Genomic DNA, 57,671 nt, shown 5'->3' with positions numbered 1-57,671 from the left:
AAATTATTCTCTAATCAAATTTGTTTAATAAATATAAATTTAAAAGAAATTTTTAATAAATGCGTCAATATAAATTAAAGTGTTTTCTTCTAATTGGAACTATCTAACAAAAAAGAATTAAATCAATTGGATTTTCTTCCTGATCAAATTAAAAGTAACCCCTCTGAAAAAAATGTTAATAATCAAATTAAAAAAATTGAAAAAATTTTAATTCTTGATACCGAGACAACGGGGTTAGATGAAAACAAAGATGAAGTGATAGAAATAGGTTGTATTTTGTTTGACGTATCTTTTAAATGTGTACTTTCACAGGTCTCATTTTTATTCCCGGTAAAAAACAATGATGCTGAACATGTAAATGGTATATCTGCAGAAGTAACTAATATTCCTCAACCATGGGTAGATGGATTGAATTTCTTTTTAAAACTTGTTGATTGTTCGGATTTCATTGTTGCGCATAATGTAGAGTTTGATAAGAAATGGTTTGGGAAGGGAAGATTGCCTAAACTTAATAAAAAATGGATTTGCAGTTTAGAGGATATTAATTGGTCTTTTAAAAAATCACTAAAAACTAGACCTTCTGTAACTCATTTAGCTTTATCTTTTTCAATACCAGTTTGGAATTTGCATAGAGCTTTGTCTGATTGCTTTTATCTATCTGAGGTCTTCAAAAAATGTGATAATTTAGAGGAACTTTTACTAAAAGCTATTGAACCTAGGTTTTTATACAAGGCATTGGTTAGTTATGATGATAGGCTATTAGCTAAAAATGCTGGTTTTAGATGGAATAGTCCTGTGCAAGGAGCCTGGTCAAAAAAATTAACTATTGATGAGGCAAAAAGTCTTGATTTTAGAGTAGAGATTTTAAATTAATATTTAATTAATTTTTGATTAAGTAAATATTTAGTGCATTTTACAGGGCATCCATTTTTTACCCATTTCATGAGCTCCAATACATCCGTATCTTGAAGCAGCCTTTTCAGCTTCTTCTTTGGTGTTAAAAAGATCTGACATTATATTTTTCTTGTTTGAATTTGAAATTTGTTTAGATTGATTATGATTGTGGTTTTGAGAATTAGGTGAATACTCCCATACCCCCATAGTTGTAATGCCACCAGAGATAATTCCCATCCCCACCACTGACAAATTGATAATTCCCATTGCTACGGCACCAAAAGAAAAAACACCCATGGGAACTACTCCAATACTTATTACTCCCATTGGTACTATTCCTATTGAAACAATACCAAGCGGTGCTATTCCAAAAGCAATTTTTTTTGGTTTAGTACCACAATGCTGACTCTCTTTATTTTTATTGATTTCCAATAGGTTTACTAAATGTTAAATTAAAATTGTCTCACAGAACAGCCAATAAAATTTAATTTCTGTAGTAAATTAAATTTTTTGAATTATTTTCTAGAACTTTGAATAACTTAAAAAATCTTAGAGGAACGGTAGACCTATTACCTGATCAATTAATAAAGTGGCAAAATGTTGAGAAAATTGTATTGGAGCAACTTAAAAGATCATCTATCAAAGAAATAAGAACACCAATATTGGAAATGACTGAATTATTTATAAGAGGAATTGGTGAAGGAACAGATGTTGTAAGTAAGGAAATGTACACATTTTTAGATAGAGGAGAGAGATCCTGCACTCTTAGGCCTGAAGGGACGGCCTCAGTCGCACGAGCATTAATACAAAATGGAATATCTTCTAATCCCCTTCAAAAACTTTGGTATATGGGACCTATGTTTAGATATGAGAGGCCACAAGCAGGAAGGCAAAGACAGTTTCATCAATTAGGTGTTGAATTTATAGGATATGAATCAGTGAGAAGTGATGTTGAAATTATTGCTTTGGCTTGGGACATCTTAAAAAAATTAGGAATAAAAGAACTTAATCTTGAAATAAATACGTTGGGTGATCTGAGTGATAGATTAAATTTTCAGGAAAATTTTTTAAAGTGGCTAAAAACAAACAAAAAGGCTCTAGACCTAGATTCTCAGAATAGGATTGATAAAAATCCCTTGAGGATTTTCGATAGTAAGAATATTCAAACAAAAAAAATCCTTGAAAATGCTCCAAGATTAATTGACTTTTTGTCTGAAAAAAGTCGTAAAAGATATTCATACTTAAAAAAACAATTAGAGATTTTAAAAATACCTTACTTGGAAAATCTTAATCTAGTGAGAGGCTTGGATTATTACACCCATACTGCCTTTGAAATTACTAGTGGTTCTCTAGGCTCTCAAGCTACAGTTTGCGGAGGAGGTAGATATGACGATTTAATAAAACAAATGGGAGGCCCAAGCACCCCTGCAATTGGTTTCGCTATTGGTTTAGAAAGATTAATCTTACTCGCGGGAAAAGAGCTAGAAGCTCCAAGAAATACTGATATTTATATTATTAATCAAGGCTTAATTTCTGAAACATTAGCCATGGATTTATCAAGAAAATTAAGAAATTATGATTTATTAGTTGAATTGGATTTGAGTGGAGCCTCTTTCTCTAAACAATTTAAAAAGGCAAATAAACTAAAAGCTAAAAGTATTATTGTTATTGGTGATGATGAAGCAGCTAATAAAGAATTCATTATAAGACTTTTTGATAAAGCAAGTACTGAAAATAAAGAATTGGCAATATCTTTTGAAGATGATATTACTTTGGAAAAGTGGCTAATTAATAACTTGCTTGTAAAGTAATGCTCCTCAAATTAATGATAATTCTTCTTTTTGTACTAATTTCCCTTTGTTTGAGGAATTGGCTTAAATTAAATAGAAAAAAAAGATTTTTAAAATCTAAAAAATTAATAGCCTTCAATAAGAAGAATCTAAATAATTGGATGCATTTAACTAAAAAAGAAAGATATAACTTGTCAAAACAAGAATCTATTTTCTATCTGGATAAAAGAAAACTTTTATTAGATGAAATTAGAAAAGAATATAAAGAAATATCTAGAGTTGATTCTCAAAAAAATATAAAGAAAAAATAATAATGGAAAATTTCTGGACTTCGAAAAAACCTATAAAAGGTTTAAGACATTTTGTCTTAGTAAATAAGACGAAAGAAAATGGACAAAAATATTTTTTAATGGTTTCGGTTGTTGATTGCGAAATTTATTTGAAAATTACAGAAAAAGAATTAACAAGCTGTTGTAATTGGGAAAAGGGATGGCTCAATCTCCTTAAAACTGAATCGATTACTCAAGAATATGTTCGATTCAAATCTTTAAAAAAGAAAGAGGAAATTAAAAAAATTTTTCTTAACGAGGATTCTTTGTTTAATATTTCTTAATTTGAGATAAAAAATATTTTTCAGCTTTTTACTATAGATACTAGGCTTTTTGCCAATTAACAATTATTTAAAAGTTTTACCCCTTTCAAAAAATTAAAATTAACGTTATTAAGGATTAATAATATTTACTTAATTCAATGTTAGGGGATATATGGAGCTCTTCCGAGCTAACTGCTGAAAATTTAGGAATAACTGAAATTAAACTTTCTTTTTTACGTGATAATGGAATACTTAAGCCTGGAATTCATTGGAAAAGCTCTCCTCTTGGTCAAAAAAAACCTTGGAGGCCTAAAGCCCTCTACAATATAAAAACTTGTAGAAATATTATTAATAAATTTTACGTTGAAGAAAATTTTAGTAATGCAGCTTAAAAAAATATTATTTGAAGATTAATTTAGAAAGATATATTTGATTGCTATTCAACTAGATTTTCATCCTTACAGTCAATTATTGTGTTATGCAAAGTTGGATATAAGTTGATCATTTTTATATATTGTTCTGATTCTCTGTAGGATTTTGCAGCTTTTTTGTAATCAACCTCAGATTTCATTTTTTGTGAAATTTTGCTAGGAGATTCTTGGAAGGTTTCCATTTTATTAGGTGTCTTATCACCTTTTTAATAATTGTTTGAGAATGGTCAATAATTAGTATGTTTTTATGAAACAAAATTTTATTTAATGTCAGCAAAAAGAAATTTATTAAAAATATCTGAGTTGAAAAAATCTTGATTTTTTTTATTTAATTTTTATCTCTGAGAATAACTTTTCTTATTAAATCTAACTTCTTTGCCATGCGATTTTACTTGAGATGATTTTTTTGATTAATTATGGCTAGGATTACTAACCTTTACAATTTTGTTGTGAATTCAACTCTTTGGTGAAATATAAAGTATTCTCAAAACGTTTAAGCTAATCATTTCCTAATATGCAAACATATGGAAATCCAGACACTACCTACGGATGGTGGGCTGGTAATTCAGGTGTAGCAAATCGCTCAGGAAAATTCATTGCTGCTCATGTAGCTCATGCAGGATTAATTGTTTTCTGGGCCGGTGCTTTCACCCTTTTTGAACTTTCACGATTTGACCCCAGCGTCCCTATGGGGCATCAACCTCTAATCGTTCTTCCTCATTTGGCAACTCTTGGAATAGGGTTTGATGCTAATGGCGTTGCGATGGGAGACACTAAACCTGTTCTTGCTATAGCAATAGTTCACTTAGTTTCTTCTATGGTTTTAGCTGCTGGAGGACTTTTACATTCTTTACTTCTACCTGGAAATTTAGAAGATTCTGATGTCGCAAAAGCTAGAAAATTCAATATTGAATGGGATAATCCAGACAAATTGACATTTATTCTTGGCCACCACTTAATCATTCTTGGTTTCGCAGTTATTGCTTTTGTTGAATGGGCAAGAGTTCACGGTATTTATGATCCAGCTCTTGGTTCTGTAAGACAGGTTGAGTACGAATTAAACTTGGCAAAAATTTGGAATCATCAAACAGACTTTTTGACTATCGACAGTCTAGAAGAAGTAATGGGTGGCCATGCTTTCCTAGCTTTTGTTGAGATTACTGGTGGTGCTTGGCATATAGCTACTAAGCAAGTTGGTGAATATACCAAGTTCAAAGGAAAAGGACTTCTTTCAGCGGAGGCGGTTCTATCTTGGTCTCTAGCTGGAATAGGCTGGATGGCTATTGTTGCAGCCTTCTGGAGTGCATCTAACACTACAGTTTATCCTACTGAATTCTTTGGTGAACCTCTTCAATTGAAATTTAGTATTTCACCATATTGGGTGGATACTGTTGATCTCCCTGACGGTGAGTACACATCAAGGGCATGGTTAGCTAATGTTCATTACTATTTTGGATTCTTCTTTATTCAAGGTCATTTATGGCACGCTTTAAGAGCACTAGGCTTTGATTTCAAGAGAGTTACAAATGCTATCAGTAATATTGATAGTGCAACAGTTACTCTTAAAGATTAATTCTCAAATTTCATCACTTATATTAAAAGGCTCCTATTACAGGAGCCTTTTTTTATTTGAAAAATTTTGTTTGTTAATTTAGATTTGTAGTTATATGTTATTGAAATCATTGAATATTTTTTCTCTACAGAACAAAGATATTTTTTCAAATTCTCTATTAATAAGTTTTCTTGGATTTTTGATTATATTTTTCTTCTTGATATTTGGAAGGAGATTTAAGCTGGCTGTTCAGCTGGAGAGGTTTGGACTTCCAATAGCAGTTATATCCGGAATTTTAGGTATATCTATAGGTCCCTTTGGAACGATACACCTCTTGCCAAAAGAAACTATTAATGTTTGGAGTAATTTCCCTACTCCACTTTTATCATTGGTCTTCGCAACTTTAATGATGGGCAGACCCATCCCAAATATAAATGGTTTAGTTAAACCAATATTTAATCAGTTTTTGCTTGCTCTTTCACTAGGTTTCGGGCAATTCTTCGTTGGTGGGCTAGTGGTTAAATATTTTTTACCTCCATCGATGGATACAAATCCTCTAATGGGATGTTTGATCGAGGTCGGTTTTGAGGGAGGCCATGGAGCTGCAACTATAATCGGTGCAAGTTTTAATAGACTAGGTTTTCCAAATGGTTTAGATCTTGGTCTGGCTATGGCAACAATGGGTCTTTTATCCTCTTCATTGTTGGGCAGCATATTTATTTTTCTTGGCAGAACTTTAGGTCTTTCAGATACTGAGACAATTTCTGAAAAAAAGGTTGATCTAAAGGAAAACACTAAAATAGGAATTTCTGCAGATTTAAGAATTTTGATAATAAATCTTGGATTCTCCGGTATGGCAATCTCTTTTGGTGTATTGTTACTTAAAATTTTAAGATATATCTCAAGTTTTTTTGGTGAATTTTCTAAAGAAATTATTTTTTCACTCCCAGTATTCCCTTTTATTCTTATAGGCTCGCTACTTATTAGATATATTTTAGAAAAAACAAAAAATACAGAATTTATTTCAAATATTTTGCAGAGAGAGATTGGAATTCTATCTACAGATTTATTGATTTTTACAGCTATGGCAAGCTTAGACATCGCTGTTGTTTTTGAAAATTGGATACTAATTTTAGTGTTTACTCTTTTCGGTTTATTTTGGAATTTAATTTGTATTGCTTATTTTGCATACTTTATATTTAAAGATTACTGGTTCGAAAAAAGTTTGATAGAGTTTGGTAACTCTACAGGTGTAGTAGCTTCTGGATTACTCCTTTTGAGGCTTGCAGATCCCCAAAATATTTCCAGGACTCTACCAATTTTTACATCTAAACAGTTATTCGCACAATTAATTCTATCAGGGGGATTATTTACAGTTTTGGCACCATTAATGATTTCAAAAATTGGAATAGATTATTGGACAGAAATTTGTGCTGTTATTACATTCGCAATCTTGCTTATTGCATTTATTTTTAATAAAGGAGAATTGAAAAAAAATCAATAATATCTCTAAAATTGTTTTAGATTTGTTTTTATTTTAATTTAATGTCTTTTCACCACTACGATATTCCACCTCAAGAAAACAAAGGGAAGTGGTTTAGAAGTCATTTACTTGGTAGGGAAATTGAACTTGGTGAATTGTATAGCCTAGGGTCAAACGATTTGGATTTGCTTATGGCGGAGACTGCAGAAATTAGAAGTGATCTTGATTTTAAGGAAAAGAATATTGGAAAATTTAGGACTGCAGGATATTTTTTGGAGTTGGCACGGATCATTGAGAAAAGGAAGTTGCTAGAAAGCTAATTACAAGGAAAATAGTTCTTTCTAGAATTTGCTGCCCATAATTCGTACTTGTACATTAAGGATTTAAATTTTTTATTATTTTCAAAGGAATCTAACCATTTTTTTATTGGGGTCTCCAAATAATTTGTTTTTTTTTGATTTTCACAGGCGATTTTAAATTGTCTTACGAAAGGCCAAATAGACCAATCAGCGATTGTGGGGTTATCTCCAAAAAAATATTTGTTTTCTGTAAGAATTTTGTTCCATTTCTCAATAAATTTAATCGCTTTTGTGAAATGAAATTCTTTATTAATATTCTGATATCTTGTGGCATATTTAAAGCGATCCAAATGATATTTGAATTCGTTGTCATTTTCATTAATTATTTTAAAAATATCTTCCTTCTTATTATCAGGGAAATAGATAACTTCAGTGTTTTCTTTTTTTTTCTCTGAGATTGCCCATAGGATTATTTCAAGGCTTTCTTCAATAACTTCGCTATTTTTTTTTATTAATATTGGAACCGTTTTTGTCTTTGATTTATTCAGAAAATCAAGAGGTTTATTTTTTAAATCAATTTCTCTTATTTCAACGCTTATTTCGCAAATCAATAAGGCCCATCTGACACGCATTGCGTATGGACATCTTCGAAATGAATATAAAATATCTGTTGTCATTTTGTAAAAACTTTTAATTTCCTTTGTTATTTGAGTATTATTTATATAGGAATCAAATTAATTTTACAACGCAAATGGCGGGATATGTTTACCTTATAAGAGTCGGAGATCTTTATAGAATTGGTAAAGCGGATAATCTCGATAAGAAAATTAAAAAATTAAAACCAGATGAATTATTAACATCAATTATGACAAAGGAGCCTGAAACTCTTGAAGCAAGGTTACTAAGAAAATATAAGTCGCAAAGAATTCCTGAAACTGGTTATTTAAAGCTTTCTAAAAGACAGATTAGAGAATGTAAAAAGCAGTTTGAATTAAAGGGAGGCTTACCTCATACTTTAGATGCTGAAGTTTCAATTAGTCTATTCGCATCTTTTTTATTGTTTGCATTAAGTTACTTAATTTTAAATTATTTAAATTTTGGATTTTTAAAATCTATATCTTATTCGTTTGGAGTGGCTTCTTTTCCAATGGTTGTGTTATTTATTACAGGTAGTTTTGGGGGGTATTTTTCTGAAGATTTATCTCTTTTTTCATTGTTAACTAATAGAATAAAAGGCCTTTTTATAGCAATTGCAATGCTATCAATGGCTTACTTGCTTTTCAATTTAGGCTAAATTTCATAATTACAATTTAATGCGATTTCAAATGGAACTGATTGTTTTGGGAGCTTCAAAATAGTTGAGCATATCTCAGCAATATCCTCAGGTTGTGTCATTTTTGATTTGTCTAGGGAGGAGATGTTTTGGGCCATTTCTGTATTAACCCAACTTGGGCAAATTGCTGAAATTCTTATATTTTCATCCCAACCTTTATTTCTCATTGTTTGGCATAATCCCATCAAGGCAAACTTTGAAGAAGAATAAGCGGCTAAATCTCCTTTAGATCTTTTACCACTCATTGAAACTAAAACAATTATTCTACCTCTGCCTGAATCGCATAAATGATCCCAAGAAAGCCTACATAAATTCCAAATTGCTAAAAAATTGATATTTAGTGTATTTATAATATCTTCTTCATCGCCATCTTGAAATAAGAAAGGAACTTTCGATAATACTCCTGAACAATTTATTACTGAATCAAATTCCCCAAATTTATCTATGGTATTTTTTATCCAATTTTCGGCTGTGATTTTTTTTAATGCATCATATTGGTTGATTATAATTTTCCCTTCTGGCCATTTTTTGGGATCAATAACGCTTCCTTTTAATGATTCTAAATCTCTTATGCCAACACTAATTCTATTGCCTTCTTTTAATTCTTTATGTGCAATGCTTAGTCCAATACCTCTATTGGCTCCACTTATTAGTATAGTTCTCATTTTTAAAACTATATATTTGGAAAAATTATCCTAAGTAACATTTTAAATTCTCTACCATGCATAATCATCAGACCTTTTTTTACACTCCATGGAGCCTTTATAAACATTATGCACATTGCATATACTATCTCTCTTAAAGATAAAGTATCAGTGAGAAAGCCATACCATTGATTTTTAGGTAGTTGGAAAAAACTGCCAAAAAATTCTCTCAATAGTTTTTCGTCAAACCTCATGAGTTTTTCTAATCCAAATTGGTAAAGTGATTTCTTTCTGATTAATTCTTTTGACCATAAAGTTTCCCAACCTTTTCTAGCAATATGATAAGTAGTAAGATTTTTGTTTTTAATTGCTTCTGATACTGCTTTTGCGACAAGTGGAGCTCTTCTTAAAACATTACCAATTAAATATCCAGATGCAGGATGTACCATTGAAGCAGCACCTCCATATCCAAGTATTTGTTGTTTAAAATCTGGTATTGGCATATTCATTGGCAGAAATAAACCAAGCTCTTCATGTTGCATGCTTGTGATAGATATATTTCGATAAGACAGTCTTTTCTCTAGTCTCTCTTTTAAATTTTCCATTGTTAGAGGATTTACTAAACCAAGAGACGTCTCTTCAAGAAAATATTTCCCATCCCCCATATCCATGGCATAAAGAAAAGTGGGCGGTTCTTTTTTTTGCTCATCATTAAGATGGTCATTTCTATAGTCCATTAAGACAAACTGCCCTTTTTTAAGCGGAGGTTTACTAAAGTTACCCACAATTCCGTAACAAGTTTGGACTGCTAAAGGACCACACGATTTTAATTTAAGAAAAATAGGGTCATATCCTGTTGCATCTACTACTAATCTTGCAGAGTAGGTCTCGCCATCTTTTGTAGTTACTGTACTTTTGTATTTTTCAAAATGTATTTTGTTTGCAAAGCCTTGATGCCATCTAATAAAAGACTTATTACATTCATTTAACCAAAAATTGTGGAGTTTCTTCTTATCAAATAGTCCATAATCTAGTGAATGTTCGGTGGCTTTATTCTCTTCGTCCTGTTCTTCTAAAGCGCCATGACCAAAAAAACTTACAGTATTCTTCCATCTATATTCAAGTAAATCCTGAAGCCCAAGTTGATCAACCTCTTTTCCCCAAATACCATAAGTGTTTGGCCAAGGTTCATCTGGTCCATTTGGAGAAAGCACTTCTACTTCTAACTTTTCCTTACCTAAAGCTGATGCAATTGCCATGCCGGCAGGCCCTGCACCCAAAACAAGAACATCTGGCATGCTTTCTTTTGACATTAAATATAAATCTTATGATTAAAGAAATTAATGTAATAAATTATTATTTCTGCGCTAAGTTTTTTATATTTCATCCAATACTTTATAATAAGAGTAGATTAATAATAATCAAATTACTTAATTACTAGTGACTATGTTTTCAGTGTTTTAACAATAATTTATAAGATTACAAAATAAAAAAAAACTTACATATTTTTTTATGATAAAAAAAATATAATTTTTTAAATGGTTAAAAATAAAAATATTTTAATTACTGGAGGTAATTCAGGAATAGGTTTTTTTGCCATGATTAATTTACTAAAGACTAAAAATAATATATACCTTGTAATAAAATCTGAATTAAGAAAGAATGAATTTTTAAGAAGAATAGAGAAACATTTTGATAAAAATTACCTCAGTAAATATTTAAATATTATTGAAAATTGTGATCTTTCCGATTTAGAGAATATTAAAAAAATTAAAGATTATATTTTTACTAAAAAGATTTTTTTAGATGTAATTATCTTAAATGCAGGATTACAATATACAGGTTCATTTTATCCTAAAGTATCAAAACAAGGCATAGAACTAACTTTTGCAGTTAATCATCTTGCACATTTTTACATAGTAAATCTCTTAAAAGATTTTATTAATAATAAAGAAGAATCCAGAATTATTATTACTTCATCGGATGTACACGACCCAAAAAGCTCAGGTGGAAATATAGGAAAGAAAGCAGGACTTAATAATTTAGTTGATTTCCGAGAAAAGGTTACTGGAAGATTTTTAAACTTTAATGCTGATGAATCTTATAAAAATAGCAAGTTATGTAATATTTTGTTTGCGAAAGAACTTTCAAAAAAATTAAAAAAATCCTGTAGTAAGATTTCTGTAATTACTTGGGCTCCTGGTTTAGTAATACCAGATGATGATTCGGGTTTTTTTAGATATAGTAAAAAATTCAATCTCTTTGGTTATATGATTTTTTCTAAAGTTGCAAATAATATTTTAGGAATTTCTGAAAATGTAGAAAATGCTGGCGAGATAGTTTCTAAGATTGTATTTGACCCAAAATTTAATAATATTGATTACGTACATTTAAGTAATAAACTTATATCTTTTAAAAAACATAAATTAGTTGAAAGTCAGGTTAGTAATGAAGCAAATAGCTCTGAGTTGGCATCTAAACTTTGGATTTTAAGTGAAGAGATTTGTGGATCATTTGGCTTTGTTACTTTCAATATTTAAGGTTTGTGTAGGGAATGCAAACTCTATCTTATTTGCAGCGAATTCCTCAATTATTTTTAAATTTATAGATTGTTGAGCCTCCATCGCAGCAAGATAATTATTGGTTGGAATGTAATAAACAAGTTCGAAATTAAGACTGAAGTCCCCAAAATCTGTGAAATGACATCTATCAAAATAGGCATCTTTTGTCTCTTCAACAATTTTTTGAATTATAGTTGGGATTAATTTCATTAGTTTTGGAGAAGTTTCATAAACAACTCCTAATTTATGCACTAACCTCCTTTTTTTCATTTGCGCATAATTTGAAATTATTCCATTTGTTAAGGAGCTGTTGCTCATTACTATTACTTCTCCATTAATACTTCTTATCCTTGAGGATCTTACTCCTACTCTTTCAACCATTCCCAAGACTCCTTCAGACTTTATAAACTCACCTTTTTGAAAAGGTTTATCAAGTAAAATAGTTATATATTCAAAAAACTCCTGAACTGGATCTTTCAAAGCCAAACCTGCTCCAATCCCTCCTGCACTTAGTAAGGCCCAAATAGCAGTCATTTGTACTCCTATATTTTGTAAGAAAAATATTGAACCAATTGTCCATGTTAATGCTTTTATTAGCGGAGTTAGTGAAGATATCATTGAACTGATAGAGGAATCATCAATTTTTGATGTCGATTCTGTCAAGGATCTTATTATCACTTTGTTGAGTGCTTTTATGATTATTATCAATATGAATAATTTCTGAATATTTAATAAGACAGATATAAAAGTTATTTCATCTGCGAAAAAATAGTCGATTGAAAAATAAAATGAGAGGAGGAAACCTATTGGTTTTATAATTCCAGCGATCACTTCAAAAATAAAATCGTCGAAATTTGTTTTTGTCCTTTTAGAGATCTTTTTTAGAAAATTTTTTGAAAGCCTGGAAATTATTATCGACAATAAAATCCCAATAAAAAAAATAGATATTGCTAAAAGGAAATTTTCAGTAAACAATCTCATATTCAATTAAAACCTAAAAATTTAGCTCTTAATTTAATTTTAAATTATCTCTAAACAACAAACCAGTCTTGATTTCTTTTTAACTAATTATTATATTTTTAATTTCTTTAAATTCTTCCCTATCAGCAGTTTTGCATAATTCAAAAATTATTGACTCAGTAGTTGTTAAGATCGCTCCCCTCTGAATCATTCTCTTTAAGGCTATGTCATGATCCACCCTGTTGCGACTGCTCATTGCATCAGAAATAATGATTACTTCAAATCCTTTTTGTAAACAATCGATGACTGTTTGCTGAATGCAAATATGTGTTTCGATGCCACAAACTAACAAATTGGTAATTTGTTTGTTTTCAAGTTCTGTCAAAAATTCTTTTCTATTAGCTAAGCTAAATTCCATCTTTTCAATTTTTTTAAATCTGGCTTTGGGTAATAATTCAGGTATTGTTGTCCCCAACTTGAGTGGGTTCTGTTCAGAAACAATAATGTTTTCTTCTAAAATTTGATATGCATTTATTAGCTTTTTGACGTTTTTGATTATTGAACCCTTATTAAATATTGGCTTTATAATTTTTTCCTGAATATCTATAATCACCAAGGCATTTACTTTCGGTAATATTTGATTAGTAGAGTTTTTCATAATCCTTATTCATTTCTACATGAAGATATATTCAAAATAATATTTAGAAGAACTTTCGTAAATATTTTAAATCAAAAAGTTGTTTTACTCTCATCTAGGGTTATTATTGAGAATAGCCCGGAGTTAATTGTTGACATTATCCTCTCAATACAAAGTCATTCCATCTCCTCTAGGCGATGATTTACATAAAGATGGGAAGAGGTTAACACCCCAGAGGCTAAAGGTTCTTAATTTATTTGAAAATATTGGTTCTGGAAACCATTTAAGCGCTGAAGAAGTTCATGAAAAGTTAGTTAAATCAAGTTCCAAAGTTTCACTTGCAACTATTTATAGAACTTTAAGACTTTTAGTACAAATGGGTTTTCTTCATGAATTAGAACTTAGTGAGGGTGGCCATAGATACGAATTACTTAGTAACGAAACTCCTGATCATCATCACTTGATTTGTATTAGGTGTGGAAGAACAGAAGAATTTGAAAATGAACAGGTTTTAGAAGCAGGTAAAGTTGCAGCAAAAGTTAATGGATTTAAACTAATTGAATCCTCTTTAAACGTAAGAGCTATATGTCCTAATTGTATTTAATAAGTTTTTTATTTTTCAAGTTAAAGTTCCTCCGCAGCTTGATCCTGCACCTGCAGAGCAAGCAAAACAATGTTTTTTTACAGCTACCCCATAGTCAAAAGTAAAAGATTCATCAATTAGATCAAAAACTGTTCTTGGCCCTTTATTTGATCGGAAATTTATTTGTTGATTAAAGTCACAATCATAAATTTCACCTAGCCAATTAACACTAATAGTATTCTTACACATTAGATTTTTTAAATTATTTTCATTAAAATTGTCTTTTAGTAATTTATAGTATTTGTTAAGCTTCCCTTGTCTTTTTAGAGATTCTTCATATCTATTTATTGGCATATTAGTTATTGTGTAAAGACTGTTAAAAACAATATTATATTTGTCAAATAGTATTTTTTTATAATCCTTTTCTAATTTTTCCTGCGATGGAGGAAGAATTGGGTTTACGGGATTATAAACAAGATTCAATTGTAAACCACTTTCTTTCTTGCCGTAGCCTAAATCATTAAGAATTTTTATTGCATTAATACTTTTTTCAAAGACTCCATATCCTCTTTGAAACTCAACATTATTTTTTTCATAACATGGAAGCGAAGCTGTTACTATTACTTTATTATTCGCAAGAAATTGAGGAAGATCTTCATATCCCTTTTCAAAGAAAATTGTCAAATTGCATCTATCAATAATATCAATTTGTTTGGTGCTTAATATAGTAATTAGGTTTTTAAACTCTGGATGAAGTTCTGGTGCACCTCCTGTAATATCTAAAGTCTTGATTTTGTATTTATCAATTATTTTTGGAATTAGAGAAATTATTTCATTGGACATCTTTTCCGTCCGTAGGGGACTTGAATTTACATGACAATGCTTACAAGCTTGATTGCATCTATAACCTATGTTGATTTGCAATGTTTCTATAGGTTCTTTATTTATTGACGGGAAATTTTCTTTCATAAACTATTATTTATAAATTGTCATTCGAAACTTAAAAAGTCAACTATTTTTTTTTAAAGTTTGATCTCTTTTTAGCAAGTTCAATAAACCAACTTATATATTCTTTGGGCCCATTTTTAAAAACCATATCAAACTTTAATTTGTCATCAACATCACTGATCCCTATTAAACCAGTTTTTTTTGTAGATGGTCTTTCAACTTCACCAGAGCTACTATCTACGAAAATTATCTTATTATTAGTACCAAATTCATTACCGAGTATTTGTATAAATTCTAGAAAAGACCTGTCACTCCCACCTCTTAAATAAATTTTATCAGCATTATTTTTTTTTGATGTTACTGTATCCCCCACTCCTACAATCAATGGCATATCGCATTTGTGAATAGTTTTTTTGCATAAATCAATTTTCTCTCTAACAGATTTAGGCGAATTTCTAAAATTAAAATTACGCCCAAAAGGAGATTTGCCAGTCTTAATCTCAATAAATTTATTTAAAAGAAATAAAACACCAGAATCTTTAACTGCGCCTGAAATAAGTAATTGTATATCTGTTGATCCAATATCATTTTTAGTAGACAGTTTGATTATTTCTTTACTATTCTTATTTCCTAAATTTGGGGAAATATGAAGAAAAAATGAATTTTTAAGCCCTTCTGATTCGGCTTGGAATATGATATCATCCATCATTTTTTCAAAATTAATTTGAATAAGCTTCCTTTTATCCGAATCTTTACTTACTAAATCAAAAAGACTATTAAAATTAATGGTTGGGGAGAAGCGTGTTTCACATATCGATTTCGCGGCATGAAAATTGATATCTTCTTGGCTAAGTTTTGGGAAAATATTCTTAACTATTAAATTAAACTTTGGCCTTATTAAACTAGGAACTTTAGATAAAAAATTCAGTTCTTTTTCTGATACACCTTCAAAACTTATTTCACCTTTGCTATCTTGATACTCTACTCCACAGGCTGCCAAGCCTCTTAAATATAATTCTTCATTTTTAGGCACATTAGTACTTCTCAAGCTTCTTTCTATTATTCTATTAACCCCTCTCGGCCCTTCATGTTCACCGCAAGTTAATACAAAGAATTCTTCTGCTAACTCTTTTACTGCATATATATATTTTGATTCCAACTCTCTAGTCATTGGATCTTTAACTAAGGGTATGCAAACCCCATCAATGTCTTGAATAAATAAGATATTTTTTGAAGAAATTAATTGTTTTTGGATGTTCAAATTATTTCTTAAATTTTCCATATTTATAATTATTCCCCTTCTGGAAATTAATACTTGTCCTAAAAATTATAAATTAAAAAATTCAAGATTTACAATAAAAAATTTGCTATGATCAAAAATTGCTTTAATGTAGAAAAATGCTGGTATGGGTAAGAAATTAAAAAAATTATCAAGAATTTCCAAAAATGAAGAATAATTTTATAGAAAACATAAATGATGAAAAATATTTTTATTCATTGAGTGAAGACATAGAGAACAGCAAAGTTGGATTCTACAGTGTTGGTTTATATCCTGCATCGTTAGCATACAACTGCGCTATGCATGGAAAATCAAATAATATTCTCTTAGCTCCTAGGGAAGATAGAGATTTGTTAGGTGCTTTCTCAAATGATGTTCTTTCTGATATGGATAATGAGATTATTGAAAAGATTAAGAGAATGGGACATTATTCTTCAGAGGGAACGAAAAAGTCTTTTGATCTAAAAGATCTTCTTCTAGAATGTGAGATAGTTATTCTTGCTTCAAACAGTAATCATATACAAGATGATGTTAAACATGCTTTAGAACTCAGAAAAAATTTAAAAAGAGAAAATGTGGTTCTTGGCTGTCTAGTAGGTTCTTTTTGCATTGATAATAAAAATAAAAAACCTTTTATTATCTGTAATAAATATCCAAATTTAGCTTTTTTTACAGGATTTCATCGTCATGGAGCTTTACGAAATCCTAATGATAGTTTTACTGCAAATTTCTGCCATCCTGATGCTTTTACTGCTCTAATAGGAGCTCGAATTTTGAATCAATTGTCACCGAAAATTCAAGTTTCCCCTGGAGTTCATAATATTGAATGTCAATATATAAAATCAATAAAAAATATTTCATCCATATTTGCAGGTTTTGTAAATAACTTTCATTCCGATAAGCCAGGAATGCTACCTACCATTAATACGATTTTGTTAACTCAATGTTTAGATCAGGCCGCATCAGTATCATTACAAGTTAGAAAAGAAAATAAATTCGAGAATAAATATCTTTCATTAAAAGAACTTGGTTATGGTGAAGAAATAATTAGTGCAAAGGAAATAATTAATGATAAATTCCATGAAAAAGGAGATTATACTTTTTCTCAATTAAATGCTGTAAAGGCTGATGTTTTAGGTAGCATGACTCTACCAACTGAAGGAAAACCAACACGAAATTTTCAAGCAGGACAAGTTTTATCAGATATGCTTTTGCAACTCAGCAGGTGTCCAAAAGATGTCTCAGAATTTGTAAATTGGTGTAATAAATACTCTCTCAGTCAAGGAGATTTAGAAGGTCTAAAATCCTTAAAATTTTGGCCAGATATTTATAAAGAATTCAAAATTAAAAATAATAATTGTTCAATGATTAATCTGATTTATTTATGCTTTAATGCTAATTCAGAAGAAAAAAAAGAAATTTATAAAGTTTTAATTAGTTCAGAAGAAATCACTAATTTTTGCCAAGAATCTGTTAAATCTGAATTAGCTTTAGAACTAAATGAAAAATTAAAAGGAGATTATATTTTTAATGATATCAAAAATCTTTACAAGAAATTGTTTACTGACAAAGAGGAAAACGATCTTAAAAAAAAAGAATATAATAATAAAATTTCAAAAAAAAATCCAAGTTATATCAATGTATTGAAAATTATTAATAATTATTTTAATAATTGATTTTTTGTTTGATTTGCTAAAAAGCTAAGTGCTTCATTTATTTACTAATCTTGATTACGGGGTTAGAATTATTATGGTTTTAAAAGGTTTTTTTTGAAAAAGGAATTATCACATCGTTCTCATGAACTGAAAGCTCTTGGTTGGAATCAAGAAGACTTAACAAGATACGAAGATTTATGGGACTACAGTCAAAGATGGGGATTAATAAATTTAGAAAGAGAAGATAGACAGTTTTTGAAGAAAGCAGAAAAGTTGTTACCAAAGATCCAAAATAAAAAGATATCCGTTAAAAAAACTATCGAAGAAAAATCATATTATTTATGGTTAAATTTTTACCTCGGTGAAATTAATATTTTTAGTAATTCTAATCTTCCAAAAAATAAACATGGTGTTTGGACACTATTAATTGAAGAGGAAATGAAACTTCTTAAGGAATTACAACCAGTTATGGGTCTTCCAGATACTTTAAAAGCCAAGAATCTATTCGCAAATAGAAAAGAACTTATAAATAAAGCTTTTATCGAATTTGACGCTAAAAACAACGATAAGAGTTTCAATTTTGATGAGGTTCTAAAAAACTCTGAAAAAGATGTTCGAAAGAATTGGAAATCAATTACTGAAAAAGATCCTGAGGCTAATAAAACTTTTCCAATAATTGATTCTACAAATATTGATAAACTCAGATCTGCTATAAAAGAGGATTTGAGTTTATATATGAATGATAATTACCCTTCATTAAAAAAGGATTTATAAATATTTATCTTTTTTTTGTTTTTTTTTTGGACTTTTTTAAGTTAAATAGATAATAGGATTATTTAAAAATTTTGAGCAACCAAAAGTTCGAGACTCTTCAGTTACATGCAGGCCAAGTACCTGATCCAACTACAAATTCTAGAGCAGTACCCATTTATCAAACTAGCTCGTATGTCTTTGATAATGCAGAGCACGGAGCGAATCTTTTTGGATTAAAAGAATTTGGAAATATTTATACTCGACTTATGAACCCCACCACAGATGTCTTCGAAAAAAGGATGGCTGCTTTGGAGGGAGGTATGGCAGCACTTGCAACATCCTCAGGTCAAGCTGCTCAATTTTTGGCAATTGTGAACTGCATGACAGCAGGGGATAATTTTGTCTCTACATCTTTTCTGTATGGAGGAACCTATAATCAATTTAAAGTCCAATTTCCAAGATTAGGAATAGAAGTTAAATTTGCTGATGGTGATAGTATCGATAGTTTTAGAAATAAAATTGATAATAAAACCAAAGCAATCTATGTCGAATCAATGGGAAATCCTCGGTTCAATATTCCAGATTTTGAGGGGCTTTCTGCTTTGGCGAAGGAAAATGGAATTCCTTTAATAGTGGATAATACCCTTGGTGCAGGGGGTGCTTTAATAAGACCAATTGATTTTGGCGCCGATGTTGTTGTGGAAAGTGCAACGAAATGGATCGGTGGGCATGGAACAAGTATCGGAGGGGTTATTGTTGATGCAGGAACCTTTGATTGGGGAAATGGTAAATTTCCACTTATGAGTGAGCCAAGCGCTGCTTATCATGGGCTCGTTCATTGGGACGCTTTTGGTTTCGGTAGTGATATCTGTAAATCTTTGGGATTACCTGATAATAGGAATATAGCTTTTGCGTTAAGAGCAAGACTTGAATGCTTGAGAGATTGGGGATCAGCTCAAAGTCCTTTTAATTCATTTTTGTTATTGCAGGGCTTGGAAACTCTTAGTTTAAGAATAGAAAGACAAACTTCTAATGCTCTTGAATTAGCAAAATGGTTAGATTCTAATTCTAATGTAAGTAGTGTTAATTATCCTGGCCTAGAATCTGATCCGTATTACTCAAGTGCCAAAAAATATACATCTGGAAGGGGAATGGGTTGCATGCTTATGTTCTCTCTTAATGGAGGTTATGCAAATGCAGTAAAATTTATTGATTCATTAAAATTAGCAAGTCACCTTGCTAACGTTGGTGATTCAAAAACTTTAGTCATTCATCCGGCTTCAACAACTCATCAACAATTATCTGAAGATGAACAATTATCTGCAGGAGTTACTCCCACGATGGTAAGAGTTTCTGTGGGAATTGAGCATATTGATGATATAAAAGCAGATTTCGAACAAGCACTTTCACAAATCACATAGGAAAGGAGATTTATTGGCTTTAATAATTCCTGGTAACTATCACAAGATTAGTGATGTTGAGAAAAATCATATATCTTGGATCGAACCAGAATTGGCAAAAAGACAGGATATACGTCCTCTTCGGATTGGTATTTTGAATATCATGCCTCTTGGCAAACAGTATGAATTTAACTTACTCCATCCACTTGGTTTATCTCCTCTTCAAATTGAGCCAGTTTGGATAAAGCTTAAAACTCACTCTTATAAAACATGGGATCTTAATCATCTAAATAATCTTTACATAACCTGGGAAGAAGCAAATAATCCAGAACCGTTAGATGGAATCATTATTACTGGAGCACCTATTGAGCACCTAGCCTTTGAGGATGTTAAATATTGGGATGAATTTGTGAAAATTGTAAAAGAAGCCAGAAATTCTTGTGCGAGTACTCTCGGGTTGTGTTGGGCTGGCTTTGCGCTGGCTTATTTGGCAGGGGTTGATAAGAAAGTTTTTGATAGGAAATTATTTGGGGTATTCCCTTTAAAAAGTCTTGTTCCTGGACATCCTTTGATGGGTACACAAGATGATGAATTTATTTGTCCTCAAAGTAGATTTGCAGGATTACCAGATTCGGAGATGGAGAAGGCCCAAAAAGAAGGGAAATTGAATTTGTTGGCTTATGGAGAAAACGTCGGATATACAATATTTGAATCTAAAGATCAAAAACAATTTATGCATCTAGGTCATCCTGAATATACGGTCCATAGAATTATTAGTGAAATCGAAAGAGACAAAGAAAAGGGAGATGTTCCTCCTCCTGAAAATTTTGATCTAAATAGTTCAAAAACCGCTTGGAGATCTCATAGGAATTTGCTTTTTCAGCAATGGCTTTGGTTTTGTTATCAACAAGTTAGTCTTAATTAACTTGTTTTAATGAGCGCTTTCTATCCCACCTAGTCTTTCAAATAAGTTAAGACTTTCTTTATTTAATCCTACAATTTCCACTTTAGAACCGCCATTCTGGAATTTTCTAATAATTTGCTCAAGAGCAACAACACCACTTTGATCCCAAATATGAGCTAAAGACATATCAATTTCAATATTTTCTGGATGTTCATGAACATCAAATCCTTGTAAAAAATAAATTTTACTTACAAAAAATAATTGTCCCTTTACTTTGTATGTAGTCAAATTATTTTCTTTTGCTCTTGATACAGTTATAACTTTTGCGACTTTTCTGCTGAAAAGAATTGCAGCTAATGCAACTCCTGCAATAACTCCAAGTGCAAGATTATGAGGTTTTGTAAGCATAGTAACTGCAAAAGTCATAAGCATGACTGAAGTATCGCTTTTAGGTATCTTTCTAATATTTTTTAATCCATTTATATCTGCCGTACTTATTGCGATCGTTATCATGATTGCTACTAAAGCCGCCATTGGTATTGCTCCAATCCAAGACTTCAAGAGGATGATCATAATTAGGAGAGATATACCTGAGGAGAGGGTTGATAATCTAGATTTGCCGCCATTTTCAGTATTCATTACAGATTGCCCAACTAAGGCACATCCTGCCATCCCACCAAATAGAGATGCCACAATATTTGAGATTCCCTGTCCTCTTGCTTCTTTGTTTTTATTAGAACTTGTATCAGTTACATCGTCTAAAATGTCTTGAGTTAAAAAGGTTTCCATTAAACCCACAAGAGATATTGCAAGTGATGTCGGTAAAATTATCCCTAATGTTTCAAGACTAAAAGGCACTTTCCCATTTTCTATTGATCCAAAAGGTAGAGAAATACTTGGCAATCCATCAGGTAATTTACCTAAATCGCTAACTGTTGGGACATCTAGATTAAAGAATATGCTTATAAGAGTAATTACTACTATTGCGATAAGTTGAGATGGGACTACTTTTGTGAGTTTTGGAAGCCCATAGATAATTACTAATCCTAGGATTACAAGGATCCAAACTACTGGAATCTGAGAGTTAACTGGATATTGACTTAAAGTTTGGTCAACTAATCCTTTTGATTCTTTAATACCTATTCCTAACTGAGGTAGTTGTGCCTGAAATATTAAAAGTGCCAGTGCGTTTACAAATCCACTTAATACTCCTGTTGGGACGAATCGCATTTGGTAGGCAAGTCTTAAATATCCCCAAAGAATTTGGAAAATTCCAGTTAATATTCCAGCTGCAATAAGATATGGGACTCCTAATCCAGGAGCTTGTGATTCTCCATAAGCAACAAGTCCAGTCATCAAAAGAGCAGTTGAACCTGTGGCTGAAGTGATCATCCCCCTTCTTCCTCCAACAATCGCAATTGATATAGATAAGCAAAATGCACCAAAAAGGCCAACTTTAGGATCTACACCTGCTATACCTGAAAAAGCAATTGCTTCTGGGATCATGGCAAAAGCAACTACTAAGCCAGAGAGAATATTTGACTTTGGGTCATCTAACCAATTTTTAGATAAATATCTTGAGAAATTTGACATTGTAAGTTTCTTTATAATTAAGAAGTTACCTCATAAAGGAGGCAAAATACCTTGTGGGTCAAAAATATTCTTTAAAGTTTTTAATTCATTAATTCTATTTCCAAAAGCTAATGTAAGTTCTTCCTTATGAGAATTCAAATGATTATGTAATTGGGCTAAGTGAATATTTGGAAAAAAACTTTTTAGGCTACGCCACGATTTATAAATCCAGTCCAAAGCGACTTCTTTTTCTTGAAGATCATTTTTTTTCCATGATGCATAAATCCATGGTTTCCAAGTACTTTTTCTATGAACAAAAAAGCTTGAGCCATGATTCAACTTTTTAGTTTTGCAACCTAGTTGTTGAGAGGCAACATAGCAGGAATTATTAGGTTTATTCTCCATTATTTCATCCAAACATTTTATAAAATTTGGGATATCATTTTTTAAATCTTCTCCAAGAAGACTAATTACCTCAGAATGGTTATTTGCATTCAACTCATATAAATTCAATTGTTTTGGGAAGAAATTTATTTTGTTAAAATTCTCATAAATTTTTTTTTCTAGACCAGGAAATTTTTCTAGAAGCATTAAGTACTTTTCTATTCCTTGATTCTCTAAATTATTTTTGAGTTCAGCAAAAACATAAATATAAATTTTTTTGGCATAAATCCATTGAAGACTAATATTTTCTGGAAATTTCTCTGATAGTTTAATTATTTCTGAAAGTTCATTTATTTTTACAAATCCTTCAATAACAATAATTGGATTAGATTGGATAGTCTTAAGTTCTATTTCAGTAATTATTGAGAAGAAGGGTGCTGCGCCTTTAATTGCTTCCCAAATCAATTGTTTTTCTGGATTTAGTTGATTTTTTTTTAAAGAGATAAATGTGCCATTACCCAAGAAACCTTTTATTGACTCAATATTATCAATGGCTAATCCGTAGGCTCTACTAAGTGGGCTTACTCCACCAGTTAGTATATATCCTGCTCCAGGAAGTTTAGAAAGTCCGATTGGAAAACTTCTATTATATTTTTGTAAGTGATTTAATAGATCGCCCATTATTACTCCACCTCCAATTGTTACTAAATTGCTTTCTCTATCTAGGTGAATTTTGCTGTAATTTTTTCTTAGATCAAGAGTTGTAAAACCATTTTTTGCACAGCTAGAGGTTGTACCTCCACTACATACGCAAATGTGCTCGAATTTTTCCTTAGAATAATTATCTCCATTAAATAAGGAATCATCCACGTCATAAATTAATTTCTTTAACTTTGCGTCATTTGAGTTAATATTTGGAATTTTAAGCAAGTTATTATTTTTTTTCACTACATAATATTGTTCTTTACTATTATGTTATAAGTAATAACTTAATTTTGGATAATTTAGATTCGAAGTTAAATAATCAAGTCGCGATTCTTATCTGTGGACACGGGAGTAGAAATAAACTAGCCATTACTGAATTTCAAGAGTTAACTAAACTTATTCAAAAAAGATATCCAAACATTTTAGTTGAATATGGTTTCTTGGAATTTGCTAAACCCTCACTTGTTGATACTTTAGACAAGTTAAAAAATCATTCTATAAAAAAAGTAATTGCTATACCCGCAATGCTTTTCGCTGCTGGCCATGTGAAAAATGATATACCTAGCTTGCTTATGAATTATTCAAGTAAAACAGGTATTGAAATAATTTATGGAAGAGAATTAGGTATTAATAATTTAATGATTAGTGCAGCTTGTGAAAGAGTAAAAGATGTATTTAAACAAAATAAAACTCTCAAACCTGAAGAATCATTATTAGTTGTTGTTGGTAGAGGCTCTTCTGACCCAGATGCGAATTCCAATGTTTCAAAAATTACGAGAATGATTGTAGAGGGTATTGGTTTAGGTTGGGGGGAAACAGTTTTTTCTGGAGTAACTTTCCCTCTTGTTGAACCTGGCTTGAAAAATGCTGTGAGACTTGGTTATAAAAATATAATTATTTTCCCTTATTTCCTTTTCTCAGGTGTACTTGTCACAAGAATAAAAAGGCAAAGTGATTTAGTTGCGATTAATAATCCAAATATTTCATTTATACATGCAAAATATCTTTCGTCACAGTCTTATGTGGTCGACACTTTTGTAGAAAGGATTGAAGAAATTCTTAATAACGAGGGTAAGAATTTCATGAATTGCTCCACTTGTAAATATAGATCAAATTTATTTGGTTTTGAAAAAGAAGTTGGAATGGTGCAAGAAAGTCATCATGACCATGTAGAGGGTTTGGGTATCAGCTGTGATTTATGTGATCCTGAATGTAATGGCGCTTGTGAAATACAAAATCAAATCCCAACTCATAATCATGAAAAATCAAATTTACAAGAAGGTGGATACTTGGAACATGAACATGTGGAGGCTCATCAACATGAACACCACCACCATAGTATTTATCCAAATTCAAAACATCCTTTAGGACCTGTCACGCTTCGCTTGCTTGATGAAGATCAAATCTTAAGAAAATCCATTGAAAACAACTGAATCATCTGTCTCTTTCTCGACTAAGTCTTAATAGACTCAGTATATATAAGCATTCTTAATATAAAATCTTGAAAGTATTTTGAACTGGATTTTCCACAATTTACAGGTCGTTTTCCACGTCCAAATCCACACTGAATTAGAAATGCCAGTATTTTTCACAAAAAACAGGACTTCAACATTATTGTTGACTTTTTTTTTAACCCTTATCAATTTTCTTAATTAAAAAGGATATTTTTTAAAATTTAATTCATAACATGAGTCTCATATGATAATTTTAAAAGTTATCTGGTAATTTTTTTTTGACATTTAGAAAAAAAAATATAATTATAGGTTTTAGAAAAAATAAATTTATGGATCAAATCAGCCAAGCAAATTTATCCGACGTGAATAACAAGGAATGCTCTTCAAATAAAGTCTCTTTAGAAACAGAGCTTTCAGAAACTCTTTATAACACTATGAAAGATTTCGTATTAAGTAACCCAACTTGGGATCAATATAAGCTTATAAATTCAGCATTAGCTACTTTTCTAGTTCAAAACGGATGTACTGATAATTCTGTTTCAGAGATTTATTTAAACCAACTATTTACTCCTTCTAAATCTTTTTAATATTTAGGCAGGCTCTTCTACACAAGGCCATCATTGTAAGTGTGGGGCTTTGCCAAGATGAGGTTGGCCAGCACGCTCCATCTAGCACAAGTACATTCTTGCATCTCCATATTCTATTGAATTTATCAACTACGCTATTTTCTTCATTAGTTCCCATTGGCGCGCCTCCTACTTCATGTATGTAATATCCTGGGGGAGGGGGACTATCTGAGAGTGCGATCAAGTTTTTTGTAAGTAAACTTCCTAATGGGATATTAATTAGTTCATCAATATTTTTTATTTCTCCATTTGCAGCTTCTATTGATTTTCGTATTGTCTTTTTCATATGTTTTGCCATATTTAACTCATTTTCACTCCATTCGAATTCAATGTAGGGAATTGGGATACCCCATTCATCTGTTTTTCTTGAGAGAGAAACTGCGTTTTTCTCTCTAGGAAGGACTTCACCATGTGCGATAAGAAAGCCAATGGATGTGTTGATGTTTTTTTGCAAAAATTTAGGTATCCCTAATCTATCAATTGCTCCCCATATTCCATAACCTCTATTGAAATTTATGTTGTCAATCTTTGGCAAATTTGAACCAAATGGAATAAAGAAGCTGCCTGCTCCAGAAAGGTCGGGAGGATTCTCTAATGGTTTGCCTGAGTTCTTTGTTTTTGGGACTGAAAAAAATCTACAGATAGATATGTGATCCATAAGATATTTACCTAGTTTCCCAGAATTATCTTTAAAGCCTGAGGAATTTGATTTATATTCTGAGTTCAGTAGTATTCTGAGAGTTGAAATTGTTGATGAGCAAAGAAGAATTAAATCACAATTTAATTCTTCTTTGCATCCATTTTCTAAGTTTACGATCGTTAGTTTTGAAGCAAGCTCTGTTATCTTGTTAATCTCAAAAGACTCTACTAGGTGATTTGAGATTATTTGAACATTCCCAGTATCTAAAGCTTTTTTTAGAGTGCTTCCTAAACTTGAGGACTTTGGCCATTTTTTATCTTTCACTGATGAATTACGGTCAAACCCTCTTGATTGGATAAATGGATAGTTTAATTTTGATTTAACTTTTCTGCCAAAAATATTTTCGTTTTCTGTAAGAGGGAGTTCACTAATATATTTACCGTTTGGGACTTCCTTAATATTATCTTTTCGTCCATAAATTCCGCAGAAATTTTCAATGAAATCATAGTGAGGGGATAGTTCATTGTAAGAAATAGGCCAGTTTGGCCCGAACCCGTCTTTTTTGGCTGGATGAAAATCTTCTGAGGAAAGTCTTAATGTTATGCCTCCCCAAGTTAATGATCTCCCCCCATATTGTTTGCCTTGAGTCCAAATGAAGGGCTTTTTTTTTGGGAAGTCATAAGGATGTTTCAATTCATTTGAATATAAATCAGGATTATTTTTCCAATAACCAGGATGTTGGCATTGATTGGCATGCTTTTTTGTTAAAACTCCTGATAATCTTTTAAATGTACTTTTTGGCTCATGATTACTTGCTTCATGCCTTTTGATTTGAGGCCCTGCTTCTATTACTAAAACTTTTATCCCCTGTTCTGCCAATGTAAGTGCTGCTATTCCTCCTGTGGCTCCAGAACCAACAACGATTGCATCATAGGGTCTTATATTCAAAATCTATTTAGTGATTTGTCATTTCAGTAAATATAGCATTCAGTAAATAATTAATTTTTAGATTTCAGCTTAAGAAGTTAGAATTTATTGAATTACTACTCAATAAAATGAGATTTATAATTTTAACTTTTTTAATAACTATTTTAACCCTTCCTTTTAGAAGCTTCGCTGCATTGGATTATGGTAAACAATCCCTAGTAGGAGCTGATTTTTCTGGATCTGATTTAAAAGGAGCAACTTTCTATTTGACTGATTTACAAGACGCAAATTTATCAGGCTGTGAGCTCCAAAATGCGACTCTTTATGGAGCAAAATTGAAAGATACTAATTTAAGTAACTCCAATTTAAGAGAAGTAACTTTAGACTCAGCTGTTTTAGATGGAACAGATTTAACAAATACTAACTTGGAGAATTCTTTTGCTTATAGTACACAGTTCGATAATGTAAAAATCCAAGGTGCAGACTTCACAAATGTTTTTTTGCCAAAAGATATTGTTAGGAAATTTTGTGAAAGTGCCTCTGGCACTAATCCAATCACAAATAGAGATACCAGAGAAACTTTAGAGTGCGATTACATTTGAATTTATGCACATACAAGTTCTTTTTTAATTTTTCTTTGTTTATAAAGTGATCTTCCAATAGGCCAACCTAAAGTAGATAAGTGTCTCATTAAAGAACCTGAATATTTGAAATAAAGATTGTCTGAATATTTGATCCCAAGTTCTTTTAAAGTGATTATTAATAAAAATAGCTCTTTCTTGTTGCCTTTTTTCATATCCAATAATATTAATGAATGACTTGATAATTTTTTTTCTAGAGCTTTATTATTTTCAGCAAAACCAAATTTAAGTGAATTAAATTCATCAGAAAAAAGAGTATAAATTATTCCATCTTTGAATTTATCTGTGGAAGTATCTACATTAATCCTTGATGATATTAATGTTTTGTATCCTTTTATGATTTTTCTGCTACTCATAATTATTTGATTTCATACTGAGCGATTTCGTATTTCTCCAATAGATTGTTTACTTCTGCTAGTGCAATCCTCTTTTGACAAGCCAAGTCATATCTATTTACTGCTACTGAGGGTATTGAACCTTTGCTTTTCATTTCCCTTATACCAGTTTCTAAACACTGAAAAGCAACACTCGATAGATCTCTACCTTCTGCTGCAGCCCAAACTTTTAATAGATAAGTAAGATTTGATGGTACTGAGATCTGTACTTTGTTTGAATTTGAAGTATTTAATGCAATATCATCGAGACTAATTTCTTTAGAGGAAATAGTTTCCTTAACTTTTTTCTTTAAAATTTTTACTTGGCTTATAGCGTCTTCTTTATTTTTGATTTTCTGTTCTATTTCAAATAACTCCTCTTCAGAATTAATTAAAGCTTCTAATGCCCATTTAGCATCATCTTTCGCAATGGCGGTTTTATCAAGCCATTCATCTCTTATTTTTGACCAATTACTAGGCATAAGCTTTATGCGATATCTACAGCTTAAATCAATCTATATAGATTGTCTATATAATCTAAATAGATTTAACATAGATTGTATTTTGTTTGAATTTAATTTTTAATAATTCCTTATATTAGAAATAATCTTTTACAACAATTGAAACTTCAGAATCTATCCAGAATGAACTTAGAGATGTTTTTTCGTTAATTGAAAACGATATAATAGATAATTTAATCTTTTTTAAATTTTACTTATTTGTTTATTTAATTAAAGACTTCTGAGCTTTTAATCTCTTTTAATAAGTTCAATTTTATAACCATCTGGATCCTCAACAAAAGCCAAGACAGTATTACTGTTTTTCATTGTTTTGGGTTTGGTTGTTATTTTACAACCATTATTTTCTCATCCTTGGCAAATTAGATGAATATCTTTTACTCCAATAGCTATATGACAATAATATTCATCTCCAAGCTCATAGTCTTCAGACTTTTTGTCCCAGTTATAAGTTAATTCAATTACTCTATTTTCTTTTTCTGAGCCATAACCAACAAATGCCAAAGTGAATTTCCCATGAGGGTAATCCTTTTTTCTTAATAAATTCATTCCTAATCTATTGACGTAGAAATCAATGGATTTATCTAAATCTCCAACCCTCAACATTGTATGTAGGATAAGCATTTTGAATTATGAACCTTAATCAATTATCTAATATTTAATAACTATCTGCCAAAGTTGATTTTTTCGAGGCTAAGTTTTTTATTAAGTTCAGAAAAATTAGGTTAAAATATAAATGCGAAATTTCAATAATATATTGAATCAAATATTTCTAAGAGCTACTTCAGTTTGTTTATACACTTACATGCTTAAGTCTTCAATTTCCTTTGGAGATTATTTGTTTGAAAAATATTACTTTCTAAAAGTAATAATATTTTATTTAACACTACCAATAAATTTAATAGAAGGAACCCTTAAATATGGAGGTCTGGGAGGTTTTAGCGGTCTAGTGATATTTTTTGCTCTTTTTGCAGGAGTTGTTAGAAATCCAAAGGTCCCTTATTTTGTAAGGTTCAACGCTTGCCAAGCATTGCTACTTAATATTTCTCTTATAATAATCACTTATTTCTTCTCAATATTTTCCTTACCTATTCCCGCATTAATATCATTTATATTTATTGCATATTTTTCTATATTTATTTTTTCAGTCTTTCAATGTATTTATGGAGTTGAACCTGAAATACCTTTTATTAGTAAATCTGTAAGAATGCAAATTTAAAAAGATTTATAGATTTACTCAGTTTCCTCAGCACTCATTCAGAATAGATTCCCATCTTTGTTGACTTGCTTTTATCGCTTGCATTGGGGGGTTAAACCCCTCTATTTCAAAGGCTTTAATTAATGATTTATTAGCTAGTAAACCCAGCCTTGCCGCTTCTCTTTGCCTAGAGCATACTTTTTTTCTTGAACCATTTTTTAGAGAATTTTCAATTTCTTTAAGAATCTGGCTAGCTTCATTAGATTTAGAATAAAAATCATTCATATAAACATCAAGTGCGCTATCAGCAAAAGTTTGAATTGGATAAGCTATTGTAATTAAGTAAATTATAAAACTTGTAAATATAAATGTTTTCATAAGAATCTTAAGTAATTTTTTCTTCCGATCTCTTTAGTACTAAATAAAAGGTAAGGACGCTTATCGTTCCAGATGGGCCTATTAAAATATGCCAAAATTGATCACCACTGGTTGAGAGATTTCTTCCAAAGAATGTTGTAAAAAAAATACCAAATATAGGGTAAAAGATAAAAAGCCAATCTTTAAAAACTCTTTGCCAATTTATTATTAGGAAGATACTTATTATTACTTGAAAAAGAAGAGCAACAGATTTATCAAACAAAAAATATGAGATGATTGAACAAAATGTAATGCAAAGGTTTGTTGATTGAATAAATTTGTTTTTAATAACTGATATTGATAAGCATGTTAAACCTAAAGATAGGAAAGAATAAAATAGCCAATTAAATGCAGAAGAGTGATCTACGTAAATCCAAGATGTTTGGACATGATCTAACATTTCAGAAATTGACGCTATTCCTAAAAAAATAAAACCGAAAGGTATCAATCTTTTCTTACTTATATGTTTGAATTTATTAAATGATTTAATTCCTAGTATTATTGGTATGACCGCTGCTTGAAAATGGGCTAATAATAAAATTGAAAAAAACAAAATAAATTCTCAAACTAAATTGATCTTAAATTGCATGTAAAAAAAGTTTCAAGTTATTTGAGGAAAGAAATATACCATTGCCCAATAATTATAATTAATACTGTAAGAACGAAAGGGAAAGCAGGATATCTTGTCTGGAAATTAGCAGGAGACCAAGGAGACCAAGATATTAATCTACCTTTAGGTTCATTGGAGAAAACCTTTTTTTTTGATTTTTGTGAAAATTAGCTATTTGTCGCGAATCCTTTACTCATATTCAAAAATAAAACTAAATTTAACAAGAACTGAATAAAAAGGTGTTATGTAATATGCTGTTGACTTTAACTTGCTATATTATTAGAAAGTAAGGGCCCCAAGAGTTCATATAAAATTAATAGAACTGAACTGATTTGAATAAGTAATTCAGCAGAAAAGTAATATTTTCCTGAACTAATCCTAAACACTCTTTTAAAAATTTTAATTTAAATTTTGAAAAATAATTTTTCTAAACAGATTTAATGAATATATATTTTTTTTGAAAAAAATAAGAAATAAATACAAGAAAAGGAATAGTAAATATTGCAGCTAAATTTTTGTGGATTCCATTTTCATACATAAACCTAATTGATAAATAATTTAGAATCCAATTAAATGTTGCTAATAAAATATACTTGCGAAGTTCTTTATAAGTCAGATTGCTCATCCTGAATACTTTTTTACCATATAAGTAAAAACCTATTATTAAATTAGTTATTTGACTAACTATAGTGGCTACAAATATTGGTATTACTAAGAGTAATAAATGAAGAACTGAATTCGTTATTAAAAAATTTGTAATACCATAAAATAAAAATAATCTTTTTCTACCTTTTGATAAGAATTTTAAGTATTGAAAAACCATTTCAAAAATCCTCGAATAACTTAATTAGTGATAAAGACAAGTAAAAATTTGAATATAAAATAATACGCCTTTCTAATTTAACTTAAAATAGAATTCAGTAAAAAAATTATTTTTTTAAATACATTATTGAGATATCCAAAACACATTTAAAAAAAATGTAATTAAATTTGAACCGAGATGGATATCATGTTCTGTAAAAATCTTCTTCAGTAAAAAGCCTCTTATTTGGCTGTTTATGTTCAATTTAAATATTAATGAACACATCTGATTCGTTTTATGGACGGAGGGGTATGATTTTCATTCAGCCCGAATGATGATCTATGACTGTCTATGGCGATATTTATTGAACTGGAAAAACTAAATCCCCCAGTAAATCCCCAAGTAAATAATTACCCCTATCTGAATGTTTATGGAGGACTATGAAAAGGCTAAGTTTCTTAAATCTTGCAGATATGGCTTTATCTCTACGATTAAAATAATTTTGCCTGACTATGGTGGAATATGACACCTTATGCAGGTTCTCTAAATACGGAGGGGGTGTTATGACATTTAAGTCCATAAGGGACAACATAGTACTGATAGCAACAACTTTCTCACGAAAAGATAAATCTTCACCCAACATTTCACCCAACACTTTTTAAGCAAAAATTTGTTGTTTTTTATCTAATTAAGAGGTTCCCATTTTCTTTTAACCATTTCTTGTGGTCTTTATAAGAAGGATCATACTTTTCAACTTCATGCCAAAACTTCGGAGAATGGTTGGGTTGGACCATATGACAAAGTTCATGAATAACAACATAATCAACGATTGAATGTGGTGCTTTTATGAGATGCCAATTAAAAGTCAATCTTCCTTTCTTATCGCAAGAACCCCATCTAGATTTATAGTTTTTGACTTTTATTTCTCTTGGAGAAACCCTAATAATTTCTGAATACTTAATGACTTTATCTTCCAATCTTTTGGATGCTTCTTGGATATACCATTTTTCGATATATGTTTTAATTCTAAATTTTCTTAAATCTCCTATTTCTGATGCTCTTACATTTGTAGAAAGATAATCACCATCTAATTTAGTTCCAACTCTTCCTCCTTCTACAACTTTTAACTTTAAATTCTTACCAAAAAGAGAAAAAGATTCGCCACTGACAAACTCTCTTTCTTTACTCACTGGTCTGCTTTGTATTTGAACGACTTTATTTCTGATCCATCTTTTTTTAGTTTCTAAGATTTCAACTATTTTTCTATCTCTTACTCTAGTTGGGACTCTTATTTGAAGTTCATCTCCAATAATATATAGTGCTGAAGTTTTTCTTTTGGATCGAAAAACCGCAACTTTTAATCCAAATAACTCTTTTGGAATTGCACTCATTTGAATTTCACCCTTGCAAGTTCCATAAATCTCTCAATAACTATTTTTCTAAGATCAGGATCATCAAATTCATCCTCAATCATTGCTCTTTTTATATTTCTCTGCATAGTTTTAATTTCATCTTGCTTTAAGAAGAAACCAACAATCTTTGAAGATTCTTCAAATTGATTTACTAGTTTTTTAACTAGAGATAGTATTCTTTCGTGAACTTCATCAGAGAAAGTTTCTTCTCCAAAAGATTTAACTACTTCAGCATTCAAAATATTGTAAAAAGCAAATTCAGTTTCATTTAACCCAAGATCATTTGCTTTCTCTCCCTTTTCTTTTTCTATACCATCTCTAAAAATTAAAAGTTGGTGAACTAATTCATCCCACTTATCCTCGTAATTTTCAATTATTTCATTTAAACGTAAAGATAGAGATTGATAATATTCTGGATCTTCTTCAATTTTTAGTTTGATATGTGCCTTTATTGCATGTTCGATTTCTGATGCCTTAACTTCATCACCTTCTATTTCTCCAAGAGTTTTAATAAAGGATTCATCAAATAATTTTGTAGGGGGAACACGAGGATCGATTCCTGATGCGAAAACATGATCGTTAATTAATTTTTTTACTTTCTCACCAGCACCTAGAATATTTAATTCCTCATCGCGGTATCTGTTCCTTGCCCCGATGGCAATTTTCCCAAGTAATTTTAAATCTTTAATGAAAGGAGATGCTGCCTTATCTGGAAGAACAACTTCCATTTGTTTTGAGAAACTTCTAAAGTCAATTTCAAACTTTTGACGCTTTAATTCATCTTTCAAAAGTGAGATGCATTTTTCTAAATCTGAAATATCAACATCTTTAAAATGATTTATCACTCTTGTATGTGTTGCTTCTAGTTTCGGAATCTCATCAGTTAAATTCCTCAATGCACCTTTAACATCAGTTGCAGAGAAAACTTCCAATGCTTCTTTTAAATAATCTGTTAATCCATAGTAATCAACTATATAACCAATGAATTTCTTTGCTTTTGTTCGATTAACTCTGGCAATTGCTTGGAGTAGAGAGTGATCAGTTAATTTTCGATCTAGGTACATTACCTGACAAATAGGAGCATCAAATCCCGTAAGTAACATGTCTTTTACGATCAAGATTGATAAAGAACTTTCACTTAATGGTTTCTTGAAATTTTCAATTATTTTTTGATGCTCAGTTTTGTTAGTCCATTGCATCATCTCAGGTGGATCATTATGATCACCAGAAATAATTACAGCAGAATCTGGTGCATCCGGAATCTCATCTAATTTCTTTTTATAGGTAACTGCTGCTTCTCTACTAGAAGTCACAATCATTACTTTAAATCCGTTAGGCATTATCTTTTCTCGATAGTGTTCTACAAGATCTAGAGCAACCCATTCGATTCTTTTGGGTGCTTCTAATACTGCTCGTTGAGTTCCATATTTTTTCTTTATTGCATTCTTTTCTTCTGGAGTTTTATCTTTAAAATATCTTTCAAATAGTGCATCTAAAGAATCCCCAGTAACTTTGGTAATTGCCTCTCTACCTTCATAAAGTATTTGCAAAGTTGCTCCATCAGCGACTGCTTGTTCAATAGTGTATTGATCAATATATGCTCCAAACTCATTAACTGTTTTCTGATCAGCAATTAAAGGTGTTCCAGTAAATGCAATCTTCGGTGCATTAGGCAATGCAGTATTAATAGCAGCACCTAAAGTTCCATATTGAGTCCTATGTGCCTCATCAGTTAAAACAATTATTCGATCTGAATCATTTAAACAAGAGAAATCTAAATCATCCTCTTCTAGTTTCTGAATAGTTGATGTAACTAAATCTGATGAATCTTTGCAAAGTAATTCTTTTAATTCAGAAACTGATTTTGCATTTAAAACAGTTTCTCCTTGTGCTCCTCTAAATGTATTTGTGAGTTGCTTATCAAGTTGTGTTCTATCGGTAAGAAACACTAATTTATAATCACTTAATAAGGGATCTCTTCTTATTTTTTGAGTAAGAAAAACCATCGTTAATGACTTACCTGAACCTTGCGTATGCCAAATAACTCCTCCTTTTTGTTTACGATTACCAGTTGTTTTTAATCTTGAAATTGTCTTTTGAACTGCTCTAAATTGTTGATATCGTGTAATCTTTTTAATTGTTCTACCATCTTCTACTTCAAAGATCGTGAAGTTCTGAATAATATCTAAAAACTGTTTAGGTTTTAATAATCCTTCAATAAGAATTTGTTGTGAATTTGGATTCTCTCCTAGTTCACTTTTTTCTGTAGGGAATGGATCTTTCCACTCTAAGTAATATTCATAGGGCGATGAAATTGTTCCAACTCTTGCCTCATCTCTATGAGTTGAAATCATTACTTGGTTGTAATGAAATAGTTTCTGACATCCTTCATTATTCTCTGAATTTCTCAAATTTGCATAACGCAATAATTGATTAATTCCTGCCTCCATTGGATCAGTAATATATGGAGATTTACATTCAATAACGCCTAAAGGTAAACCGTTTACAAAAAGAATAATGTCAGGAATAATATTTTGGATAGGTCCTTTAACCTTGAACTGATTAATACAAAGGAATTCATTATTTTCAATTTTGTCAAAGTCGATCAATTTAACTGTTTGTCCTCTTCGTCCCTTTCCAAGATCTTGTTCAACTGAAAAATATTGAGTTAATCGTTCCCAAAACCATTGATTTGCCTCAATCAAAGTTGAGGATGGAATCAAAGTAATTTCACGAATAATCTTCCTAAGATTTTCTTCGCTGATCCAAGGATTGATGCGTTTAATTGCTTGCTCAAGGTTTGGAATTAGAACTACTTCTTTTAAAGATGAACGAATATCTGAAGTGTCAGGAGCGAATTCTCTGCCATCCTTGTAAGACCATCCAATCCTTTGGAGTTGATTTATTGCTGGTTGTTCTACATAAATAAATTCAGGTTGAGACATATTAAACCTTTACCTTTTGCAGACCAGATAAAAGATCATTTAATAATCCCCTTTTAAGATTTTTTAGTTGAATTAAATTTTCTTTTCCCATACTTATTCTCTTATCTAAACTTGCAAGAATTTTTACTAGTTTCTTTTGTTCTTTAATGGGTGGAATAGGAAGATTAATCTTTAAGAACTCACTTGATCGAATGTGAACTTGTGTACTTCCAACCATTATCTTTCGCATTAATCTTCTATACCAATCTGTATTAGATATCTGTACAAAAAATTGATTATCTAAATCTTCATTTAATAAAAATCCATAAACACCTTGAGCAAGAATAAATTTTCCTTTTTCTTCTAAAACTCCTACTAAACCTATAGAAGGACCAGAAGGGACGAGATCCCTTAGAGTTGAAATAACATATCGATAGTCAATTATATGATTAGAATTTTCTTCAGCAAACTTATAACTACAGTACAAAAGTTCATCACCAAGATTTATTTTACCGCCAAGTTGGACTGCCTTTTTAGGAATAATTTGAAATCCGCTATTATTAAAATCACTAGGTTTTAGTGACGCTCCACCAACATAATTAACTACAAAATCAGATAAGGGAAATTTTTTATATTTAAGATCGATAGAAGAAATAAATGAATTCAAAAGTGCTCTTTTTAAAATCATTAGTTTCTCAATTTGAACTTTCTTACTTTCAATTAATTTATCAATTTCAGAAAGTATTTCGGCAATCTTCTTCTGTTCTTTCAATGAAGGTATTCTTACTTCTAAATCTGAGAAGGTTGAAAATGGTACTGATTTTCGACGATTGACACTCCCTTGTCCAATAAGTGCATATTTATTCAAAAGCAAATCACAAGAAAGAAGATGATTTAGGTAAAAAATATCAACAGATTTATCTACTTCAAAAACAGTATACATAGGACTTATTAATGCTTCATCCTCTCGAAGTAGACCTATTGCTCCTTCATCTAAATGAATAGTCGAGTATGCAAATTCTCCTTTTTTCACAATTTTATATGTACTTAAATCTCTACTGAATACCTGCTTTTTGAAATAATCAAGAGATCTCACAAATCCATCATATTTGGTTACTGAATAAACATCGGCAGAAGATCTGTTATCAATATTCTTTCTGGTTAACGAATTTGCAAAAGATTTGATTTTTTTAAATTCATTCATATCCCAAATCCTTCAAGAATTCATGCATTAATGATTCAGATTCCTTAACCTCAGAATCAATTTGAGAGAGAGAAACTCCATATTTATCCCACCATTTCTCAAACTGTTCAATAACTGAATCAGATACCTCTCCAAGAATATGTCTAATTTGAGATTTATCTTTTATCTCATCTTTGAAAATCATATATTTATCATCTTTATTTTCTAAAATTAAACCCACATCAAATCCGTTTAAAACCTCCTGTATATATTCATCATGAATTTCTTTAATTGGAATTCCTCCATTTAATATCCCTTTTACATCAAACTTTTCAGGAGGAGGAGACGTATCTGCATATCTTCTGATATTAAGGTTATGATCATTTTCTCTAATTTCTTCAATTGAGATAACTCTTGAGAAGCGTTTAATTTCTTCATAAGAATCAAAACAACTCACAATCTTTTCTATGTCTAAATCCCTTAAGATATTCTGATTTTTACCTTCCTGATATTCAAGTTCAGCATTTATAAAGAGAACTTTACCTTTCTTTTCATCATCTTTCTGCTTATTAATAATCAAAAGTGCTGCAGGTATTCCAGTTCCATAAAAAAGTGATGAAGGAAGACCAATTACTGCTTCTAAAAGGTCATTTTCCAGTATTCCTTTTCTAATTTCTCCTTCTGATGCACCTCTAAAAAGAACACCATGAGGAACAACAACTCCCATTACCCCCTCATTATTTAAAGAGGCAATCATATGCTGAACAAATGCTAAATCACCAGCATCTGTAGGAGGTAACCCAAAGCGATATCTTCCATACCCATCATCCTCAGCGAGGTCCCTACCCCATTTCTTCAAAGAAAATGGAGGATTAGCAATAACTCTATCAAATCTCATCAATTCACCATTTTCTACATGTTGAGGATCACCAAGAGTGTCTCCTTTCCTAATATCTGCTCCTCTTACTCCATGCAAAAACATATTCAATTTGCATATTGCCCAAGTACTCAAATTCCTCTCTTGACCAGAAAGCATCAGATTAGATGGATTCTCTCCATTTCTTGTTAAATAATTTCTTGTTTGGACAAGCATTCCACCAGAACCACAAGTTGGGTCATAAACTTTCATTCCCGCTTTAGGTTTAATAAGTTCAACCAATAATTTGACTACTTCACTTGGTGTATAAAATTCTCCCCCTTTCTTTCCGGCAGAGTCAGCAAACATCTTGATCAGATATTCATATGCAGCACCAAGTAAATCAGGTCTATCAAAATCAAAAGTTCTTAATCTATATTTCGAGTAATGAGACAGAAGATCTCTTAGTTTCCCATCATCAAGTTTATCTTTGATATTAAAATCAATTGATACTAATACGCCTTCAAGTGTTGGATTCTGTTCTTCAATTGCTTCAGTTGCCTTATTAAGTTCTGACCCAACGTCATGTTTGAGATCTTTTAGATTTTTCCATCTTGCAATTTCAGGTACAAAGAATGTTTTGTCGTATTCATCTTGTTCTGAAGCAAATTGTTCTGCTTGCTGCTGAGTTTTACCAGTATCTAGGTAATGTTGAATTACATTTTCTCTCTCCTCATCAAAAGCATCAGATAAATGCTTAAGAAATAACATTCCAAAAATATAATCTTTAAATTCAGAAGCATCTAAACTACCTCTCAAGATATCTGCACTCTCCCAAAGAAATGACTCAAGTTGAGAAAGAGTAAGTTTTTCATTTATTTGAAGGGAAGAAACGCTCACTTAAAACTCATTTTTTATTATTTTATCCTTCTTTTTTTAGATGTCTTTTCTAATGCTTACAATTAAAGTTAAAGTTGTTATTTTTCTTGGTGAAGGGCAAAAATTAAATCATGATTACTAATAAGAGATACCAAAGGTTATTAATGCTTGCGACTACAGGCAAACCTTTAAATAAAGACGCTACAGATGAAGAAAAGAAATTCTACGAAGAATGCAAGCATGACTATAAAGTAATGCTTGAAACCGCTAAAAAACATGGAATAAAGAATCCAATAATGGAAATTCCCTTTGAAGAAGATTTCTAAAAAAAAGAACCTCCAATGATTGACGATACTTGGTACTTTCGAGGAAAGTTAATGGAGAATTGCTATCCCTTATTTGATGGAGAATATAGATGGCATAAAATTCAAAACTGTCCTAAATGCAAAGCAAAGAAATCAATAAAACCTTGTATTTGGGGTATGCCAAGTGCAGAAGATGGAACCTCTGGAGAATACGCAATTATGGGTTGCTCTTTAGAAATACCTTCAGCAAAATGGGCATGCTTGAAATGTGACTATAGGATTTATTACCCACCTGATTGTTTGGAAAGAGAACCAGATTGACTATGCAATAGAGATTATTTAAAGTTTATCCTCAAATTTATTTCTCTAATCAATCTCATTCACCCAACACTTTAGTTATTCACCCAACATTTCACCCAACACTAATTTGATTATTGAATACATTCGTATATTCAATAAAATATAGATATCCCCTTTTTAAAGGACTTTATGGGTATATATGTGACTCTCTGGGTCCAATTTCTGACGGAGGGGGTGGGATTCGAACCCACGGTACCCTTGCAGATACGCTAGTTTTCAAGACTAGAGCCTTAAACCACTCGACCACCCCTCCAGGTGAAAGCAAATATTAAGCTAGTTTAATAATATTAGCAGAGGGCTTATCAAAGCTGAAGGGTTTCATCAGAAAAAAAAGTAACTTTAAATAAATTATTTTAAGGTTTTTATGAGTTCTGATAATTCTCGTACTTTTCTTGGCTAAAAGTGGTCACAAAATGGTCACCATAATTTTGAAAAAATTTGGTTTTTTATAAAATTTATTTTCATCTATTATCTGAAACTTTCAAAAAAATTAAAACTTCTAGAGCAAAAAATATCTTTGCGCCATTGGAACTTCATTAAGAGGCTCACAAGTAAGAAGTTCTCCATCAGAGAAAACTTCGTAAGTTTGAGGATCAACAGAAATATTTGGCAGTTTGTTATTGAGCTTTAAATTCAATTTATTAATATTTCTGGTATTTTCTACAGCTAAACAATTTTTTTGTAATCCTAACTTTTTAGGAATATTTTGTTCTATTGAATTTTTACTTAAAAAGGTGAAAGAGCTTTTAAAAAGTGATTGACCAAAATTTGCAAACATAGGTCTTCCATGCACAGGTCCGGGAGTTGGAATTGAAGCATTGGCATCTCCCATTTGGGACCAAACTATAGATCCTCCTTTTACAACTAATTCAGGCTTTACTCCGAAAAATGAAGGTTTCCACAAAGCCAAATCTGCAATTTTACCCTTCTCTATTGAGCCAACATATTTATTGATTCCATGAGCTATTGCTGGATTGATTGTAACTTTAGAAATATATCGCTTTACCCTGAAATTATCATTCCTATCAGAATCCTCAGAAAGTGGACCTCTTTGTACTTTCATCTTATGAGCAGTTTGAAAAGTTCTTGTTATTACCTCCCCAACTCTACCCATTGCTTGAGAGTCACTAGCGATAATGGAAAAGGCGCCAATATCATGTAAAATGTCTTCTGCTGCAATAGTCTCTCTTCTAATTCTTGATTCAGCGAATGCGATATCTTCTGGAATCTTAGAATCTAAATGATGACAAACCATTAGCATGTCAAGATGTTCCTCTAAGGTGTTTCTCGTATAAGGTCTTGTTGGATTAGTACTACTTGGAAGAACATTATTCTCTCCACAAATTTTTATAATGTCTGGGGCATGTCCACCTCCTGCACCCTCAGTATGAAAAGTATGTATAGTTCTACCAGCAATAGCAGCTATAGTATCTTCAACAAAGCCTGCCTCATTCAAAGTATCAGTATGAATACATACTTGAACATCAAGATCATCTGCCACATTAAGGCAAGAATTTATAGTTGAAGGAGTAGTCCCCCAATCTTCATGCAATTTCAAACCACATGCGCCAGCCTCAACTTGTTCTATAAGATTCCTCTCATTGGATGAGTTCCCTTTGCCAAAAAATCCCAAATTCATGGGGAAGGCCTCTGCGGATTGAATCATACGAGAAAGATGAAAAGAACCTGGAGTACAGGTAGTTGCATTAGTTCCAGTAGCAGGACCTGTTCCTCCACCCAACATAGTTGTTATTCCTGAAGATAATGCTGTTTCTATTTGTTGAGGACAAATAAAGTGAATATGAGTATCTATACATCCTGCTGTGAGGATATGCCCCTCTCCTGCAATCACTTCCGTTGAAGCTCCTATAATAATATTTACATTATCTTGAATGTCAGGGTTGCCGGCTTTTCCAATTTCAAAAATTTTTCCGTCTTTTAATCCTACATCTGCTTTAATTATCCCCCACCAATCTACTATTAAAGCATTTGTGATTACAGTATCAACAGCTCCTTCCTCTCTTGTTACTTGAGACTGTCCCATTCCATCTCGGATTACTTTACCGCCTCCAAATTTAACTTCATCTCCGTAAGTAGTTAAATCCTTCTCGACTTCTATTAATAATTCGGTATCAGCAAGCCTTACTCTATCCCCTTTAGTAGGACCGTATGTTTGCGCATATGTTTTTCTATTGATTTTATAAGACATAATTTTAAATATCTAGAGAACCATTAATTAATGAATTAAAACCAAATGCTTTTCTTAAACCAGAATAAGAAACAAGTTTTACTTCTGTTGTATCCCCAGGTTCAAATCTAATAGCTGTTCCTGCAGGGATATTTAGACGCATACCAAGAGCAATTTCTCTATCAAAAATCAATGCTTGATTTGTTTCGAAGAAATGATAATGAGAACCAACTTGTACAGGTCTATCTCCAGAGTTAGAGACAGTTATTGTTTTTACATCCTTTCCAAGATTTAATTCAATTTCTCCTTGTTCTGATATTATTTCCCCAGGAATTAAGTAAGCCATAATTAATTAATTGGATTGTGAATAGTTACTAATTTGGTCCCGTCAGGGAAGATGGCCTCTATTTGCACTTCATCAACCATTTCAGGAATTCCATCCATTACTTGTGATTTTGAAAGCCATGATGTCCCTTCAGACATTAATTCACTAACACTTTTACCATCTCTTGCTCCCTCAAGAACTTGGAAGCTAAGGAAAGCAATTGTCTCTGGATAATTTAGTTTAAGACCTCTAGTTAATCTTCTTTCAGCAAGAAGCGCAGCTGAAAAAATAAGTAACTTATCCTTTTCTTGGGGTGAGAGATGCATAATAAAAAATTAATCTAAAAATTTACAAAAAAAGTTCTCCATGAACATAATTAATAATTCATAGAATCTTGTAAAGGCCATAACCCTTGATATTTTGGCTCACAAAATCCACAAACAGACCTGATTTGTTTCCAAATATAAAAAAAACATTTTCTAGCATCTTGAGAAGAACTCCCTAGGAATCTTACAGATATTCCATTTTGAAGAATCCCAATAGATAAATAATTATCACTTTCATTGAAAATATTTTTTATATTTGCCACTAAATTATTTATTTTTGATTTGGAAAAATCTTTTTCGCAAATCCAAATTAAGGATCCAAAAACGGGCCTGTAATCCATGCCTGACTTGGCTACATAACTTGCTTTAGATAATTCAATTTGATCAACATATTCCCAATCATCATATAAATCATTATTTCTCATAATTTCTAATTTGGACCTAAAAACTCCACTTTCAATAGACTCTCCTGAAGAAGATCTTCCAAGTCTTATTAAATCAGTAAATAAAAAACTTGAAGTTTCTGAAATAGATACTTTAAACTTTTGATCATATAAACCATTTGCAAAGATAATTGTTTCTTGGGGGAGATATTCTAAATGAGAATTATCAAGGATTTTTATGAGATTATTTTGCTTTGAAAAACTTCCTTTTGGATTAATTTTAGATCTTCCAACTGATCCATATACTTTCTGAGCTGAAGAAGTAGTCAACAAAACCTTAGAGTTTTTTTCAAGATTTACTTCAAACTCAAGTAAATCTCCTCCAACTAATCCCCCTGCAGTATGAAGAACAGGTAAAATACATCTGCCCTCCTGATCATGAGTAGACTTTAATAACTTATAAGGAGAAGTTGATTTAGATTTAAAGATTGTTTTATCAACATTTCCTAAACTTGATTTATTATTGAAAAAATTTAAGAAACAATTACCTTCCCATGAAGTTTTAATCATAAATTGTTTTCTTTAATTACTAAATTAAAGTAACCAAAAATTTTGATTATGAGAATAAATAAACAAATTGTTGTAACTGATTGGATTAAGGAAAAACCTCAATTAGGTTCTTTTTTTAAACTAACCTTAAGTTCAGATGAAAGAAGAATCTTAAGAGGTAAAAGATTAACTGATTGTGGTCAAGAAATAATTTTACAATTACCAAGAAAGGGGAAATTAAATGATGGAGATATTCTTTCAACTAATGAGTCCAATTTTTATGTAGAGATAATTGCCAAAATAGAAAGTTTAATTGAAATAAGTTCAAAATCTAAAATTGAACTTATTAAAACTGCTTATCATCTAGGTAATAGACACGTAGAAGTAGAAATTGTAGACGACATTCTTCTAACAAAAAGTGATTACGTTATTGAAAATATGATTAAAAATTTTAATGTTGATTTCGTAAATACGCAGAAAAAATTTTCTCCTGAAGGAGGAGCGCATAGTCATGAATAAAAGTCACTTAATAAAATATTTATTAATAAGCCCTAATTTACCAGTTGGAGGATTTTGTTATTCCGAGGGAATGGAGAGTTATCTTCATAATAAAAATTTAAAAGACTCAAATTCGGTAAAAGAATTAATCATAAGTGAACTAACAATTGGCCAGATTAGACTAGATGCAAAACTCTTACTAGATTTTTTTGATATTTTCAATGAGATAAACGATGGCAAAAATTTAAAAAGTAATTTGCAAAAGCTATTGAGTTTGGATAAGTGGATTCTCTCATCAAAGGACTCTGTCGAGATGAGAGAACAACAAACTCAAATGGCAAAATCTCTCTTTGATTTAATCAAAGAATTTGGATTTGAATATCCATATGCAAAGAATAAAAAAATTTCTTGGCCATTGGCTTGGAGTTGGGCTTGTTATTGTTTTGAAATTGCGAAGTTAGAAATGGTTGAGAATTTTTTCTACACTTGGAGTGCAAACCAACTAAGTGCAGCATTAAGAATTCTCCCTATTGGTTCAACAAAAACACAGTTAATTCAGAGAGACTTATTAGCAATAATTTCAAAAGTTTCTGAAGAAATTATGGACAAAAAAATTGATGACATCTATTTTGGCAATATAGGTTTAGCTATGGCACAACAAAATCATAATGACCTTTATACAAAACTTTTTAGAAATTAATTTATGAGCAGTAAATTGAGAGTAGGAGTTGCTGGGCCTGTAGGTTCAGGAAAAACTGCATTAGTCGAGACTCTATGTTTAAGCCTTAAAAAAAATTATGAGATAGCAGTTGTCACTAATGATATCTACACCAAAGAAGATGCTAACTTTCTTATAAATAAAAAAATTTTAGAGGAAGGAAGGATTATTGGCGTAGAAACAGGAGGTTGTCCTCATACTGCGATAAGAGAGGATTGTTCTTTAAATAAAAATGCAGTTTTAGATTTAGAAAATAAATATAATGCTTTAGATTTTGTTTTTGTAGAAAGTGGAGGTGATAATTTAGCATCTAGTTTTAGTCCAGAACTTGTAGATTTATCAATTTATGTGATTGATGTATCTGCCGGAGACAAGATTCCAAGAAAAGGGGGACCAGGGATAACAAGGTCAGATTTATTATTAATAAATAAAATTGACTTAGCAGATATGGTTGGTGCAGATTTAAATATCATGAAAAGTGATACCGAATTTATGAGAAAAGGGAAACCTTGGTTTTTTACCAACCTAAGTATCGGAAAAGGAGTTGAAGAAATAACTCGATTTTTAGAATCACATATACCCAACAATTGAAACTAAAAAAATAATTATTTGTTATGGATGGAGTAAACAAAAAGTTACTACAGATACAGAACGAATCTTCACTCATTAATAATTAAACAAAAAGTTACTACAGATACAAAACTAATCCTTGCTCATTAATAACTTTTATTTTATCCCCTTAATCAGGGTCAATTACCTAATTTAAAAGAATTCATGAGAATTTCAAGGCGAATTTTGGCAGGATTAGCTACTGCCTCACTTGCTATAACAGCGACATCTTGTGGAGGCGGTTCTGGTTCCGCTTCATTTGATAACGAAATAACGGTCGGCATTCTGCATTCCTTAAGTGGAGTTATGTCAATTTCAGAAAAAACACTTGTGGAAACTGAAAAAATGGCCATAGCTGAAATCAACGCGGCTGGTGGAATAAATATTAATGGCGAGAGCTATAAGATTAATTACTTTGTAGAAGATGGAGCATCAAACTGGCCTTTATTCGCTGAAAAGGCAGGCCAAATGATAGATGCAGGATATCCTGTCATATTTGGAGGCTGGACATCTGCTAGTAGAGATGCAATGGAGCCAGTTTTTGAATCAAAGAAAGGATTCCTTTATTACCCAATTCAATATGAAGGTAGGGAATGCTCTAACAACATAATGTATACAGGTGCTACACCTAACCAACAATCAGAGCCTGCTACTGATTTTATGCTTAATAGATCTGAAGCTGCAGGTAAGCCATTTTTCTTGGTGGGTTCTGATTATGTATTCCCAAGAACTTCAAATAGCATTACTAAAGCTCAACTAAAAGCTATTGGTGGAGAATGGGTTGGAGAGGAGTATTTAGACCTTTCAAGTAATGAAGTAGGTCCAATCATTGCAAAAATCAAAAAAGCCCTACCTCGTGGGGGAGTCATTATAAATACTCTCAATGGTGCCCAAAACGTTGCTTTCTTCAAACAGATCCAGGATGAAGGAATTACTCCTGAGAATGGATATTACGTAATGAGCTATTCAATAGCCGAAGAAGAGATCAAAACAATCGGGCCTGAATTTCTTGAAGGACATTATGCCGCTTGGAATTACATGATGGCAATTGATACTCCTGCTTCTAAAACATTCGCTAAAAACTACAAAAAATTTACTAAGGATCCAGATGCTGTTGTAGCAGACCCTCAAGAATCTGCATATAACATGGTTTACCTTTGGAAAGCTGCTGTAGAGAAAGCTGGTACATTTGAAAATGCAGAAGTTAGAAAGGCTTTAGTGGGTACTACTTTCGACGCACCTCAAGGTCCTATCGAAGTTATGCCAAACCACCATATCTCACAAAAAGTAAGAATTGGTCAAGTTAACTCAGAAGGACAATTTACTATCCTTGAGACCTCAGATGATATTATCAAACCTCAAACTTGGAACCAATTCATAAAAGAGGATAAAGGTTTCGCTTGTGACTGGACTGATCCTGTTAATAAAGGACAGAAATATAAGCTCTAAAAATAATGTTTTAAGGGGTCTTTCAAAGATCCCTTTTTTTTTAATCTCTTTAATTTACTTTAGTGGAACTTTTTGTAGACATACTCTTTAATGGTATTTCATTTGGATCAGTTTATCTTATAGCAGCTCTAGGCCTAGCTATTGTTTTTGGACTAATGGGAGTTATAAATCTCGCTCATGGAGAACTAATAATGGTAGGTGCGTATTCAACTTTTGTGACCCAATTATTATTTAAAGAACCTTTTTTAAAACCATTTTTTGGTAGCTATATAATTGTTTCTATTTTTGTAGCTTTTATCTTTAGTGCAACTGTTGGAATTTTATTAGAGAGATTAATTATAAAAAGACTATATGGTAATCCTCTCGAGACATTACTTGGGACATGGGGAGTTAGCTTATTCCTTCAACAATTTGTAAGGAGCTTCTCTCTTTCATTTGGGACTAGCGTTATTATTTCAATTATTTCCGGCGTATCATTAAAAAACATTTTTCCAAAAAGTATTAAAGAAAGATTTAATGAAAAATATATAAGATTATCCAATTGGATTATTCCAATTTTTATTGGAATATTATCAAATAACTTTCTTGCAACAAATATACCAAGGATAAGAAGACCTGATTCTAGACTCGTGGACGTAACATCCCCAAAATGGATGAGAGGACCATTTGAAATTTATGGAGAAAGCTTCCCAAAAACTAGACTTGTAATAATAGCCATAACAGTAATTTCGGTAATCGCAGTATTAATTTTCCTAAATCTAACCGAATGGGGGATAAGAATAAGAGCTGTCACTCAAAACAGATCAATGTCTGAATGTTTAGGTATATCTACAAAAAAAGTTGATACAATAACGTTTGGAATTGGTTCTGGCCTCGCAGGTGTTGCAGGTGTTGCAGTTTCACTTCTTGGATCAGTAGGTCCAGATGTTGGACAATTGTATATAGTCCCTTGTTTCATGGTTGTAGTTCTTGGAGGTGTTGGGAATATATTAGGAACAGTATTAGCATCATTTGGAATAGGAATATTAACCGATATATTTGCTTCGGGAAGATTACTAACACTATTTCCTAACGCCCCTTCTTTTGTATTTAATACACTAAACTTTTTTAGTACATCAAGTATGGCAGTTGTTTTAATTTTTTCATTAATAGTTATTTTCCTTCAATTTAAGCCACAAGGATTATTTCCTCAAAAAGGGAGGACGGTAGAATAATGAATCTCAAAAATCTTAAAGCCAAAAACTATATATGGGCAATTATTTCTTTTTTGATAATAATTATGCCATTTATTGTATCTGTTTCCAGATTAAAAATCCTAGGTAAATCTCTAGCCTTAGGAATAGTGGCATTAGGAGTAGATCTAAGCTGGGGTTATACAGGTTTACTTAGTTTGGGACAAGGAATATTTTTTACATTAGGTGGTTACGCCATCGCTATGTATCTTCAATTAAATAGTTCAATTGGGTTGCCTAATTTCTTTAGTTTGTATGATGTTAAAAGTCTTCCATTTTTTTGGGAACCTTTTAGATCTACTTATTTTACTTTTTTTGCAATTTGGCTTATTCCAGGATTATTAGCATTCTTATTAGGATATTTAGTTTTTAGAAATAGGATAAAAGGAGTATATTTTTCAATCCTTACTCAAGCTGCTCTTTTAGTTTTCTATAACGGGATAAATAGCCAACAGAAATTAATCAATGGAACTAATGGTCTTCCAACACCAAATACAAAACTTTTCGGTTATTTAGTTGGAGACCCTACAACACAAAAATTCTTTTTTTATATTACAGCCATATTATTATTATTAAGTTATTTATTTTGTAAATGGCTTGTAAGTAAGAGATTCGGAAGGATTCTTATAGCTATAAGAGATGACGAAGCAAGAGTTAGATTTAGTGGTTACAATCCTGTAGTTTATAAAACTATTATTTTTACTGTTGCTGGAATACTTGCAGGAATATCTGGCGCCTTATTTACTGTTCAAGCTGATTTAATTTCTCCTCAATATTTACTCCCACCTTTTTCAATAGAAATGGTTATTTGGGTTGCAGTGGGTGGTAGGGGCACTCTTATTGGGGCAGTTTTTGGAGCTTTTTTTGTAAGACTTTTTGCAAGTTTAGTTTCAAGCGCTGTTCCTGGGGCATGGTTATTTATTCAAGGTGGCTTATTTATTTTGGTAGTTACAGTTTTACCACAAGGTATTGTTGGTTGGATGAACGAGAATGGTCCAAAAACATTATTGATAGATATAAGCTTAAAACTAGATAATTTTGAAAAGAATTTCAAATTACTCCCTTTACCTCTTAAAAATCTCATAAAGTTTTTAGTTAAAAAAAGTCTTACTTTTTCAAAAAAATCTATAACCTACCCAAAATTAGATCATGCTGGGAAAGAGGAGGTTGAATTATGATAAAAAAGAATTTATTAGAGCTTAAAAATGTTAGTGTAAGTTTTGAAGGTTTTTTAGCTCTAAACAAATTAAATATATCTCTTAAAAAAGGAGAATTAAGAGCTATTATTGGACCTAATGGGGCCGGTAAAACTACTTTTCTAGATGTAATAACAGGCAAAGTAAAGCCAAATTTTGGAGAGGTTTTATTTAATGGTAATTCATTAATAGGTAAAAAAGAACATAAGATAGCACGCGTTGGAGTTGGAAGAAAGTTTCAAAGTCCTAGAATTTTTGAAAATTTGACAGTTGAAGAGAATTTAGAAATTTCTGTAAGCCAAAGTGTATCGATTTTAAAAATAATTACAAACCAAGCAACTAAGGAAAAGAAACAAGAAATTGAAAAATTGCTTAATGTAATAAACTTAACAAATTCATCAAAAACAAAAGCTGGTTCACTGTCTCACGGCCAAAAGCAATGGCTTGAAATTGCTATGCTTCTAGGACAAAAACCTTCCCTCATGTTGGTAGATGAACCAGTAGCAGGTTTGACAGACGAAGAGACTGAGTTAACAGCAGACTTACTGAAATCCTTAGCAGGTACAAATACAGTTGTAGTTATCGACCATGACATGGAATTCATAAGGAGACTAGAAAGTGATGTAACTGTGTTAAATCAAGGTAAAGTATTATGCGAAGGTAAAATGGAGAAAATCCAAAATGATCCAAAAGTTATAGAAGTTTATTTAGGTAAACAGGAGGATATAAGGAAATGACACTGCTAGAAGTTAAATCCCTAAATACCTACTATGGTGAAAGCCATATTCTAAGAGATGTAGATTTAAATGTTAAATCAGGAGAAATGGTTTGTTTAATTGGTAGAAATGGAGTTGGCAAAACAACTTTATTGAAATCACTTATTGGTCTTTTAAAACAAAAAAAAGGCGATATTTATTTGATTGGCGAAAATATCAATAGAAAAGCACCACATCAGAGGGCTAGGAAAGGAATGGCTTATGTTCCTCAAGGGAGAGAAATTATTCCATATCTATCAGTTGAAGAGAATCTTATGTTAGGAATGGAATCTCTGCCAGGTGGATTATCTAAGAACAAGAAAATAGATCCATTTATTTATGATCTCTTCCCAATCCTAAAAGATTTTCTAGATAGGAAAGGTGGAGATCTTAGTGGGGGACAACAACAGCAACTAGCTATTGCAAGAGCATTGCTGGGCAAACCTCAACTTTTATTACTTGACGAACCAACGGAAGGTATTCAGCCGAATATAGTTTTAGACATTGAAAATGCAATCAATAAGATAATTAGAGATACAGGAATTGGGGTTTTATTAGTTGAACAACACTTGCATTTTGTAAGGCAAGCCAATAGATATTATGCGATGCAACGCGGAGGTATTGTTGCCAGCGGAAATACTAGTGAGTTGAGTCAAGCAGTTATTGATAAATTCTTAAGTGTTTAAAAAATATTTAGCATTAAGGGAATAAGTAAATTCAATACTCCAAATGCCCACCTGTTAACTTTCTAAATATTCACTTTTGTAGTATTTGTACTGTTTCATAGAAATTCTTTTGCTATAGATTAGTAATGACTTTTTATGCAGAGCCAAATAATATAGATTACGATGAATGGTTTGATGAAAATATAGATCCACTAGATTTGGTAAATTATACAAATGAGAATGAATTTACTGAATCAGTTCATGAAAAATTCTATAAAATCTCATCCAAGAATTTAATTATTGGTTCATCAAATAATTTCTAATTTCATAACCATAACTATTAATACGTAATCTATCTAGAAAAAGAACAAAAATGATTAGCTTTTGCTTAATTTGATAATTAAAAATAGCAATTAATTTAATACCAGAAATATTATTATCAGAAACATAAGTAAATTTAGTGTAACTGCTATCCGAAATAAAACCCTCTGTTCTTTTGTCATTAAACCTTTCAAATTGTTGATTAACTTTTAGCTGTTTTACAATTAATCATTTGCGACTAAAGATACCTTTTTAAAAAATAGGCTCTGCTGTAAGATCTTTCAGCAAAATTCTTGAGACATCAAGATTATTCCCCTCGCTGGTAAATTAATTAGATTCTGATTTAATAGGATTGGCCTGATATCTGGCTAAAAATACTATCTAATTCTCAAAGTCTTTTTTTTAGTGCAATAAATCTGTGATTCTATTTATATTAATAAATTCTTAAATATATTTTCAAGATGATTTACGATGATTCAATTTGATAAATTTGAATTAATTAGTAGTTTATTCGCATATTTTATAGTGGTCACAAACTGGTCACAACTGTCTCGGGTTAAATTATTTTATTATTTTTGTCTTAGTAAGATTAGTTTTATATCAATAAGTTTGAGAGATTATATAAACTTTCTTTTTCTTAAATCTGTTAGTTTTCAAGACTAGAGCCTTAAACCACTCGACCACCCCTCCAGGCGGTTAATTTAATTTTAACTTTTTAAGTATATCAAATGATTGTGAGCGTTTTTGAAATTTCTCCAGATTGGCATAAGAGTTTAAAAATTTAATTTCTACTATGAATTTCTTTACATTTCTAGACATTTCAATAAGAAAATTCGGAAATAGTTTTTAGTGATTTCTTCTAAATCCATCATTATTGATAGTAAAAAAATTTTAATTTTTAGAAACAAAAATTTTATGAGTAAATTATTTTTGTAAAACCATTAAGACATGATATCCTTGCTTAAAGTTTTAAAAAAATACTTGAACAAATTAAATATTATTAAAAATTTGTTTGTATTTTCTGTTACTTCAGGATTAACAACTTTGCATGTTTTAAACCGTCCTTTGTACGCAATTCCTGAACCTATTACAGTTGCAGTCACAAAAGTACTTGATAGATCAAATGCGCCATGGTTTAGAAAAAGTTTCGAAGATAAATTTAAAACGATTCTTTCTACTGAACTCGCTAGTGCTGGTCATTTTATTGTTATAGAAAGAGATCCAGAAGCACTAAAAGAGTTAAGAGAAGAATCGAGTTTATTCTCAGGACAAGATGATTTTAAAGAGATTGAATTGGTTAAACCTAAATATATTATTAGGGCAGTTTTAAGCGACTATGAAAATAATTATGTTTCGTTTGACCTGAAAGTTATAAATGTTAAAACTGCTGCAATTGCTTATAGCCGATCTATTGAAGGTAAAGTCTCAAATGGATCACAAAATCAGATTATAAAAATCAATAAAAATAACTTTACCTATAAAGAAGAGGTAGAGATTGTTAAAAAAACTGTGCCCTCAAGAGCTATCAGAGCCGCTATTAACGAAATAGCTGGATATTTGGATTGCGTACTTTATCTAAAGAATGAGTGTATAGCTGAATATGAAGCAAAGGAAGAGAGAAGGAAAAGAAGTAATGATGCACTTGACTTTTTTTAAATTAAATCTTTATTGAAACATCAATAGAGTCAATCTGCAAAAATTCTGAAGTTCTAATATTTGATTTTTCTCCAATTATTTTTATACCTTTTAAATCTGACATATCTTGCCCTACATTTTTTTTGTATTTAAAACCAGCTTTCTGCCCTTCATAAATATTTAAGGGAAAAATAATCGGATTAGCTAATTCTAATTTTTGCTCATCAAAAAAGGCTATTTCAATTCTTGAATTACCTTCTATAAAAATTTTTGTAAATTGATCTAATCCCCCTTTTTGTTTAAGAATTTCACAATTAACAATAATTTGATTTGACCTAGGATCTAGTCTTATTTGAGATATCGTTTTAATTTTAAGTCCATTAGGAAAAGTAAAAGATTTTGTATTGGATTTTTTTCTTTTAAGTAGCTTATTAATTTTAGTTTCTTCTCTTTTTTCTTTTTCCAGTTTTTGCTTTTGATCTTTTAAAGTTTTTTTATATTGTTTGATTTCTTCACTTTTTTCTTTTTCCAATCTCTTTTGTTCAGCTAAAGCAAGTCTTTCAAAATCCTTTGTTCTTTTATCTATTATTTCATTACATGAGGGGAGTCCTCTTTTCCAAGAGGAATTTCCAATTGTGCAATTTAATAAATTCCCTTTTCCATCATATTCCTTACTGATAATGTCTCTCGTACTCTGATCAACCATACCTTCTTGAGAAAGTTGTATGTCAGTTGTACCGGTTTTAGTATTTGAATTCCGGCATGCATAAATTGGAATTAATAAAAATAAAAAAAAAGGCAATAATGTTTTTTTCATTTAGATTTAAGAATTCAAGAGGTTCAAAGGTAATTATAAAAAAAAGATTATTATTTCTTTAGTAGGAACTTAACATTTCAAATGCATCAAGTCTTTTAGCTTTCTCTTCCTCAATTTCTTTGACTTTAGCAAGTCTCTCCGCTTCTTTAGCCTGAGTTAATTCTTCAACTTTCTTATTTTCACAAAATGCAATTGTCTTAATTGCATCGGCATCAATTTTGTTGGCTATAAGTTCATATTTCTCAAAAATTGAAATTTCATTAATAGTATTTTCGACATAAGCATTTAATTCAGATATTACAGGTGAAGAATCCTCATACATTCCAGCAGCACATAAACCCATAATTCTTTGGGCTTTTCTTTCAACTTCTTTAGTGATTTTCCTAGAAAAACTTGGACTTAAACTACCGCCAGGTTTTCTTTTTTCTCCTAAATATAGACCTGTAGTTTTTCTCAAAGATAATTGCATTGCTGCCGCTTGACTCTTATCTTCGAGAACAAATAATACCTTCCTCGGGAAAATATAACTATCCACATAATTTATTACGAATTTGTGTTCTGTTACTTTTTTTGAAGTAGCATCAACTACCCATCTCGGTATTCCTTCTTTCTTTTTAAAGAATAAGAATCCTCTGGATTGCTCAGGATATAGTCTTTGCCATTTATCCAAATCCTGATTTACCTTAATTGTTTCTTTACTAGAAAGTGAAAAACTTTCTATTTGAGTAGGGTAAATTCTTTCTTGCGGCGCCCCTTTTGGCATTATCGTAAGAATGCCTTTATTAAAAAGTGCGCTACATTTATCCACAAAAATATTTGATAGCAAGAAGCCACATTTACCTTGATATATTTGACTTCTAGCAAAAACTATATTTGAAGGTAATAAGAGAGTTAGAAGAATATTGAGCAATAAAAAATTTTTCTTCATATACAATTTTTTAATTTAAATTAAAAATGTTTTGTAATTTTTAATAATGCATAGAGTATATATTACTATGAGTAGATTTTTAAGCAGATTTATATTATAGAATTTATTTATTAAAACTTCTTAAGAAAGGATATTTGAAATTGAGTATTTTTATTTCTATGAACTAACTTTGTAATTAAATTTTGAAATTTCTTAAATGAGAATTACTACAAAAATAATAAATAAGGGATTATTTGGAATTATAAATTTAATATTTTTTATTCCTTCAAATCCTTCTTATTCTGAAGTCACAAATTTCAACATAACTGAACCAGTGACGATAGCTGTTCGAAAATTTAAGAATTTTGCAGGTGATTTTGCTGAGAATGGTGTTGTAGAGGGTGTTAATGGCGAAAAAATTAGAGTTGGATTTTGGAAACCATCTTTTGAAATTAAGCTTGCAGAAGTCTTAACTAATGAACTAGCTAATACTGGGCATTTTACTGTTGTTGAAAGGAATAATTTATATGATATTTTTGAAGAACAAGCAATATCAGGTACTAAAAAAAATCTCACAAAAGCAAAATATATTGTTATTGCTTCTTTGAGTGACTACATACCTAATACAGCAGGTTCAAGATCTAACTCTGATGGACGTATTTTAATATGGAGAGAAGGTAAGGATAGAACAAAAGTAGATACTTATGTTGCTGTTGATGTAAGAGTAATAAATACATCTACAGGGGCTATTGCATTTAGTAGAACTATTGAAGGAACCACATCATCTGTATCAAAAGCCGATAGGTCTGGATTGGCTTTAGGTGTTATAGATACAACTAAAGAAAAGAAATCTTATGAAACGACATCTGCAACAAGAGCTTTGAGAGCTGCATTAATTAAAGTTGTGGATTATTTGGATTGTCATTTGTATCTTAAAGATGAATGTATTGCAGAATTTGAAGCTGAAGATGAAAGAAGAAAAAATTCAACTGAAGGATCATTAAATCTATTCTAATCATGAAGAAAAAATTAAATCTAGCTATTTTATTCACTATTGCTTTAGTTTCGTTCCCATTAAATTTTGATTTACCTGCATCAGAGTTAAATCAAAGTAAATCAAAAATTAGATCGATTGAGGAAGATTTAGAAAAATCAAGAAATAATGTTTTATCTTCTAGAGAATATTCCTTCGATAAGGATTTAACCTCAGAAGAAATAGATGTAGTTATAAGACCTTATAAATTATCTGCGGAGCAATCTCCAGATTGGTGGTCTGAGAAACAAGCGTATGATATGTCATTTTTATTAGTGAAGGCTTTAAATAATTATCCTGGTATAAATGCCTCTTTAGAAAAAACTTGGGAGGAAAGAATTCTTGAGACAGAAAACTTACTAATTAATAAAAAAGAATCTGATATCAATAAAAATAGAGTAATTATTACTCCCTTTGTGGAAGATTTTAAGTTTCAAGTCCTAACTCCCAAAAAAAGAGGAATTGGACTCGTAGTGATTTCTATTAATAGGAAGACTTGCATCAATGAAACATTCTTATCTACAAGATACGTATTCGATTCAAATATTGATATTGAAGATATCGAATCTAAACAACTTTTAGTTAAAAAGAAAAGTGGATCAAGTCTAAACGCCAATCTCCTTTTAGTCGGTAAAGGTGGAGGGAAATTTAAAGCACCTGAAAAACCATTAAAAGAGGTAGTTTATAATTCTATTGCAGACTCTGCTGAGGGTTTATATTGCGCTTTAACTAATAATGGAGAATGTATTAAATATTATCAGAATAGAGAATATCAATTCCCTACTGTAGAAAAAAAGCGAAAGAAGAAAAAAGATAAATCTTGTTAAAATTAGTGAGAAATAAAAAAGAGAAATTTTAGATCAAGATAAAATATACGATTGACAGTCGATCTAAAATTGGAGGGATAAAAACCTCTTTTTTTTATGGCTAAAAAAGACTTTAAAAAAGTTTTTAACTTAAATTCTTATGAATGTTGGAGAAATCATAGAAAGGGCGTAACTTTTGGTTTGTTCCTATCGATTTTTGCTTTTTATTTAGGAACCCCTTTTTATAAGGAAGCGAAAGTAGAGGATACCTGCGCAAAATTAAATTCAAGCTTTCAAATTACAGGTGATGAAGCGATGAAGAAGCTTAATCTCAAGGAAATAAAAAATTATAATAGTCGCAAGTTAGCTAACTATTACTGCGAGAGATATTTAGGGATAAAATAAGAACAATGAAACTCTTACAACTCCACTACTAAAAAATCTTGCTTTGTCTACTTCTAACCTATGCAGTTAATCAGGCAAGTGATGTTTCAATAAGATTTCTCAATACTTCTTTAGCGTTTAAAAGTGTGTCATTAAATAAAGACTGACCAATTGATATTGCCAAAGGAACACTTAATAAAAGACCACAAAAAACAATAATGATCAATAAACATGCAATCCTAATAAGCCATATAGTTAAGGGGTCAATAATTTTTGTATTATTTTTCAGTTCTAAATCTGGTTGTTTAGCTTGATTTGTTGCAAACATATTTAATTATTAACTTTTAGGACATTAAAATAAATCTAATTTCTAATCAAGCAAAATTTATACCATTTCATAGCCAATTACTTTTTCGTGAAATTAATGAAACTCTTACAACTTGCATCATACTCATATGAATGAATTAGAAGGAAATACTATCGAACAATTAAGAACTCTTCTTAATTATTTGGAGCAAACATTCTTTATATCTAGAATTTGTTAATGCCTGCAATGACATCAAAATTAAACTGTATTTTAAAAACTGTTATGGATAGAACAATGCAAGAAAAACAATATTATACAGTTGTAAGTAATGCAAAAGTTCTTATGAAATTAGCTGGTTTGGAAGAAAAATAAAAAGTTAAAAAAGGTTTATTTTAAATTATATTTTTATAGTTTTTTATGTTCTTATATTGGCTCATTTTAAAAATACTTTTTATCTTTTATCTATGTTTTAGTAAAAAACGATATTACATTGGTATAAAAAAGAAAGAAATTAAAATTATAAAGGTGTAGATTTCTTTTTATTTGATAGCCATGCATTTATTCTTTGCGTTTACAGAAACTAATATTGATACTAAATTTTTTTTTAGTTCATTAATTGGGGTAGGAGTACCAGCTTTTTTTTTCTATTTAATATTTTGGTTAACTAATCAAAAGGCTATGTTTAACCGTTCAAAGTAGGTTTACAAAGTTACAACAATATTAATAGATTTAATGGGCAGATTTAGGACTTTAAATGGATAAAAGAGAAGCTAAAGGTTATTGGATATCAACTGCCAAAATAATTAATCAAGATTTATTTGATGAATATGTAAATAAAGTTGGACCATGGCTGAAAGAGGTTGGAGGTCAAGTCTTTGCAAAAGATACAGAGCCTCAAGGAAAGGAGAGGACCGAGGATGCCAATTTAGCAGTTATTTGTGAATTTCCATCAATGAGGGCAGCCGTTGAAGCTTATGAATCTGAAAAATATAAAGAGTTTTCAAAGCTAAGAAAAGTAGCCACTGAAAATTCTACGTTTACAATTATGGAAGGTTTGGATGAAGCAGCAAAGCTTAGAAGAGC

At 30.9% G+C, this 57,671-nt stretch carries 65 protein-coding genes, 1 tRNA gene and 2 pseudogenes; 36 read left to right on the top strand and 32 right to left on the bottom strand.

The annotated features are described in order from the left end of the window. Window positions 1–93 precede the first annotated feature (93 nt). Entirely contained in the window at window positions 94–873 is a 780-nt protein-coding gene (locus tag EU92_RS05520; RefSeq protein WP_032513647.1) for a 3'-5' exonuclease, read from the top strand. 30 nt (window positions 874–903) lie between these two features. On the opposite strand, the gene EU92_RS05525 is transcribed toward EU92_RS05520, so the two are convergent. Beyond that, a complete protein-coding gene (locus EU92_RS05525) occupies window positions 904–1,326 on the bottom strand; it encodes a GLTT repeat protein (protein ID WP_032513648.1) in 423 nt (140 codons plus the stop codon). 98 nt (window positions 1,327–1,424) lie between these two features. Between EU92_RS05525 and hisS the strand changes: the two genes are divergently transcribed. The 4 genes from hisS to EU92_RS05545 all read left to right on the top strand — a co-directional run bounded on the left by hisS (window position 1,425) and on the right by EU92_RS05545 (window position 3,668). Beyond that, a complete protein-coding gene (gene hisS, locus EU92_RS05530) occupies window positions 1,425–2,705 on the top strand; it encodes a histidine--tRNA ligase (protein WP_032513649.1) in 1,281 nt (426 codons plus the stop codon). Beyond that, a complete protein-coding gene (locus EU92_RS05535; RefSeq protein ID WP_032513650.1) occupies window positions 2,705–2,995 on the top strand; it encodes a hypothetical protein in 291 nt (96 codons plus the stop codon). The genes hisS and EU92_RS05535 overlap by 1 nt, the downstream gene beginning before the upstream one ends. Before the next feature lie 2 nt (window positions 2,996–2,997). Beyond that, on the top strand, window positions 2,998–3,297 hold the full coding sequence (locus tag EU92_RS05540; protein WP_032513652.1) for a TIGR02450 family Trp-rich protein: 300 nt from the start codon (window positions 2,998–3,000) through the stop codon (window positions 3,295–3,297). A gap of 137 nt (window positions 3,298–3,434) precedes the next feature. Next, entirely contained in the window at window positions 3,435–3,668 is a 234-nt protein-coding gene (locus tag EU92_RS05545; protein WP_032513654.1) for a hypothetical protein, read from the top strand. 44 nt (window positions 3,669–3,712) lie between these two features. Here EU92_RS05545 and EU92_RS09860 read toward each other — a convergent pair whose 3' ends face one another. Continuing rightward, on the bottom strand, window positions 3,713–3,889 hold the full coding sequence (locus tag EU92_RS09860; RefSeq protein WP_193741741.1) for a hypothetical protein: 177 nt from the start codon (window positions 3,887–3,889) through the stop codon (window positions 3,713–3,715). A 332-nt stretch (window positions 3,890–4,221) separates the two neighbouring features. On the opposite strand from EU92_RS09860, the gene EU92_RS05550 reads away from it, so the two are divergent. The 3 genes from EU92_RS05550 to EU92_RS05560 all read left to right on the top strand — a co-directional run bounded on the left by EU92_RS05550 (window position 4,222) and on the right by EU92_RS05560 (window position 7,062). Next, window positions 4,222–5,280, top strand: coding sequence for a chlorophyll a/b binding light-harvesting protein (locus tag EU92_RS05550; RefSeq protein WP_032513655.1), 1,059 nt, complete (start codon window positions 4,222–4,224; stop codon window positions 5,278–5,280). A 94-nt stretch (window positions 5,281–5,374) separates the two neighbouring features. Continuing rightward, on the top strand, window positions 5,375–6,763 hold the full coding sequence (locus EU92_RS05555) for a sodium:solute symporter (RefSeq protein WP_032513656.1): 1,389 nt from the start codon (window positions 5,375–5,377) through the stop codon (window positions 6,761–6,763). A 41-nt stretch (window positions 6,764–6,804) separates the two neighbouring features. Beyond that, window positions 6,805–7,062 (top strand): hypothetical protein, encoded by a 258-nt coding sequence (locus EU92_RS05560; RefSeq protein ID WP_032513658.1) that lies wholly within the window; start codon window positions 6,805–6,807, stop codon window positions 7,060–7,062. Here EU92_RS05560 and EU92_RS05565 read toward each other — a convergent pair. Further along, on the bottom strand, window positions 7,059–7,718 hold the full coding sequence (locus EU92_RS05565) for a glutathione S-transferase (RefSeq protein ID WP_032513659.1): 660 nt from the start codon (window positions 7,716–7,718) through the stop codon (window positions 7,059–7,061). The two genes, EU92_RS05560 and EU92_RS05565, sit on opposite strands and share 4 nt — an antisense overlap. A 74-nt stretch (window positions 7,719–7,792) precedes the next feature. Here EU92_RS05565 and EU92_RS05570 point away from each other — a divergent pair, with 74 nt between their 5' ends. Next, window positions 7,793–8,335 carry a GIY-YIG nuclease family protein gene (locus EU92_RS05570; protein ID WP_032513660.1) on the top strand — a complete coding sequence of 181 codons (543 nt, stop codon included), beginning with the start codon at window positions 7,793–7,795 and terminating at the stop codon, window positions 8,333–8,335. Here EU92_RS05570 and EU92_RS05575 read toward each other — a convergent pair. Together EU92_RS05575 and crtL are read right to left on the bottom strand one after the other, a co-directional pair. Next, window positions 8,332–9,039: an SDR family NAD(P)-dependent oxidoreductase gene (locus EU92_RS05575; protein ID WP_032513661.1), complete on the bottom strand. Its 708-nt coding sequence runs from the start codon at window positions 9,037–9,039 to the stop codon at window positions 8,332–8,334. The two genes, EU92_RS05570 and EU92_RS05575, sit on opposite strands and share 4 nt — an antisense overlap. A gap of 8 nt (window positions 9,040–9,047) precedes the next feature. Continuing rightward, window positions 9,048–10,331, bottom strand: coding sequence for a lycopene beta cyclase (crtL, locus tag EU92_RS05580; protein ID WP_032513662.1), 1,284 nt, complete (start codon window positions 10,329–10,331; stop codon window positions 9,048–9,050). A gap of 225 nt (window positions 10,332–10,556) precedes the next feature. Between crtL and EU92_RS05585 the strand changes: the two genes are divergently transcribed. Then, window positions 10,557–11,558 (top strand): SDR family NAD(P)-dependent oxidoreductase, encoded by a 1,002-nt coding sequence (locus EU92_RS05585; protein ID WP_032513663.1) that lies wholly within the window; start codon window positions 10,557–10,559, stop codon window positions 11,556–11,558. Here the strand turns inward: EU92_RS05585 and EU92_RS05590 are convergent. Beyond that, complete coding sequence (locus EU92_RS05590; RefSeq protein ID WP_032513664.1) at window positions 11,529–12,560, bottom strand: mechanosensitive ion channel family protein; 1,032 nt, start codon at window positions 12,558–12,560, stop codon at window positions 11,529–11,531. The genes EU92_RS05585 and EU92_RS05590 overlap by 30 nt on opposite strands. 79 nt (window positions 12,561–12,639) lie before the next feature. Beyond that, a complete protein-coding gene (locus EU92_RS05595; RefSeq protein ID WP_032513665.1) occupies window positions 12,640–13,197 on the bottom strand; it encodes a hydrolase in 558 nt (185 codons plus the stop codon). 130 nt (window positions 13,198–13,327) lie between these two features. Between EU92_RS05595 and EU92_RS05600 the strand changes: the two genes are divergently transcribed. After that, entirely contained in the window at window positions 13,328–13,780 is a 453-nt protein-coding gene (locus EU92_RS05600) for a Fur family transcriptional regulator (protein WP_032513666.1), read from the top strand. 15 nt (window positions 13,781–13,795) lie between these two features. On the opposite strand, the gene arsS is transcribed toward EU92_RS05600, so the two are convergent. Further along, window positions 13,796–14,728 (bottom strand): arsenosugar biosynthesis radical SAM (seleno)protein ArsS, encoded by a 933-nt coding sequence (gene arsS, locus EU92_RS05605; RefSeq protein ID WP_032513667.1) that lies wholly within the window; start codon window positions 14,726–14,728, stop codon window positions 13,796–13,798. Window positions 14,729–14,771: 43 nt separating this feature from the next. Further along, window positions 14,772–15,989: a glucosylglycerol 3-phosphatase gene (stpA, locus tag EU92_RS05610; protein ID WP_032513668.1), complete on the bottom strand. Its 1,218-nt coding sequence runs from the start codon at window positions 15,987–15,989 to the stop codon at window positions 14,772–14,774. Window positions 15,990–16,153: 164 nt separating this feature from the next. On the opposite strand from stpA, the gene EU92_RS05615 reads away from it, so the two are divergent. The 4 genes from EU92_RS05615 (at window position 16,154) to EU92_RS05630 (ending at window position 20,719) form a co-directional block, all read left to right on the top strand. Next, the gene (locus EU92_RS05615) at window positions 16,154–17,662 is read left to right on the top strand and encodes a hypothetical protein (RefSeq protein ID WP_032513669.1); all 1,509 of its coding nucleotides are present in this window, start codon (window positions 16,154–16,156) and stop codon (window positions 17,660–17,662) included. A gap of 93 nt (window positions 17,663–17,755) precedes the next feature. Then, window positions 17,756–18,415, top strand: a complete 660-nt coding sequence (locus tag EU92_RS05620) for a hypothetical protein (protein WP_032523451.1) — start codon at window positions 17,756–17,758, stop codon at window positions 18,413–18,415. A 71-nt stretch (window positions 18,416–18,486) separates the two neighbouring features. Continuing rightward, window positions 18,487–19,815, top strand: a complete 1,329-nt coding sequence (locus tag EU92_RS05625; RefSeq protein WP_032513672.1) for an O-acetylhomoserine aminocarboxypropyltransferase/cysteine synthase family protein — start codon at window positions 18,487–18,489, stop codon at window positions 19,813–19,815. Window positions 19,816–19,828: 13 nt separating this feature from the next. Continuing rightward, window positions 19,829–20,719, top strand: a complete 891-nt coding sequence (locus tag EU92_RS05630) for a homoserine O-succinyltransferase (protein ID WP_032513673.1) — start codon at window positions 19,829–19,831, stop codon at window positions 20,717–20,719. A gap of 6 nt (window positions 20,720–20,725) precedes the next feature. On the opposite strand, the gene EU92_RS05635 is transcribed toward EU92_RS05630, so the two are convergent. Together EU92_RS05635 and EU92_RS05640 are read right to left on the bottom strand one after the other, a co-directional pair. After that, window positions 20,726–22,291 carry a SulP family inorganic anion transporter gene (locus EU92_RS05635; protein WP_032513675.1) on the bottom strand — a complete coding sequence of 522 codons (1,566 nt, stop codon included), beginning with the start codon at window positions 22,289–22,291 and terminating at the stop codon, window positions 20,726–20,728. A 30-nt stretch (window positions 22,292–22,321) separates the two neighbouring features. Then, a complete protein-coding gene (locus EU92_RS05640) occupies window positions 22,322–23,584 on the bottom strand; it encodes an FAD-binding protein (protein WP_241432560.1) in 1,263 nt (420 codons plus the stop codon). Between the two features lie 65 nt (window positions 23,585–23,649). Between EU92_RS05640 and EU92_RS05645 the strand changes: the two genes are divergently transcribed. Both EU92_RS05645 and EU92_RS05650 read left to right on the top strand, forming a co-directional pair. Then, on the top strand, window positions 23,650–24,792 hold the full coding sequence (locus EU92_RS05645) for a sirohydrochlorin chelatase (protein WP_032513677.1): 1,143 nt from the start codon (window positions 23,650–23,652) through the stop codon (window positions 24,790–24,792). Window positions 24,793–25,142: 350 nt separating this feature from the next. Next, a complete protein-coding gene (locus EU92_RS05650; RefSeq protein WP_032513710.1) occupies window positions 25,143–25,400 on the top strand; it encodes a DUF2811 domain-containing protein in 258 nt (85 codons plus the stop codon). Here EU92_RS05650 and EU92_RS05655 read toward each other — a convergent pair. Then, window positions 25,387–27,027 (bottom strand): GMC oxidoreductase, encoded by a 1,641-nt coding sequence (locus tag EU92_RS05655; protein WP_032513678.1) that lies wholly within the window; start codon window positions 27,025–27,027, stop codon window positions 25,387–25,389. The two genes, EU92_RS05650 and EU92_RS05655, sit on opposite strands and share 14 nt — an antisense overlap. Before the next feature lie 107 nt (window positions 27,028–27,134). On the opposite strand from EU92_RS05655, the gene EU92_RS05660 reads away from it, so the two are divergent. Beyond that, window positions 27,135–27,608 carry a pentapeptide repeat-containing protein gene (locus tag EU92_RS05660; protein ID WP_032513679.1) on the top strand — a complete coding sequence of 158 codons (474 nt, stop codon included), beginning with the start codon at window positions 27,135–27,137 and terminating at the stop codon, window positions 27,606–27,608. A gap of 2 nt (window positions 27,609–27,610) precedes the next feature. On the opposite strand, the gene EU92_RS05665 is transcribed toward EU92_RS05660, so the two are convergent. The 3 genes and pseudogenes from EU92_RS05665 to gloA all read right to left on the bottom strand — a co-directional run bounded on the left by EU92_RS05665 (window position 27,611) and on the right by gloA (window position 29,163). Continuing rightward, complete coding sequence (locus tag EU92_RS05665) at window positions 27,611–28,003, bottom strand: hypothetical protein (protein ID WP_032513680.1); 393 nt, start codon at window positions 28,001–28,003, stop codon at window positions 27,611–27,613. Window positions 28,004–28,005: 2 nt separating this feature from the next. Further along, complete coding sequence (locus EU92_RS05670; protein ID WP_032513681.1) at window positions 28,006–28,503, bottom strand: VHS domain-containing protein; 498 nt, start codon at window positions 28,501–28,503, stop codon at window positions 28,006–28,008. A 267-nt stretch (window positions 28,504–28,770) separates the two neighbouring features. Further along, window positions 28,771–29,163 (bottom strand): annotated as a pseudogene (gloA, locus tag EU92_RS0108910) (lactoylglutathione lyase). Window positions 29,164–29,275: 112 nt separating this feature from the next. Between gloA and EU92_RS05675 the strand changes: the two are divergent. Then, window positions 29,276–29,758, top strand: a complete 483-nt coding sequence (locus EU92_RS05675; RefSeq protein ID WP_241432559.1) for a Tic20 family protein — start codon at window positions 29,276–29,278, stop codon at window positions 29,756–29,758. A gap of 27 nt (window positions 29,759–29,785) precedes the next feature. Here the strand turns inward: EU92_RS05675 and EU92_RS05680 are convergent, their stop codons facing one another. From EU92_RS05680 to EU92_RS05700, 9 genes and pseudogenes are all read right to left on the bottom strand, one after another. Then, complete coding sequence (locus EU92_RS05680) at window positions 29,786–30,115, bottom strand: hypothetical protein (protein WP_032513682.1); 330 nt, start codon at window positions 30,113–30,115, stop codon at window positions 29,786–29,788. Between the two features lie 7 nt (window positions 30,116–30,122). Next, complete coding sequence (locus tag EU92_RS05685) at window positions 30,123–30,707, bottom strand: hypothetical protein (RefSeq protein WP_032513683.1); 585 nt, start codon at window positions 30,705–30,707, stop codon at window positions 30,123–30,125. A gap of 53 nt (window positions 30,708–30,760) precedes the next feature. Further along, window positions 30,761–30,961 (bottom strand): annotated as a pseudogene (locus EU92_RS10180) (hypothetical protein). A 230-nt stretch (window positions 30,962–31,191) separates the two neighbouring features. Beyond that, window positions 31,192–31,587 (bottom strand): GtrA family protein, encoded by a 396-nt coding sequence (locus EU92_RS10370; protein ID WP_032513686.1) that lies wholly within the window; start codon window positions 31,585–31,587, stop codon window positions 31,192–31,194. 340 nt (window positions 31,588–31,927) lie between these two features. Beyond that, complete coding sequence (locus EU92_RS0108895; RefSeq protein WP_032523541.1) at window positions 31,928–32,221, bottom strand: hypothetical protein; 294 nt, start codon at window positions 32,219–32,221, stop codon at window positions 31,928–31,930. A 25-nt stretch (window positions 32,222–32,246) separates the two neighbouring features. Next, window positions 32,247–32,957, bottom strand: a complete 711-nt coding sequence (locus tag EU92_RS05690; RefSeq protein WP_032523540.1) for a M48 family metallopeptidase — start codon at window positions 32,955–32,957, stop codon at window positions 32,247–32,249. Beyond that, the gene (locus tag EU92_RS05695) at window positions 32,954–35,923 is read right to left on the bottom strand and encodes a type I restriction endonuclease subunit R (protein WP_032523539.1); all 2,970 of its coding nucleotides are present in this window, start codon (window positions 35,921–35,923) and stop codon (window positions 32,954–32,956) included. The genes EU92_RS05690 and EU92_RS05695 overlap by 4 nt, the downstream gene beginning before the upstream one ends. 1 nt (window position 35,924) lies before the next feature. Continuing rightward, window positions 35,925–37,106, bottom strand: coding sequence for a restriction endonuclease subunit S (locus EU92_RS09395; protein ID WP_052056057.1), 1,182 nt, complete (start codon window positions 37,104–37,106; stop codon window positions 35,925–35,927). Further along, on the bottom strand, window positions 37,099–38,841 hold the full coding sequence (locus EU92_RS05700) for a type I restriction-modification system subunit M (protein ID WP_206537408.1): 1,743 nt from the start codon (window positions 38,839–38,841) through the stop codon (window positions 37,099–37,101). Before EU92_RS05700 ends, EU92_RS09395 begins: the two co-directional genes overlap by 8 nt. Before the next feature lie 110 nt (window positions 38,842–38,951). Between EU92_RS05700 and EU92_RS05705 the strand changes: the two genes are divergently transcribed. After that, window positions 38,952–39,146, top strand: coding sequence for a hypothetical protein (locus tag EU92_RS05705; protein WP_032523538.1), 195 nt, complete (start codon window positions 38,952–38,954; stop codon window positions 39,144–39,146). 15 nt (window positions 39,147–39,161) lie between these two features. Then, a complete protein-coding gene (locus tag EU92_RS05710) occupies window positions 39,162–39,446 on the top strand; it encodes a hypothetical protein (RefSeq protein ID WP_032523537.1) in 285 nt (94 codons plus the stop codon). 205 nt (window positions 39,447–39,651) lie between these two features. Here EU92_RS05710 and EU92_RS05715 read toward each other — a convergent pair. The 5 genes from EU92_RS05715 to EU92_RS05735 form a co-directional block, all read right to left on the bottom strand. After that, window positions 39,652–39,738, bottom strand: a tRNA-Ser gene (locus EU92_RS05715). A gap of 246 nt (window positions 39,739–39,984) precedes the next feature. Further along, window positions 39,985–41,694, bottom strand: coding sequence for an urease subunit alpha (gene ureC, locus EU92_RS05720; RefSeq protein ID WP_032513687.1), 1,710 nt, complete (start codon window positions 41,692–41,694; stop codon window positions 39,985–39,987). 4 nt (window positions 41,695–41,698) lie between these two features. Then, window positions 41,699–42,019: an urease subunit beta gene (locus EU92_RS05725; RefSeq protein WP_032513688.1), complete on the bottom strand. Its 321-nt coding sequence runs from the start codon at window positions 42,017–42,019 to the stop codon at window positions 41,699–41,701. Between the two features lie 2 nt (window positions 42,020–42,021). Then, entirely contained in the window at window positions 42,022–42,324 is a 303-nt protein-coding gene (locus EU92_RS05730; protein WP_032513689.1) for an urease subunit gamma, read from the bottom strand. A gap of 50 nt (window positions 42,325–42,374) precedes the next feature. Further along, the gene (locus EU92_RS05735; RefSeq protein WP_032513690.1) at window positions 42,375–43,277 is read right to left on the bottom strand and encodes an urease accessory protein UreD; all 903 of its coding nucleotides are present in this window, start codon (window positions 43,275–43,277) and stop codon (window positions 42,375–42,377) included. Window positions 43,278–43,325: 48 nt separating this feature from the next. Between EU92_RS05735 and ureE the strand changes: the two genes are divergently transcribed. The 10 genes from ureE (at window position 43,326) to EU92_RS05780 (ending at window position 52,355) form a co-directional block, all read left to right on the top strand. Next, a complete protein-coding gene (gene ureE, locus EU92_RS05740; RefSeq protein WP_032513691.1) occupies window positions 43,326–43,775 on the top strand; it encodes an urease accessory protein UreE in 450 nt (149 codons plus the stop codon). Then, window positions 43,768–44,454 (top strand): urease accessory protein UreF, encoded by a 687-nt coding sequence (locus EU92_RS05745; protein WP_032513693.1) that lies wholly within the window; start codon window positions 43,768–43,770, stop codon window positions 44,452–44,454. Before ureE ends, EU92_RS05745 begins: the two co-directional genes overlap by 8 nt. A gap of 3 nt (window positions 44,455–44,457) precedes the next feature. Continuing rightward, complete coding sequence (gene ureG, locus EU92_RS05750) at window positions 44,458–45,063, top strand: urease accessory protein UreG (protein ID WP_032513694.1); 606 nt, start codon at window positions 44,458–44,460, stop codon at window positions 45,061–45,063. 183 nt (window positions 45,064–45,246) lie between these two features. Continuing rightward, the gene (gene urtA / locus EU92_RS05755; protein WP_032513695.1) at window positions 45,247–46,530 is read left to right on the top strand and encodes an urea ABC transporter substrate-binding protein; all 1,284 of its coding nucleotides are present in this window, start codon (window positions 45,247–45,249) and stop codon (window positions 46,528–46,530) included. 62 nt (window positions 46,531–46,592) lie between these two features. Beyond that, window positions 46,593–47,744, top strand: coding sequence for an ABC transporter permease subunit (locus EU92_RS05760; RefSeq protein ID WP_032513696.1), 1,152 nt, complete (start codon window positions 46,593–46,595; stop codon window positions 47,742–47,744). Then, complete coding sequence (gene urtC, locus EU92_RS05765) at window positions 47,744–48,940, top strand: urea ABC transporter permease subunit UrtC (protein WP_052045057.1); 1,197 nt, start codon at window positions 47,744–47,746, stop codon at window positions 48,938–48,940. The genes EU92_RS05760 and urtC overlap by 1 nt, the downstream gene beginning before the upstream one ends. Further along, on the top strand, window positions 48,937–49,695 hold the full coding sequence (gene urtD / locus EU92_RS05770) for an urea ABC transporter ATP-binding protein UrtD (RefSeq protein WP_032513697.1): 759 nt from the start codon (window positions 48,937–48,939) through the stop codon (window positions 49,693–49,695). The genes urtC and urtD overlap by 4 nt, the downstream gene beginning before the upstream one ends. Beyond that, window positions 49,692–50,399 (top strand): urea ABC transporter ATP-binding subunit UrtE, encoded by a 708-nt coding sequence (urtE, locus tag EU92_RS05775; protein ID WP_032513698.1) that lies wholly within the window; start codon window positions 49,692–49,694, stop codon window positions 50,397–50,399. Before urtD ends, urtE begins: the two co-directional genes overlap by 4 nt. 125 nt (window positions 50,400–50,524) lie before the next feature. Next, entirely contained in the window at window positions 50,525–50,701 is a 177-nt protein-coding gene (locus EU92_RS09850; protein WP_193741743.1) for a hypothetical protein, read from the top strand. 1,006 nt (window positions 50,702–51,707) lie between these two features. Further along, on the top strand, window positions 51,708–52,355 hold the full coding sequence (locus tag EU92_RS05780; RefSeq protein ID WP_206537407.1) for a CsgG/HfaB family protein: 648 nt from the start codon (window positions 51,708–51,710) through the stop codon (window positions 52,353–52,355). Window position 52,356: 1 nt separating this feature from the next. Here EU92_RS05780 and EU92_RS05785 read toward each other — a convergent pair whose 3' ends face one another. Together EU92_RS05785 and EU92_RS05790 are read right to left on the bottom strand one after the other, a co-directional pair. Continuing rightward, entirely contained in the window at window positions 52,357–53,151 is a 795-nt protein-coding gene (locus tag EU92_RS05785; protein WP_032513700.1) for a hypothetical protein, read from the bottom strand. A gap of 58 nt (window positions 53,152–53,209) precedes the next feature. Beyond that, window positions 53,210–54,079, bottom strand: a complete 870-nt coding sequence (locus EU92_RS05790; RefSeq protein ID WP_032513701.1) for a hypothetical protein — start codon at window positions 54,077–54,079, stop codon at window positions 53,210–53,212. Between the two features lie 196 nt (window positions 54,080–54,275). On the opposite strand from EU92_RS05790, the gene EU92_RS05795 reads away from it, so the two are divergent. The 3 genes from EU92_RS05795 to EU92_RS05805 all read left to right on the top strand — a co-directional run bounded on the left by EU92_RS05795 (window position 54,276) and on the right by EU92_RS05805 (window position 56,302). Then, window positions 54,276–55,073 (top strand): CsgG/HfaB family protein, encoded by a 798-nt coding sequence (locus EU92_RS05795; protein WP_032513703.1) that lies wholly within the window; start codon window positions 54,276–54,278, stop codon window positions 55,071–55,073. A 2-nt stretch (window positions 55,074–55,075) separates the two neighbouring features. Then, window positions 55,076–55,918, top strand: coding sequence for a hypothetical protein (locus EU92_RS05800; RefSeq protein ID WP_032523536.1), 843 nt, complete (start codon window positions 55,076–55,078; stop codon window positions 55,916–55,918). A 96-nt stretch (window positions 55,919–56,014) separates the two neighbouring features. Next, complete coding sequence (locus EU92_RS05805) at window positions 56,015–56,302, top strand: hypothetical protein (RefSeq protein ID WP_032513705.1); 288 nt, start codon at window positions 56,015–56,017, stop codon at window positions 56,300–56,302. Window positions 56,303–56,372: 70 nt separating this feature from the next. Here EU92_RS05805 and EU92_RS05810 read toward each other — a convergent pair whose 3' ends face one another. Next, window positions 56,373–56,609: a hypothetical protein gene (locus EU92_RS05810; RefSeq protein WP_032513706.1), complete on the bottom strand. Its 237-nt coding sequence runs from the start codon at window positions 56,607–56,609 to the stop codon at window positions 56,373–56,375. A gap of 225 nt (window positions 56,610–56,834) precedes the next feature. Between EU92_RS05810 and EU92_RS10265 the strand changes: the two genes are divergently transcribed. Then, window positions 56,835–56,960 carry a hypothetical protein gene (locus tag EU92_RS10265; RefSeq protein WP_275040517.1) on the top strand — a complete coding sequence of 42 codons (126 nt, stop codon included), beginning with the start codon at window positions 56,835–56,837 and terminating at the stop codon, window positions 56,958–56,960. Window positions 56,961–57,342: 382 nt separating this feature from the next. Continuing rightward, the coding region (locus tag EU92_RS0108880) for a DUF1330 domain-containing protein (protein ID WP_032523452.1) at window positions 57,343–57,671 on the top strand (329 nt) is incomplete at its 3' end.

It is taken from the genome of Prochlorococcus marinus str. MIT 9107, assembly GCF_000759855.1.
In the GTDB taxonomy this organism is placed as follows: Bacteria; Cyanobacteriota; Cyanobacteriia; order PCC-6307; family Cyanobiaceae; genus Prochlorococcus_A; species Prochlorococcus_A marinus_N.
The sequence above is the reverse complement of the archived record's forward strand: the minus strand, read 5'-3'. Positions and strand labels throughout refer to the sequence as shown.

Bases quoted from the DNA above. Each gene is read 5' to 3' on its own strand.
- crtL (WP_032513662.1), bottom strand. From the start codon at position 10,331: ATGTCAAAAGAAAGCATGCCAGATGTTCTTGTTTTGGGTGCAGGGCCT.
- stpA (WP_032513668.1), bottom strand. From the start codon at position 15,989: ATGGAAAATTTAAGAAATAATTTGAACATCCAAAAACAATTAATTTCT.
- urtE (WP_032513698.1), top strand. From the start codon at position 49,692: ATGACACTGCTAGAAGTTAAATCCCTAAATACCTACTATGGTGAAAGC.
- EU92_RS05725 (WP_032513688.1), bottom strand. From the start codon at position 42,019: ATGGCTTACTTAATTCCTGGGGAAATAATATCAGAACAAGGAGAAATT.
- EU92_RS05550 (WP_032513655.1), top strand. From the start codon at position 4,222: ATGCAAACATATGGAAATCCAGACACTACCTACGGATGGTGGGCTGGT.
- ureE (WP_032513691.1), top strand. From the start codon at position 43,326: ATGAGAATAAATAAACAAATTGTTGTAACTGATTGGATTAAGGAAAAA.
- EU92_RS05795 (WP_032513703.1), top strand. From the start codon at position 54,276: ATGAGAATTACTACAAAAATAATAAATAAGGGATTATTTGGAATTATA.
- arsS (WP_032513667.1), bottom strand. From the start codon at position 14,728: ATGAAAGAAAATTTCCCGTCAATAAATAAAGAACCTATAGAAACATTG.
- EU92_RS05790 (WP_032513701.1), bottom strand. From the start codon at position 54,079: ATGAAGAAAAATTTTTTATTGCTCAATATTCTTCTAACTCTCTTATTA.
- EU92_RS05710 (WP_032523537.1), top strand. From the start codon at position 39,162: ATGATTGACGATACTTGGTACTTTCGAGGAAAGTTAATGGAGAATTGC.
- EU92_RS05545 (WP_032513654.1), top strand. From the start codon at position 3,435: ATGTTAGGGGATATATGGAGCTCTTCCGAGCTAACTGCTGAAAATTTA.
- EU92_RS10370 (WP_032513686.1), bottom strand. From the start codon at position 31,587: ATGGTTTTTCAATACTTAAAATTCTTATCAAAAGGTAGAAAAAGATTA.
- EU92_RS05690 (WP_032523540.1), bottom strand. From the start codon at position 32,957: ATGAGTGCAATTCCAAAAGAGTTATTTGGATTAAAAGTTGCGGTTTTT.
- urtA (WP_032513695.1), top strand. From the start codon at position 45,247: ATGAGAATTTCAAGGCGAATTTTGGCAGGATTAGCTACTGCCTCACTT.
- EU92_RS09850 (WP_193741743.1), top strand. From the start codon at position 50,525: ATGACTTTTTATGCAGAGCCAAATAATATAGATTACGATGAATGGTTT.
- EU92_RS05785 (WP_032513700.1), bottom strand. From the start codon at position 53,151: ATGAAAAAAACATTATTGCCTTTTTTTTTATTTTTATTAATTCCAATT.
- EU92_RS05660 (WP_032513679.1), top strand. From the start codon at position 27,135: ATGAGATTTATAATTTTAACTTTTTTAATAACTATTTTAACCCTTCCT.
- EU92_RS05680 (WP_032513682.1), bottom strand. From the start codon at position 30,115: ATGAAAACATTTATATTTACAAGTTTTATAATTTACTTAATTACAATA.
- EU92_RS10265 (WP_275040517.1), top strand. From the start codon at position 56,835: ATGACATCAAAATTAAACTGTATTTTAAAAACTGTTATGGATAGAACA.
- ureC (WP_032513687.1), bottom strand. From the start codon at position 41,694: ATGTCTTATAAAATCAATAGAAAAACATATGCGCAAACATACGGTCCT.
- urtC (WP_052045057.1), top strand. From the start codon at position 47,744: ATGAATCTCAAAAATCTTAAAGCCAAAAACTATATATGGGCAATTATT.
- EU92_RS05730 (WP_032513689.1), bottom strand. From the start codon at position 42,324: ATGCATCTCTCACCCCAAGAAAAGGATAAGTTACTTATTTTTTCAGCT.
- urtD (WP_032513697.1), top strand. From the start codon at position 48,937: ATGATAAAAAAGAATTTATTAGAGCTTAAAAATGTTAGTGTAAGTTTT.
- EU92_RS05590 (WP_032513664.1), bottom strand. From the start codon at position 12,560: ATGAGATTGTTTACTGAAAATTTCCTTTTAGCAATATCTATTTTTTTT.
- EU92_RS05695 (WP_032523539.1), bottom strand. From the start codon at position 35,923: ATGTCTCAACCTGAATTTATTTATGTAGAACAACCAGCAATAAATCAA.
- EU92_RS05675 (WP_241432559.1), top strand. From the start codon at position 29,276: ATGCGAAATTTCAATAATATATTGAATCAAATATTTCTAAGAGCTACT.
- EU92_RS05555 (WP_032513656.1), top strand. From the start codon at position 5,375: ATGTTATTGAAATCATTGAATATTTTTTCTCTACAGAACAAAGATATT.
- EU92_RS05595 (WP_032513665.1), bottom strand. From the start codon at position 13,197: ATGAAAAACTCTACTAATCAAATATTACCGAAAGTAAATGCCTTGGTG.
- EU92_RS05575 (WP_032513661.1), bottom strand. From the start codon at position 9,039: ATGAGAACTATACTAATAAGTGGAGCCAATAGAGGTATTGGACTAAGC.
- EU92_RS05535 (WP_032513650.1), top strand. From the start codon at position 2,705: ATGCTCCTCAAATTAATGATAATTCTTCTTTTTGTACTAATTTCCCTT.
- EU92_RS05665 (WP_032513680.1), bottom strand. From the start codon at position 28,003: ATGAGTAGCAGAAAAATCATAAAAGGATACAAAACATTAATATCATCA.
- EU92_RS05570 (WP_032513660.1), top strand. From the start codon at position 7,793: ATGGCGGGATATGTTTACCTTATAAGAGTCGGAGATCTTTATAGAATT.
- EU92_RS05540 (WP_032513652.1), top strand. From the start codon at position 2,998: ATGGAAAATTTCTGGACTTCGAAAAAACCTATAAAAGGTTTAAGACAT.
- EU92_RS05650 (WP_032513710.1), top strand. From the start codon at position 25,143: ATGGATCAAATCAGCCAAGCAAATTTATCCGACGTGAATAACAAGGAA.
- ureG (WP_032513694.1), top strand. From the start codon at position 44,458: ATGAGCAGTAAATTGAGAGTAGGAGTTGCTGGGCCTGTAGGTTCAGGA.
- EU92_RS05560 (WP_032513658.1), top strand. From the start codon at position 6,805: ATGTCTTTTCACCACTACGATATTCCACCTCAAGAAAACAAAGGGAAG.
- EU92_RS05745 (WP_032513693.1), top strand. From the start codon at position 43,768: ATGAATAAAAGTCACTTAATAAAATATTTATTAATAAGCCCTAATTTA.
- EU92_RS05635 (WP_032513675.1), bottom strand. From the start codon at position 22,291: ATGTCAAATTTCTCAAGATATTTATCTAAAAATTGGTTAGATGACCCA.
- EU92_RS09395 (WP_052056057.1), bottom strand. From the start codon at position 37,106: ATGAATGAATTTAAAAAAATCAAATCTTTTGCAAATTCGTTAACCAGA.
- EU92_RS05585 (WP_032513663.1), top strand. From the start codon at position 10,557: ATGGTTAAAAATAAAAATATTTTAATTACTGGAGGTAATTCAGGAATA.
- EU92_RS05810 (WP_032513706.1), bottom strand. From the start codon at position 56,609: ATGTTTGCAACAAATCAAGCTAAACAACCAGATTTAGAACTGAAAAAT.
- EU92_RS05800 (WP_032523536.1), top strand. From the start codon at position 55,076: ATGAAGAAAAAATTAAATCTAGCTATTTTATTCACTATTGCTTTAGTT.
- EU92_RS05735 (WP_032513690.1), bottom strand. From the start codon at position 43,277: ATGATTAAAACTTCATGGGAAGGTAATTGTTTCTTAAATTTTTTCAAT.
- EU92_RS05565 (WP_032513659.1), bottom strand. From the start codon at position 7,718: ATGACAACAGATATTTTATATTCATTTCGAAGATGTCCATACGCAATG.
- EU92_RS09860 (WP_193741741.1), bottom strand. From the start codon at position 3,889: ATGGAAACCTTCCAAGAATCTCCTAGCAAAATTTCACAAAAAATGAAA.
- EU92_RS05805 (WP_032513705.1), top strand. From the start codon at position 56,015: ATGGCTAAAAAAGACTTTAAAAAAGTTTTTAACTTAAATTCTTATGAA.
- EU92_RS05705 (WP_032523538.1), top strand. From the start codon at position 38,952: ATGATTACTAATAAGAGATACCAAAGGTTATTAATGCTTGCGACTACA.
- EU92_RS05615 (WP_032513669.1), top strand. From the start codon at position 16,154: ATGAAGAATAATTTTATAGAAAACATAAATGATGAAAAATATTTTTAT.
- EU92_RS05670 (WP_032513681.1), bottom strand. From the start codon at position 28,503: ATGCCTAGTAATTGGTCAAAAATAAGAGATGAATGGCTTGATAAAACC.